General features: G+C 71.7%; 54 protein-coding genes, 1 other RNA gene and 1 pseudogene (1 of these 56 running past the window's edge). 22 read left to right on the forward strand and 34 right to left on the reverse strand.

The window, feature by feature from the left end:
* From ACFPGP_RS13520 to ACFPGP_RS13530, 3 genes are all read left to right on the forward strand, one after another.
* Positions 1–213, forward strand: partial view of an App1 family protein gene (locus ACFPGP_RS13520; RefSeq protein ID WP_378590929.1) — the 3' portion only. It extends 813 nt beyond the left edge of the window; 213 of the gene's 1,026 nt are visible here — the last part of the coding sequence; the start codon falls outside the window, past its left edge; its stop codon occupies positions 211–213.
* Between the two features lie 314 nt (positions 214–527).
* Entirely contained in the window at positions 528–1,706 is a 1,179-nt protein-coding gene (locus ACFPGP_RS13525; RefSeq protein WP_378590931.1) for a fibronectin type III domain-containing protein, read from the forward strand.
* A gap of 266 nt (positions 1,707–1,972) precedes the next feature.
* On the forward strand, positions 1,973–3,352 hold the full coding sequence (locus ACFPGP_RS13530) for a chloride channel protein (protein WP_378590933.1): 1,380 nt from the start codon (positions 1,973–1,975) through the stop codon (positions 3,350–3,352).
* Positions 3,353–3,473: 121 nt separating this feature from the next.
* Here the strand turns inward: ACFPGP_RS13530 and ACFPGP_RS13535 are convergent, their stop codons facing one another.
* Positions 3,474–4,448: a CPBP family glutamic-type intramembrane protease gene (locus tag ACFPGP_RS13535; RefSeq protein ID WP_378590935.1), complete on the reverse strand. Its 975-nt coding sequence runs from the start codon at positions 4,446–4,448 to the stop codon at positions 3,474–3,476.
* Positions 4,449–4,661: 213 nt separating this feature from the next.
* On the opposite strand from ACFPGP_RS13535, the gene ACFPGP_RS13540 reads away from it, so the two are divergent.
* Positions 4,662–4,958 carry an SHOCT domain-containing protein gene (locus ACFPGP_RS13540; RefSeq protein WP_378590937.1) on the forward strand — a complete coding sequence of 99 codons (297 nt, stop codon included), beginning with the start codon at positions 4,662–4,664 and terminating at the stop codon, positions 4,956–4,958.
* A 15-nt stretch (positions 4,959–4,973) separates the two neighbouring features.
* Here the strand turns inward: ACFPGP_RS13540 and ACFPGP_RS13545 are convergent, their stop codons facing one another.
* From ACFPGP_RS13545 to ACFPGP_RS13555, 3 genes are all read right to left on the reverse strand, one after another.
* Entirely contained in the window at positions 4,974–5,687 is a 714-nt protein-coding gene (locus ACFPGP_RS13545; protein WP_378590939.1) for a DUF305 domain-containing protein, read from the reverse strand.
* Positions 5,688–5,787: 100 nt separating this feature from the next.
* The gene (locus ACFPGP_RS13550) at positions 5,788–6,276 is read right to left on the reverse strand and encodes a hypothetical protein (RefSeq protein ID WP_378590940.1); all 489 of its coding nucleotides are present in this window, start codon (positions 6,274–6,276) and stop codon (positions 5,788–5,790) included.
* Between the two features lie 42 nt (positions 6,277–6,318).
* Positions 6,319–6,483, reverse strand: a complete 165-nt coding sequence (locus ACFPGP_RS13555) for a hypothetical protein (RefSeq protein ID WP_378590942.1) — start codon at positions 6,481–6,483, stop codon at positions 6,319–6,321.
* 204 nt (positions 6,484–6,687) lie between these two features.
* Here ACFPGP_RS13555 and ACFPGP_RS13560 point away from each other — a divergent pair, with 204 nt between their 5' ends.
* The 3 genes from ACFPGP_RS13560 to ACFPGP_RS13570 all read left to right on the forward strand — a co-directional run bounded on the left by ACFPGP_RS13560 (position 6,688) and on the right by ACFPGP_RS13570 (position 9,201).
* On the forward strand, positions 6,688–6,891 hold the full coding sequence (locus ACFPGP_RS13560; protein WP_378590944.1) for a cation transporter: 204 nt from the start codon (positions 6,688–6,690) through the stop codon (positions 6,889–6,891).
* A gap of 98 nt (positions 6,892–6,989) precedes the next feature.
* Positions 6,990–8,438 (forward strand): MFS transporter, encoded by a 1,449-nt coding sequence (locus ACFPGP_RS13565; protein WP_378590946.1) that lies wholly within the window; start codon positions 6,990–6,992, stop codon positions 8,436–8,438.
* Between the two features lie 79 nt (positions 8,439–8,517).
* The gene (locus ACFPGP_RS13570) at positions 8,518–9,201 is read left to right on the forward strand and encodes a DUF3159 domain-containing protein (protein WP_378590948.1); all 684 of its coding nucleotides are present in this window, start codon (positions 8,518–8,520) and stop codon (positions 9,199–9,201) included.
* A 126-nt stretch (positions 9,202–9,327) separates the two neighbouring features.
* Here ACFPGP_RS13570 and ACFPGP_RS13575 read toward each other — a convergent pair whose 3' ends face one another.
* On the reverse strand, positions 9,328–12,471 hold the full coding sequence (locus ACFPGP_RS13575; protein ID WP_378590950.1) for an AfsR/SARP family transcriptional regulator: 3,144 nt from the start codon (positions 12,469–12,471) through the stop codon (positions 9,328–9,330).
* 191 nt (positions 12,472–12,662) lie between these two features.
* Here ACFPGP_RS13575 and ACFPGP_RS13580 point away from each other — a divergent pair, with 191 nt between their 5' ends.
* Entirely contained in the window at positions 12,663–12,980 is a 318-nt protein-coding gene (locus ACFPGP_RS13580) for an ArsR/SmtB family transcription factor (protein WP_378590953.1), read from the forward strand.
* Positions 12,977–13,501 carry an SRPBCC domain-containing protein gene (locus tag ACFPGP_RS13585; protein WP_378590955.1) on the forward strand — a complete coding sequence of 175 codons (525 nt, stop codon included), beginning with the start codon at positions 12,977–12,979 and terminating at the stop codon, positions 13,499–13,501. Before ACFPGP_RS13580 ends, ACFPGP_RS13585 begins: the two co-directional genes overlap by 4 nt.
* 345 nt (positions 13,502–13,846) lie before the next feature.
* Here the strand turns inward: ACFPGP_RS13585 and ACFPGP_RS13590 are convergent, their stop codons facing one another.
* The 7 genes from ACFPGP_RS13590 to ACFPGP_RS13620 form a co-directional block, all read right to left on the reverse strand.
* Positions 13,847–14,710, reverse strand: coding sequence for a calcium-binding protein (locus tag ACFPGP_RS13590; RefSeq protein ID WP_378590956.1), 864 nt, complete (start codon positions 14,708–14,710; stop codon positions 13,847–13,849).
* A gap of 243 nt (positions 14,711–14,953) precedes the next feature.
* Entirely contained in the window at positions 14,954–15,331 is a 378-nt protein-coding gene (locus ACFPGP_RS13595; protein ID WP_378590958.1) for a hypothetical protein, read from the reverse strand.
* Positions 15,332–15,524: 193 nt separating this feature from the next.
* Entirely contained in the window at positions 15,525–15,968 is a 444-nt protein-coding gene (locus ACFPGP_RS13600) for an SRPBCC family protein (protein WP_378590960.1), read from the reverse strand.
* Between the two features lie 68 nt (positions 15,969–16,036).
* A complete protein-coding gene (locus ACFPGP_RS13605) occupies positions 16,037–16,453 on the reverse strand; it encodes a hypothetical protein (RefSeq protein WP_378590962.1) in 417 nt (138 codons plus the stop codon).
* 572 nt (positions 16,454–17,025) lie between these two features.
* On the reverse strand, positions 17,026–17,451 hold the full coding sequence (locus tag ACFPGP_RS13610) for a heavy metal-responsive transcriptional regulator (RefSeq protein ID WP_378590964.1): 426 nt from the start codon (positions 17,449–17,451) through the stop codon (positions 17,026–17,028).
* A gap of 34 nt (positions 17,452–17,485) precedes the next feature.
* Positions 17,486–18,598: an ACR3 family arsenite efflux transporter gene (arsB, locus tag ACFPGP_RS13615; protein WP_378590966.1), complete on the reverse strand. Its 1,113-nt coding sequence runs from the start codon at positions 18,596–18,598 to the stop codon at positions 17,486–17,488.
* A gap of 18 nt (positions 18,599–18,616) precedes the next feature.
* Positions 18,617–19,045 carry a universal stress protein gene (locus tag ACFPGP_RS13620; RefSeq protein ID WP_378590968.1) on the reverse strand — a complete coding sequence of 143 codons (429 nt, stop codon included), beginning with the start codon at positions 19,043–19,045 and terminating at the stop codon, positions 18,617–18,619.
* A 416-nt stretch (positions 19,046–19,461) separates the two neighbouring features.
* Here ACFPGP_RS13620 and arsA point away from each other — a divergent pair, with 416 nt between their 5' ends.
* Positions 19,462–21,273 (forward strand): arsenical pump-driving ATPase, encoded by a 1,812-nt coding sequence (gene arsA, locus ACFPGP_RS13625; protein WP_465263264.1) that lies wholly within the window; start codon positions 19,462–19,464, stop codon positions 21,271–21,273.
* A gap of 38 nt (positions 21,274–21,311) precedes the next feature.
* Here the strand turns inward: arsA and ACFPGP_RS13630 are convergent, their stop codons facing one another.
* From ACFPGP_RS13630 to ACFPGP_RS13655, 6 genes are all read right to left on the reverse strand, one after another.
* On the reverse strand, positions 21,312–21,755 hold the full coding sequence (locus tag ACFPGP_RS13630; protein WP_378590970.1) for an arsenate-mycothiol transferase ArsC: 444 nt from the start codon (positions 21,753–21,755) through the stop codon (positions 21,312–21,314).
* On the reverse strand, positions 21,752–22,600 hold the full coding sequence (locus ACFPGP_RS13635) for an aquaporin (protein ID WP_378590972.1): 849 nt from the start codon (positions 22,598–22,600) through the stop codon (positions 21,752–21,754). Before ACFPGP_RS13635 ends, ACFPGP_RS13630 begins: the two co-directional genes overlap by 4 nt.
* Entirely contained in the window at positions 22,597–22,890 is a 294-nt protein-coding gene (locus tag ACFPGP_RS13640; RefSeq protein ID WP_378590974.1) for a three-helix bundle dimerization domain-containing protein, read from the reverse strand. Before ACFPGP_RS13640 ends, ACFPGP_RS13635 begins: the two co-directional genes overlap by 4 nt.
* A gap of 9 nt (positions 22,891–22,899) precedes the next feature.
* Positions 22,900–23,619, reverse strand: coding sequence for an arsenate reductase/protein-tyrosine-phosphatase family protein (locus tag ACFPGP_RS13645; protein WP_378590976.1), 720 nt, complete (start codon positions 23,617–23,619; stop codon positions 22,900–22,902).
* A 419-nt stretch (positions 23,620–24,038) separates the two neighbouring features.
* Positions 24,039–24,839, reverse strand: coding sequence for an MBL fold metallo-hydrolase (locus ACFPGP_RS13650; RefSeq protein ID WP_378590978.1), 801 nt, complete (start codon positions 24,837–24,839; stop codon positions 24,039–24,041).
* Positions 24,840–24,956: 117 nt separating this feature from the next.
* Positions 24,957–25,910 carry an alpha/beta fold hydrolase gene (locus tag ACFPGP_RS13655; protein WP_378590980.1) on the reverse strand — a complete coding sequence of 318 codons (954 nt, stop codon included), beginning with the start codon at positions 25,908–25,910 and terminating at the stop codon, positions 24,957–24,959.
* A gap of 61 nt (positions 25,911–25,971) precedes the next feature.
* Here ACFPGP_RS13655 and ACFPGP_RS13660 point away from each other — a divergent pair, with 61 nt between their 5' ends.
* The 4 genes and pseudogenes from ACFPGP_RS13660 (at position 25,972) to ACFPGP_RS13675 (ending at position 31,082) form a co-directional block, all read left to right on the forward strand.
* On the forward strand, positions 25,972–28,698 hold the full coding sequence (locus ACFPGP_RS13660) for a helix-turn-helix transcriptional regulator (protein WP_378590982.1): 2,727 nt from the start codon (positions 25,972–25,974) through the stop codon (positions 28,696–28,698).
* Between the two features lie 103 nt (positions 28,699–28,801).
* Positions 28,802–29,626: pseudogene (locus ACFPGP_RS13665) on the forward strand (alpha/beta fold hydrolase).
* A gap of 29 nt (positions 29,627–29,655) precedes the next feature.
* Positions 29,656–30,489, forward strand: coding sequence for an alpha/beta hydrolase (locus ACFPGP_RS13670; RefSeq protein ID WP_378590984.1), 834 nt, complete (start codon positions 29,656–29,658; stop codon positions 30,487–30,489).
* Between the two features lie 53 nt (positions 30,490–30,542).
* Positions 30,543–31,082, forward strand: a complete 540-nt coding sequence (locus ACFPGP_RS13675; protein WP_378590986.1) for a winged helix-turn-helix transcriptional regulator — start codon at positions 30,543–30,545, stop codon at positions 31,080–31,082.
* 127 nt (positions 31,083–31,209) lie between these two features.
* Here the strand turns inward: ACFPGP_RS13675 and ACFPGP_RS13680 are convergent, their stop codons facing one another.
* Positions 31,210–31,629, reverse strand: a complete 420-nt coding sequence (locus tag ACFPGP_RS13680; RefSeq protein WP_378590987.1) for a hypothetical protein — start codon at positions 31,627–31,629, stop codon at positions 31,210–31,212.
* Positions 31,630–31,850: 221 nt separating this feature from the next.
* Positions 31,851–33,572, reverse strand: coding sequence for a SulP family inorganic anion transporter (locus ACFPGP_RS13685; protein WP_378590988.1), 1,722 nt, complete (start codon positions 33,570–33,572; stop codon positions 31,851–31,853).
* Between the two features lie 178 nt (positions 33,573–33,750).
* Between ACFPGP_RS13685 and ACFPGP_RS13690 the strand changes: the two genes are divergently transcribed.
* Both ACFPGP_RS13690 and ACFPGP_RS13695 read left to right on the forward strand, forming a co-directional pair.
* On the forward strand, positions 33,751–34,416 hold the full coding sequence (locus ACFPGP_RS13690; RefSeq protein ID WP_378590990.1) for a hypothetical protein: 666 nt from the start codon (positions 33,751–33,753) through the stop codon (positions 34,414–34,416).
* Positions 34,407–35,372 (forward strand): DUF1254 domain-containing protein, encoded by a 966-nt coding sequence (locus tag ACFPGP_RS13695; protein ID WP_378590991.1) that lies wholly within the window; start codon positions 34,407–34,409, stop codon positions 35,370–35,372. The genes ACFPGP_RS13690 and ACFPGP_RS13695 overlap by 10 nt, the downstream gene beginning before the upstream one ends.
* Before the next feature lie 164 nt (positions 35,373–35,536).
* Here ACFPGP_RS13695 and ACFPGP_RS13700 read toward each other — a convergent pair whose 3' ends face one another.
* Entirely contained in the window at positions 35,537–36,220 is a 684-nt protein-coding gene (locus ACFPGP_RS13700) for a DedA family protein (protein WP_378590993.1), read from the reverse strand.
* A 323-nt stretch (positions 36,221–36,543) separates the two neighbouring features.
* A complete protein-coding gene (locus ACFPGP_RS13705; protein ID WP_378590995.1) occupies positions 36,544–37,407 on the reverse strand; it encodes a hypothetical protein in 864 nt (287 codons plus the stop codon).
* A gap of 405 nt (positions 37,408–37,812) precedes the next feature.
* Between ACFPGP_RS13705 and ACFPGP_RS13710 the strand changes: the two genes are divergently transcribed.
* Positions 37,813–38,451, forward strand: coding sequence for a hypothetical protein (locus ACFPGP_RS13710; RefSeq protein ID WP_378590997.1), 639 nt, complete (start codon positions 37,813–37,815; stop codon positions 38,449–38,451).
* A 157-nt stretch (positions 38,452–38,608) separates the two neighbouring features.
* Here the strand turns inward: ACFPGP_RS13710 and pepN are convergent, their stop codons facing one another.
* The gene (gene pepN, locus ACFPGP_RS13715) at positions 38,609–41,062 is read right to left on the reverse strand and encodes an aminopeptidase N (RefSeq protein ID WP_378590999.1); all 2,454 of its coding nucleotides are present in this window, start codon (positions 41,060–41,062) and stop codon (positions 38,609–38,611) included.
* A 277-nt stretch (positions 41,063–41,339) separates the two neighbouring features.
* On the opposite strand from pepN, the gene ACFPGP_RS13720 reads away from it, so the two are divergent.
* Complete coding sequence (locus tag ACFPGP_RS13720; RefSeq protein ID WP_378591001.1) at positions 41,340–41,759, forward strand: PPOX class F420-dependent oxidoreductase; 420 nt, start codon at positions 41,340–41,342, stop codon at positions 41,757–41,759.
* An 89-nt stretch (positions 41,760–41,848) separates the two neighbouring features.
* Here the strand turns inward: ACFPGP_RS13720 and ACFPGP_RS13725 are convergent, their stop codons facing one another.
* Entirely contained in the window at positions 41,849–42,238 is a 390-nt protein-coding gene (locus ACFPGP_RS13725) for an ester cyclase (RefSeq protein ID WP_378591003.1), read from the reverse strand.
* A gap of 114 nt (positions 42,239–42,352) precedes the next feature.
* Between ACFPGP_RS13725 and ACFPGP_RS13730 the strand changes: the two genes are divergently transcribed.
* Positions 42,353–42,823 carry a GNAT family N-acetyltransferase gene (locus tag ACFPGP_RS13730; protein WP_378591005.1) on the forward strand — a complete coding sequence of 157 codons (471 nt, stop codon included), beginning with the start codon at positions 42,353–42,355 and terminating at the stop codon, positions 42,821–42,823.
* Between the two features lie 586 nt (positions 42,824–43,409).
* Complete coding sequence (locus tag ACFPGP_RS13735) at positions 43,410–43,655, forward strand: hypothetical protein (RefSeq protein WP_378591007.1); 246 nt, start codon at positions 43,410–43,412, stop codon at positions 43,653–43,655.
* Positions 43,656–43,874: 219 nt separating this feature from the next.
* On the opposite strand, the gene ssrA is transcribed toward ACFPGP_RS13735, so the two are convergent.
* From ssrA to ACFPGP_RS13780, 9 genes are all read right to left on the reverse strand, one after another.
* Positions 43,875–44,245: a transfer-messenger RNA gene (gene ssrA, locus ACFPGP_RS13740) on the reverse strand.
* 78 nt (positions 44,246–44,323) lie between these two features.
* Positions 44,324–45,373 carry a PNPOx family protein gene (locus tag ACFPGP_RS13745; RefSeq protein WP_378591009.1) on the reverse strand — a complete coding sequence of 350 codons (1,050 nt, stop codon included), beginning with the start codon at positions 45,371–45,373 and terminating at the stop codon, positions 44,324–44,326.
* Between the two features lie 47 nt (positions 45,374–45,420).
* The gene (locus ACFPGP_RS13750) at positions 45,421–46,053 is read right to left on the reverse strand and encodes a maleylpyruvate isomerase family mycothiol-dependent enzyme (protein WP_378591011.1); all 633 of its coding nucleotides are present in this window, start codon (positions 46,051–46,053) and stop codon (positions 45,421–45,423) included.
* 571 nt (positions 46,054–46,624) lie between these two features.
* The gene (locus ACFPGP_RS13755) at positions 46,625–47,527 is read right to left on the reverse strand and encodes an amidohydrolase family protein (protein ID WP_378591013.1); all 903 of its coding nucleotides are present in this window, start codon (positions 47,525–47,527) and stop codon (positions 46,625–46,627) included.
* Positions 47,520–47,999, reverse strand: a complete 480-nt coding sequence (gene smpB, locus ACFPGP_RS13760; protein WP_378591015.1) for an SsrA-binding protein SmpB — start codon at positions 47,997–47,999, stop codon at positions 47,520–47,522. Before smpB ends, ACFPGP_RS13755 begins: the two co-directional genes overlap by 8 nt.
* 67 nt (positions 48,000–48,066) lie before the next feature.
* Complete coding sequence (locus ACFPGP_RS13765) at positions 48,067–49,320, reverse strand: peptidoglycan DD-metalloendopeptidase family protein (RefSeq protein ID WP_378591017.1); 1,254 nt, start codon at positions 49,318–49,320, stop codon at positions 48,067–48,069.
* Positions 49,321–49,375: 55 nt separating this feature from the next.
* Positions 49,376–50,287 (reverse strand): permease-like cell division protein FtsX, encoded by a 912-nt coding sequence (gene ftsX / locus ACFPGP_RS13770; protein ID WP_378591019.1) that lies wholly within the window; start codon positions 50,285–50,287, stop codon positions 49,376–49,378.
* A 55-nt stretch (positions 50,288–50,342) separates the two neighbouring features.
* On the reverse strand, positions 50,343–51,032 hold the full coding sequence (ftsE, locus tag ACFPGP_RS13775; RefSeq protein WP_378591021.1) for a cell division ATP-binding protein FtsE: 690 nt from the start codon (positions 51,030–51,032) through the stop codon (positions 50,343–50,345).
* A 69-nt stretch (positions 51,033–51,101) separates the two neighbouring features.
* Positions 51,102–53,003, reverse strand: coding sequence for an alpha-amylase family protein (locus tag ACFPGP_RS13780; protein ID WP_378591023.1), 1,902 nt, complete (start codon positions 53,001–53,003; stop codon positions 51,102–51,104).
* A gap of 30 nt (positions 53,004–53,033) precedes the next feature.
* On the opposite strand from ACFPGP_RS13780, the gene ACFPGP_RS13785 reads away from it, so the two are divergent.
* Together ACFPGP_RS13785 and ACFPGP_RS13790 are read left to right on the forward strand one after the other, a co-directional pair.
* Positions 53,034–53,678, forward strand: a complete 645-nt coding sequence (locus ACFPGP_RS13785; protein WP_378591025.1) for a hypothetical protein — start codon at positions 53,034–53,036, stop codon at positions 53,676–53,678.
* Positions 53,679–53,814: 136 nt separating this feature from the next.
* Complete coding sequence (locus tag ACFPGP_RS13790; protein WP_378591026.1) at positions 53,815–54,276, forward strand: CAP domain-containing protein; 462 nt, start codon at positions 53,815–53,817, stop codon at positions 54,274–54,276.
* A gap of 42 nt (positions 54,277–54,318) precedes the next feature.
* On the opposite strand, the gene prfB is transcribed toward ACFPGP_RS13790, so the two are convergent.
* Entirely contained in the window at positions 54,319–55,437 is a 1,119-nt protein-coding gene (gene prfB / locus ACFPGP_RS13795) for a peptide chain release factor 2 (RefSeq protein WP_378591028.1), read from the reverse strand.
* Between the last annotated feature and the right edge of the window lie 198 nt (positions 55,438–55,635).

Raw genomic sequence — 55,635 nt, forward strand, 5'->3', positions numbered from 1 at the left:
GGTGAGCGCGACCCCGAGGTGTACGCCGAGATCGTCCGCAGCCACCCCGGGCGCGTGCTGGCCGTCTACATCCGCGAGGTGCGCCTCGACCTCGAGGACGGGCGCGTCGAGCGGGTGCTCGCCGGCTGGCCGGCCGACGTGCCGTTCGTGCTCGCCGCCGACAGCGACGAGGTGCGCGACCACGCCGCCCGCGCCGGCCTGATCCAGGCGTAGGTCTAGGCCGGCGCGAGGTCGCAGGTTTGGGGCGCGCCGGACGGGGCAGGACGGTGGGCGCGGGGTCCGAGGGAGGGACCGACGGACCGACCGGCGACACCCGCGTCCAACTGCAGATGCGGCCGTTCGGTGGTCTCGGGTTATGGTCGAGGCCGCACTACGAGCAGGACGCACCAGTGCCGACGTGCCGGAACGGTGCACCACCCGCCCGTGAGCAGTGCTCGCGGGGGCGACGCAGGGTCGACAGATCCGCGCCGGGGGTGAAGTCCTGGGTGCCGCAATCCACCCCCGAGCACGGAAGAGTCCTCATCCCAGTGACACAGCGACCTCGTCGTACCCTCGCCCTCCTCGCCACTGCCGGTCTCGCGGTCGGCCTCCTGTCCGCCACCGCGGGCACCGCCGAGGCCGGGCCGGAGACCACCGACCAGACCTGGCAGAGCCTGCTCCCGGCGTACACCCCCACCCACGTCCACGTGACCGGCACGACCACCACCAGCGCCTCGCTGGCGTGGGACCGGCCGGTCGGCGCGACCCGCTTCCGGGTCGCCTGGTCGACGTCGTCGGAGATGACCGACCTGCACCGCCAGCGCACCCGTGACGACCACATCACCCTCACCGGCCTCCAGCCGGGTACCAGCATCTGGGTGCGGGTCCGCGTGCTGGAGCTCTACGGCCTCGACTGGGTCGGACCGGCCGCCACCCCCGTCAAGGTGACCACCGACAGCGAGGCCGACCCCGCGCCGTCCCCCTCCGGGTCCACGCTCTTCGGCGCCAACTACACGACCAGGGCAGGCGTCGACGAGCGCGTCTACGAGAACCGGGCGAAGGTGGCCCGGATCTTCTTCGAGCAGCTCGACGGCGTGCAGTTCTCGCGCAACGGCGCGGTTCAGGAAGCGCTGGGCGACGGCGTGAAGACGTTCGTGATCTCCTGGAAGGAGACCGACCTCGGGGCGATCCGCACCTTCCTCGCCGGCATCCCCGACGGTCTGACGGTCTACACGTCGTTCAACCACGAGCCCGAGGACGACCACGGCAAGCCCGGCTCCACGGAGTACAAGGCCTGGTCCGCGGAGTACAAGCGCCAGTGGTCGCTGCAGTCGCCGGTGATGCGGGCGCAGGGGATGATCCCGACCAACATCCTGATGGCGTGGACGATCTTCCCCAACTCGGGCCGCACGCTGACCGAGTGGACCCCGCCGAGGGGCACGGTCGACGTGTTCGCCTTCGACGCCTACTACCGCCAGGGCAAGGACCCCTCCAAGCTGGTCGACGCGATCGTGGCCGCGACGAAGTCGGTCGGACTGGAGCGCACCGGACTCGCCGAGACGGGAGCGCCCGCGAACGACCCGAGCCGCCTGCTCCTGACCCGGGAGATGCGGGCCTCGGTCCTCGACGCCGGGAACTTCGACTTCGCCTGCTACTGGGGCAGCGTGGGGACCACGGGCTACGACTCCCGCATGGACCCGGCCACGGTCGACGCCTGGTTCGGCTGACCCACCCACCGACGTGCCCGGGCGGTGGGGTTCACCCCCGACCCACCGTCCGGGCGCACCCACCGGGTGCACTCAACCGGCCGCGGCGCGACCGTCGGCCGGCCTGACCACCCGGTCGGCGCCGCGCCTTCGCGCCCCCCTGTCTGGCACGCGCGGCCCCCGACGCAGGCCCCCACCCGCTGCGAGCGCGTCCTCCGCTGCGGACGAGGAAGCCTGCGCGGGCGTCGTCGTACGGTGACCCGGCCGCCACACACCGAGGAGGACGCGTGAGCCAGACCGAGCCGGCAGCGGGGAGCCCGACGGGCGAGCCGGCGCCCCTGGACCCGCTCGCCATCGTCCGGTCGCGGTCCTACCGGTCCGCGCTGGTCCTCGCGGCCGTGCTGGGCATCCCGATCTCGGCGATCGCGTACGGGTTCCTGGCGCTGGTCTCGTGGCTGCAGGAGTACGTCTTCGACGACCTGCCCGGCGGCATCTTCTCCGGCGCGACGCCGGCGTGGTGGCCGGTCCCGTGGCTGCTGCTCTGCGGCCTGCTCACCGGCCTCACCATCCGCTACCTGCCGGGCAACGGCGGGCACTCCCCGGCGTTCGGCTTCACGACCGGCGGCGGGCCGCCGGTCGACCGCGACCTCCCGGCGATCGTGCTCGCGTCGTTCGCGACCCTCAGCCTGGGCGCGGTGCTCGGCCCCGAGGCACCGCTGATCGCGATCGGCGGCGGGCTCGCGGCGCTCACCATCCACCTCGCGAAGAAGGACGCCCCGCCGATGGCGGTGACCATCCTCGCCTCGGCCGGCAGCTTCGCCGCGATCAGCACCCTGCTGGGCTCACCGGTGCTCGGCGCGTTCCTGATCATGGAGGCGGCCGGCGTGGCCGGCACGACGCTCAGCCTGGTGGCCCTGCCCGGCCTGCTCGCCTCGGGCATCGGCGCCCTCGTCTTCGTCGGTCTCGACGCGTGGACCGGCCTCGGCACCTTCTCCCTCTCGCTGACCACCGTGCCGCCCGAGACCACCCCGACCGTGGCCACGCTCGTCTGGGCGGCGCTGATGGGTGTCGGGGGCGCCCTGCTCGGCTGGTGCATCCGCTGGATCGGGCTGTCGCTGCGGCCGGTGGTGCACCGCAACCGGGTGCTGGTCACCGGCGCCCTCGGTCTCGTGGTCGGGCTGCTGGCGATGACCTTCCAGCTGCTGACCGACGAGCCGTTCACCATGGTGCTCTTCTCGGGCCAGGACGACCTCCCGCACCTGGTGGACAAGGCGGCGGACTACTCGATCGGCGTGCTGCTGCTGCTCGCGCTAGCCAAGACCCTGGCGTACGGCGTGTCGCTCAGCGCGTTCCGCGGCGGTCCGGTCTTCCCGGCCATGTTCATCGGCGCCGCGCTGGGCATCGTGGCCAGCCACCTGCCGGGCATGGACCTCGCCCCGGCGCTCGGGGCCGGGATCGGCGCCATGTGCGCCGCGATGCTCCGGCTGCCGCTCACCTCGACCCTGCTGGCGACCCTGCTCCTCGGCGCCGACGGGCTCTCCGTGACGCCGCAGGTCGTGGTCGCGGTGGCGGTCGCGTTCGTGGTCACGCTGTCGCTGCGCGACCCCGGCCCCGCCGCGGAGGCGCATGGCGTTGCAGGCGCTCCCCCGGCCACGGCGCCTGCCTGAACCTCGCACCGGCTTCCTCGGGCCGCCGCCCGACGCGTTTCGGGTCGTGTGCCCGAGAACCCCCTCCAGCGCGTTCTCGGGCACACGACTCGCCATCGGCCCGGCGGGGCAGCAGCGCCCGTCATGCCGCCGCCAGGTCACCCAGCTCGCCCCAGCCGCGGCGGTTGGCGTACGGGACCAGGACGAGCGCCAGCACGACGAAGGGCAGCGCCAGGTCCAGCTCGCTGATCGCCGAGGCCTGCCACGTCGGGCCGTCGACGAAGCCACCGATCCTCGCCACGTCGTTCGAGAGCCCGTGCATCACGATGGCGAGCAGCGTGGCCTGGCCGGCGCGGGCCCAGAAGAACGTCATCACCACCGAGATCGCGAGGATCTTGACGGTGAAGGCGCCGAGGTAGGCCAGGGCTCCCCCGAGCCCGTAGTCGAGGAACGCGTCGAACTTGACGGGGAAGTGCCAGGACGCCCAGGCGAGGCCGACCAGCAGCGAGGCCGCCAGCGGGCCGTGGTCGCGGAGCAGCACCGGCAACGCGAAGCCCCGCCACCCGTTCTCCTCGAGCAGCGCCCCGGCGTCGAGGAACATCGCCACCGGTAGCAGCGCCAGCATGCTCCACGAGAAGTGCCAGGCGAAGTCCTGCGGCACCAGCGCGCGGTGGAGCAGCCCGCTCACGAGGTTGCAGGCCGAGAAGACGACGACCACCACCAGCCAGATGACGAGTCCCCGGCGGGCACCGACCTCCGGCGACCACGGGCGGAACCGGCGGCCGACCGCGTGGAGCAGCGCGCGGCCGCCCCGGATGCGGGCGACGACGAGCACGGCGAGGTCGGGGGCCGCGACCTGCGCGAGCGCCAGGGTGATGCCCAGCAGCGCGGCCGGGTAGACCACCAGGACCCGCCCGGCCGTGAGCAGGTCCGACCCGAAGTCGAGACCGGCCTTCGACAACCCCTCGTCGATGGCCGACTCCGCGCCGCTCACCAGGAACGCCACCCCCAGCACGACCTCGAGCGCGACGGCGACGAGCCAGAAGGTCAGGACGGGGCGGCGAGGCAGGGCGACCTCCTCGACGCCGGCCCCACCACCACCGGGTTCGACTCTCACACCGGCAGCCTCGCGACCCGGCCTGCGGCTCCGCCATCGGGCAGGACCCTGATCTGCCCCGGACATCGGGTCCCCGGACGACGCCCGAGCGCCGTGACCAGCACTGGCCGGCCGGGTCATTGGACCCGGGGAACGGTGCCCTTCGCCACTGGCCCGGGCCGAGGCCGCGAGCCACGCTGGCCAGCACGGGGCACTGCAGGAGAGGTGAGGCGGATGCGCGACTGGAACGAGGGCCACATGGACAACGGCTGGGGCCTGGCCATGGCGCTGGGCATGTTCGGCCTGCTGCTGGTGCTGGTCGCCGTGGTCGTGGTGGCGGTCGTGTGGGCCAGCCGTACGACGCAGACCACGTCCGCTCCCCCGCCGTCCACCACGGGGAGCCAGGCATCCGAGAGCCCCGGAGGCGCGCGGGCGATCCTCGACGAGCGCCTCGCGCGTGGCGAGATCGAGCCCGAGGAGTACCGGGCCCGGCTCGAGGCACTCACCTCGGGCGGCCCCGCCCGACCGTGACTCCGGCCCCGGTCGTCACTCCAGCAGCTGCTGCATCCGGTCGACCTCGCGCTGCTGGCTCGACTCGATGCTCTCGGCGAGCGCCACGGCCTCGGCGAAGGTACCGTCGGCCTGTTCGTCCCGCGCCATCTCGACAGCGCCCTCGTGGTGCTCGATCATCATCTGCAGCCACAGGTCCTGGAACTCCGCGTCCGAGGCCCGGGCGAGCTGGTCGAGCTCGTCGCCCGACATCATCCCGGGCATGCCGCTGCCGGTGTCGCTGCTCCCCGACCCGTCGTCGTCCGTGCCGTCCGCCCCGTGCATGTCGTGATCGGCGTTGCTGTGGTCGCGCATCGTCGCGGGGATCTCCTGGTCCCACGCGGTGAGCCAGTCCACCATGGTCTCGCCCTCGGGCACCTGCGCCTCCCGGATCTGCTCGGTCAGCTGCTGCACCTGCGGATCGAGCGGGCGGCCGGCGGCCAGGTCGACCATGACCAGTGCCTGGGCGTGGTGCTGGATCATGTCGGTCGCGAACTGCACGTCGGCGTCGTTGAAGACGTCGCCGTTGGCAGCGGTCCGAGCGGCCGACGGGTCCGGGCGGGAGTCGCCGTCGTCGCCGCAGGCGGCCAGGCTCAGGCCGAGGGTGGCGGCCAGCGCCGCGGCGGCGCTGCGTCGCAGGCGGCGGCGCGACGTGGTTCCCGGGCGGTGACGGGTGGAGCCGGTGGGGGCATCGAGCGCGGTGTCGTTCACTGGTGTCTCCTCGAGGTGGGTGAGCAGGGGGCACGGGCGCCACGCCGGGCCGCCGCCCCCGGACGGGGTCGATGAGCCGGTGGCGCAGCGGTGCCGCCCGTCAGCACCTCTGGACGGCCAGCAGCGTCAGGTCCGGCGGAGCCGGTCGCCTCGACCGGGTGCGCAACCTGAGGGCGCTGACCCCGGCGACGAGGAGGGCGTCACCCAGGGTGGCCCGGACGCGGTGCGGCCACCTGGAGACGACCAGCAGGACCAGTCCGGCCATCACCGCCAGGCACGTGCCGGCCAGGGCGCCATCGTGACCGTCGTGTCCGTCGACCGGCCAACCCGCGGTGCCCGCGCGCACCTCGCCCACGGCGACCGTTGCCCCTGCGAGAGCTCGCGTGTGGTCGGGATGCGTGGCCGGGCCGGCCATCGCGACGTACCCGTGGGTCATCGGGTGCTGCGGGGGCTCGACGGATCCGCGGGTGCCGTGGTCGGAGAATCCGTGCATGGCCATCAGCCCGGAGAGCGCGACGAGCAGCAGCAACCACTGCCCGACGCGCACCGAGCGCGTCGCCTCGCCCGTGGCGCAGGACTGGGAGGTCATCGTTGCCATCCTAGGAGGCGGCACCACCGCGGCGACCGGCGGTCAGCGGGGGCTGATCGGCCCGGGCCCCACGTTCCTGGTGGGGCGCCGGCCATCCTCCCGGTCACGCCCGAGGGCGGCGAGCGTCCCGCCGTAGTAGCCGTTGTGGGGGTGGAGGCGGCCCGTCGTGGTGCCCGATTCCTCCTCGGTGAAGATCGTGGCGGCCATGTCGTCACTTCCCGGTGTCGGGGCCGGGTCGTCCCGGCCGGTGGTCTGTGGGTCCGAGCCTGCGACGGCCCGCTTACCCGCGCCTGTCCGCCGGCTGTCCGTCGCCGGCCGGAGCGGGGCGCCGGCTGAGCGGACAGCGGCTGGACAGCGCCACGTCCGACCCTTGCTGGCGAAGGCACCTCCGACCGTGAGAGGGAGGACGAGATGAGCGAGCTGACCTTCTTCGTGGCCGGCATGGGCTGCCGGCGGTGCGTCCGCGAGGTCACCGCGCACCTGCGCGACGTGCCTGGCGTCGAGACGGTGTCCGCCGACGGGCGCCGCTCCCTGGTCCGGGTCGGCGGGTCGATGACCACCGACGCCGTGCTGGCCGCGCTGGCAGGCACGAGGTTCCGGCCCGTTCCACGGTGAACAGCGGCAGGACAGCCCGCGGACAGGGCTCCCGATGAGGCTCCTCCGCACAGCCACCCGGCTGGAGCACTCCAGAGTCCTCACCTGAAAGGCACGTCATGTCCTCCACCGCACCCGCCGCGGGATCCGGGGCCAGCCGCCGTTGGCTGGCGCTCGGACTGATCGCCGCGGCCCAGTTCATGGTCATCATGGACACCTCGATCATCGGCGTCGCGCTGCCCGAGATCCAGGCCGACCTCGGGTTCACCCCGGAGGGGCTGAGCTGGGTCTTCAACGCGTACGTCGTCGCGTTCGGCGGCCTGCTGCTCCTCGGCGGCCGCCTCTCCGACCTCCTCGGCGCCCGCAGGGTGTTCGCGACCGGCTGGGCGGTCCTGGCCGTCGGCTCCCTGGTCGCCGGGCTCGCCGGCAGCCCGGCCGTCGAGCTGGTCGGCCGCGCGGTCCAGGGCGCCGGCTCGGCGCTGATCGCCCCCGCCGCGCTGACCCTGCTGTTCATGACCTTCGGGGGCTCGCCGAAGGAGCTGACCCGGGCGCTCGCGCTCTACGGCGCTGCCGCGCCGGCCGGTGGCACGGCCGGGGTGTTCCTCGGCGGCCTGCTGACCGAGTACGCGTCGTGGCCGTGGGTCTTCTTCATCAACCTGCCGCTGGCCGCTGTCGTCCTGTTCCTCACGCCGTCGGTGATGCCGGCGGGCGCGACGCGTCGTGGTTCGCTCGACCTCGCCGGCGCCGTCACGGTGACGGCCGGGCTCGCCTCGATCGTCTTCGCGGTCGTCCGCGCACCGCAGGAGGGCTGGACGTCCACCGGCACCGTCGTCGCCGGTCTCGGCGGGGTGGCGCTGCTGGGCCTGTTCGTCCTGCTCCAGGCCCGCCGGGAGCAGCCGCTGGTGCGGCTGGGCATCTTCCGCGCGCCGAACCTGGCGGCGGCCAACGCCGCGCAGTTCCTGCTCGGGGCGGCCTGGATCCCGATGTTCTTCTTCGTCAACCTCTACCTGCAGCAGGTGCTCGGGCTCGGTGCGTTCGCCAGCGGCGCGGCGCTGCTGCCGCTCACGGTGACGATCATGGTCGGGATGATCGCGGTCGCCCCGCGGCTGATCGCCCGGTTCGGCCCGAAGGCGATGACCGTCGCCGGCCTGGCCACGCTCGCGGGCGGCCTGCTCTGGCTGCAGGCGATCAGCCCCGACGGCTCCTTCGCCGTGGACGTCCTGCCCGCCACGCTCGTCACCGCCGCCGGCATGGCGATGGCCTTCATCCCCTCCCTCGGGCTGGCGCTGTCGTCGGCCGCACCGGAGGAGGCGGGCCTGGCCTCGGGTCTGGTCAACACCAACTACCAGATCGGCTCCGCGCTCGGGTTGGCCGCGATGACGGCGGTCGCCTCGGCCGCCGGCGCCGACCAGGTCGGCGACCTGGTGGCACTGACCGACGGCTTCTCGGCGGCCCTGCTCGGCGCCGCCGGCATCGCCGCCTTCGGTGCCGTCGTGGCCGCCCTGTGGCTCCGCACCCCGCAGGCGGTGCCCGCGACCGCGTCGGCCGACGAGGCCGTCGCGGCCTGACCCACCCGCTCACGCTCCGGCGGGGTGCGCCCCCGAAGCCCCCGCCGGAGCGTGGCTCCACGTCCTGGGGGGACCAACCATGACCGACCTCGCCACCGTCCTCGACCGCCTCGGGGGCCGCCGCGGCCTGGTCGACGGCGCCCTGCCCCCGCTGGTCTACGCAGCCGTGAACGCCGGCGCCACCGCGGCCGGCTCCGGTCGGCTCGCACTCCCCCTGGCCGTGGCCGCCGCCCTGGCGTCGGCGGGCCTCCTCGCCCTGCGGCGCCGCGCGCAGGGCTCCTCCCTCGCCGGGCTGGTCCGCGGCCTGTCCGTGCTCGCGGTCGCAGCCGCGGTCGCACTGTGGTCGGGCCGTGCCCGCGACTTCTTCCTGCCCGGCCTCGGCGTCGACGCGGCGTACGCCGTGGCGCTGGCAGTCTCTGCGGCAGTGCGGCGTCCGCTCATCGGTACGGCGTACACGCTGCTCGTCCACGACGGTCGGGCGTGGCGGGACGAGCCACGGCTGCGGCGGGTGCTGCTCGTGGCCACCTGGGGGTTCGCCGCGACGTACGCGCTCCGGGCAGGCGTGCAGGCGGCCCTGTACGTCGCCGATGCGCCTGCGCTGCTCGCCCTGGCCAAGCTCGCGTTGGGGTGGCCGCTCACCGCGGCCGCCGTGGCGCTCACGCTGCGAGCCGTGCGCCGGGCGGCGACAGCGCCCCGACAGGGCCGGGACAGCGTCCGGCCGCACCGTGGTCGTGCGGGCCGAGCGGTTCGGCCGCGTCGATGACGAGGAGGAGACCATGTGCGAGGAGCAGACGGAGGCCCGCCCCACGGCGGCGTCGGAGGAGGAGCGGCAGCGCCTGCTGCTCGACTGGGAGGGACAGCTGGTCGGCTGGGGCGCCTGATCACTGCCTCAGACAGCGGCGGTGCCGGCTCCCCAGTGGTCCTGGTAGCGCGGGCGAGGGCGACCCAGGCGCCGTCGCACCTCGGCCGCCTCCTGGGCGAGCAGGCCCGAGAGCGCCGGGTCGTCCGGCGAGGTACGGGAGAGTCCCTCGAGCGCGGACGCCGTGAGGCCCGGCTCACCGGCCTCCACCCCGAGCCCGCGGGCGGCGTCGAACAGGTCGTGGGCCGCGGTGACCTCGCCCCGCAGCTCGGCGCAGCGGCCCCGGGTCGCCAGGGCCCAGCCCTCCCAGACCGGCGTGCGCAGGGCCGCAAAGCCCTCGCGGGCGAGCACGAAGCGTCGGTCGGCCTCGTCGAGGTCGCCGCCCTGCAGCGCCAGCAGGCCGTGACCGTAGTGGGCCAGGACAGTGCCGGCGCCGTCGCCGACGTGCTGGGACGCCGCGTCCGCGCGGTCGAAGAGGTCGCGGGCCCGGTCGCTGCGCCCGAGGTTGAGCTCCACGAGCGCGAGGTCGGCCAGGGCCCACTGCACCGTGTTGTACAGGCCGGCCGCGGCGGCGACGTCGATCGCCTCCTCGAGGTCGTGCGCGCCCTCCGCGTCGCGGCCGAACTGCCGCAGGCCCCAGCCCAGGTGGTAGAGCACCGCCGAGAGCCCCCAGTAGTCGTCGAGCTGCCGGAAGCGGGCGGTCGCTGCTCGCCCCACGGCGACGGCGGTGTCGAGGTCACCGGTCTTGAGGGCGGTCTCCATGCGGACGAACCCGATGACGCCGAGGCCCCACTCGTCCCCGTCGACGCGGAACCGCTGCTCGGCCTGCGCCAGCAGCGTCCTGCTGCGGTCGGCGTGGGCACCGGTGACCCCCTCGACGGCGAGCAGCACCTGCGACAGCGCGGCACGCGACGCGTCCCCCTCGGCCTCGAAGACCGCCAGGCTCTCCTCCGCGGTCTGCGCGCACAGCGGGCTGGGGTGGACCAGGCAGGCGCGGGGTCGCTCCACCAGCGAGACCGCCTGGAGGGCACGGGCCCGGGCGCGGGCGCTGCCGCCGAGGTCGAGCACCCGGTGCAGGACGTCGCGCCCCTCGAGGTGGCGCCCCAGGTGCCAGAACAGCCCGAGCGCCCCTGCAGTCTCCAGCGCCTCGTCGACGTCGCCGTCCGGTCCGCCGAGCCAGGTGAGGGCCGCGCGCAGGTTCGGCTGCTCGCGGCGCAGGCGGGCGAACGCCTCGCGCTGCTTCGAGCCGCGGAGCTCGAGCTCCGCGTCGAGCGCGAGGGTCCGGAAGTAGCGGGCGTGCCGTCCTGCCACCACCGCACCGCCGCCGGTCTCGCGCAGGCGCTCGGCGGCGTACTGGCGCAGCGTCTCGAGCATCCGGTAGCGGGTGGGGGCTCCCGGCTCGACGACGACCATCGACCGCTCGACGAGCCGGGCGGTCGTGGCGACCACGGATCCGCCGGGGTCGCCGGGGTCCGCGACGACCGCCTCAGCGGCGTCCATCGTCCAGCCGCCGTGGAACACGGAGAGCCGGGCGAAGACCTGCTGCTCGGCAGGGCTCAGCAGGTCGTGGCTCCAGTCGACCGTGGCGCGGAGCGTCTGCTGGCGCGCCTCGGCGGTCCGCGAGCCCGACGTGAGCAGGGCGAAGCGCTGGTCGAGGCGGTCGGCGATCTCGGCCGGCGAGAGGGCCGCGGCCCGGGCCGCGGCCAGCTCGACGGCCAGCGGGATGCCGTCGAGCGCGCGGGTGATCCGCCCGATGGCCGCGAGGTCGGTCTCGTCGAACACGGTGCCGGGGCGGACCGCGCGGGCTCGCTCGGCGAACAGCTGCGCAGCCGGGTAGCCGAGCACGGTCTCCGGCGTGGCGACCTCGGGCGGTGCCTCGAGCGGCCCGATGTTGGCCTGGACCTCGTCGGGGATGGCCAGCGCCTCGCGGCTGGTGGTCACGACCGTGACCTCCGGGCAGCGGCCGAGGACGTGGTCGGTCAGGGTGGCCACGGTGTCGAGGACGTGCTCACAGTTGTCGAGCAGCAGCAGGAGCCGGCGGTCGGCGAGGAAGGTGGCGATGCGCTCGCCGATGTCGCGCTCGGCGGCGGCGCCGTCCATCGGCATGCCGAGCGCGTCGGCAACGGCGACCGGCACCTGCTCGGGGGCGGTGACCGACGCGAGCCGCACGCCGAACACCCCGTCGGCGAACTCGGCCCGCGCGCGGACGGCGAGGTGGAGCGCGAGCGCGGTCTTCCCCGCTCCGCCCGGACCCACGAGGGAGAGCAGGCGCACCCCCCGCACCAGCTCGGACAGCTGGTCCAGCAGCTCCTCGCGTCCGATCAGCGGCCGGACCACGGTCGGCAGGTTGGTCGGACCCGTCGTACGACGTGTGCCCGGCGCCGGGGCGCGGACCGGCAGCGGGACCGACGCCTCCGCCGCGGCACCGAGCGCCTCGTCCTGGCGCAGCACCCGTTCGTGCAGCGACCGCAGGGTGACCGACGGCTCGAGGCCGAGGTCGTCGTCGAGCGTGCTGCGGGTGCGCGCGTACACCTCGAGCGCGTCGGCCTGACGCCCGCCCCGGTAGAGGGCGACCATCAGCAACCCGGCCAGGGACTCCAGGGTCGGGTCGTGGCCCACGACCGGCTCGAGGTCGTGCACCACCTCCTCGTGGCGGCCCAGCGCCAACGCCACCTGCGCCCGCTCGCTGAGCGCCGTGATCCGCAGCTCCTGGAGCCGGGTCGCCTCGGCGACGGCCCACTGCTCGCTCGCGAAGTCGGCGAACGGTTCGCCCCGCCACAGCGCGAGCGCGGCATCCCAGTCACCGAGCAGGTGCTCGAGCAGGTGCACCTGCCCGTCGCCTGCGGCCTCCGCGCCGGCCGCCCGGGCGGCCCGGACCCGGTCGGCGAAGTCGACCGCATCGACCGAGGACCGGTCGACGTTCGCCCGGTAGCCGACGCCCTCACGGATGACGACGTCAGGGAGGCCGTGCTGACGCAGGACCCGCCGCAGCTTGGACACGCGCACCTGGAGGGCGTTCATCGGGTCCAGCGGCAGCGCCGACTCCGACCAGAGCCGGTCGACCAGCAGCGAGGCCGGCTGGGTGCGCCCGGGAGACAGCAGCAGCTGCGCGAGCAGCGCACGCTCGGCCGACCCCGGCAGCGGCAGTGCGCCGCCGCCAGCGATGATCTCCATCGGCCCGAGCAGACGGAACCGCAGATCGTCCACCAACGTCCTTCCCGGGCCCCCGCACGTCCTTGCCCCCCATCGTGCCGGAGCGGCGGACGCAGCGGCAACGGCCGCCGCGTCCGACGCGAGGAGACCATCGGCCACCTCGACCGTCATGTACCCTTGCGGTTACGTACCCGTTCAGTTACGTTGGACGGGTGGACGCTGTGATGCACGCTCTGGCAGACGAGAGTCGGCGCACGGTTCTCGAGATCCTCCGCGACCACCCGGCGAGTGCGGGAGAGCTGGCCGAGGCGCTCCCGATCGCCCGTCCGGGCGTGTCCCGTCATCTCCGCGTGCTGCGGGAGGCCGGGCTGGTCGACGTACGCCAGGACGCCCAGCGCCGGATCTACACACTGCGGCCGGAGGCGCTCGTCGAGGTCGACGAGTGGCTCGGACCGTACCGCCGCCTCTGGGAGAGCCGGCTCGACGCCCTCCACACCGAGATCGCACGAGGAAAGAAGGCACGACGATGACCACGAACGCGACGATGCGAACGCTCGACGACACCCGCGGAGCCGTCCGCGTCGAAGACCTCTACGACACGGACGTCGGCGACCTCTGGCAGGCGTGCACGACGCCCGAGCGGCTGGCCCGCTGGCTCGCCCGGGTCGAGGGCGACCTGCGGGTCGGCGGCACGATCCATCTCGTCTTCACGAGCAGCTGGACCGGCCCAGCGCGCATCGAGGTGTGCGAGGCACCCCACCACCTGCTGCTGACGACGGAGCCGGGCACGGAGGACGAGGGGCAGATCGAGGCGTGGCTGACCGAGGAGGCCTCCCGGACCCGTCTGGTGGTCGAGGAGCGCGGCCTGCCGACGACGCACCTCCCGTTCCACGCCTCGGGCTGGCGGGTCCACCTCGAGGATCTCGGCCGGTCGCTGGAGCTCGAAGGGCAGGTCCACCCGGAGGGCTGGAGCTCCGAAGCCGGAGCAGCCGGCTGGAAGGCACGCTGGGAGGAGCTCACGCCCGCGTACCAGGAGATGGAGATCGGTTGAAGTCGGACCTGATCCTCTGCCGCAGACACTGGCCTGAAGCGACCGATGGATCCGATCGTGGGTCGGCCGATCCTCAGCCAGGGCGCTTTCAGCGTCGACCACGCAGCTCGACGGGCATGGCATCGGTTCTGGCTCGCGGGGACCACGTGGTGGAGGTGGCCCGGCTCGCCCGCAGACCTCACGCGCTCACTCGCTCATCGGCAGATCCGGACGCCGGGTCCCGTTCGAGTCGTGACCACGCCCGCCCCGCACGAGGTCGCGTTGCCGGTCAGGTGGCCCGAGTGGATCACCTGTCTCGGTTCATCGGCACGAGCGCTGTGCGCAGCGCGGCATGGGCGGAACGCTTCAGAGCTCGCAGTCGACGACGGTCTCGATGGACAGGCAGGTGTCGCCGTTGACGTGGGGGCCGCCGTCGCCGGTGTCGTCCCCGCCTCCCCCGTCGAGGGTGTCGTCGCCGGCGAGGCCGAACAGCTGGTCGGTGCCGGGGCCGCTGCTCAACGTGTCGTCCCCACGATCGCCTTCCAGGACGTCGCTGCCGGCGCCGCCGTTCAGGGTGTTCGCGCGGGTGTCGCTGGCGTAGCCGTCGTCGGTGTGCGCGCCCCACAGGTTGTCGTCGCCGTCACGGCCGCGCAGGGTGTCGACCCCGAGCATGCCGTTGAGGTTGTCGGCGCCGGGTCCGCCGATGATCGTGTCCGCGCCCCCTCCGCCGTAGGCCCACCCGCCGCCGGGGCCGGGCAGGATGAGGTCGGCATGGGCTTGGCCGGCGAGCAGGTCGGAGCCGTCCCCGCCGACGAGGACGTCTGCGCCTCGCCCGCCGAGGAGCAGGTCGGGCCCGGTGCCGCCGCCCAGCTGGTCGTCTCCGGCGCGGCCCTCGAGGTAGTCGCCGCCACTGCCGGTGCGCACCTGGTCGTCGCCGGTGCCGGTGCAGATCCGGTCGATCCCGCCGCCGCCGACGATCCGGTCGTTCCCGCCGCGGGCGACGATGACGTCACGCCCCGGGGTTCCCCTGAGGGTGTCGTCGCGCCGGGTGCCGACGATGGTGGCGGCCTGGCCGAAGCACGGCGCCGTACGGATTGCTGCACCGCGAGCAGTGCCGCCTGCTGTGCCGGCGGTGGCGGGGCTGAGCGGGCTGGCCGCTGCGAGGACCAGCACGGCGGCTGTCACTGCGCGGGACAGGGCCAGGGTCAGGGGTCGGGTGGGGCTGTTCACGGCCTGCCTCCTGCGGGGACGTGACTGTGGGTCGGGGCGGCTGCCGGTCCCTCGGTAGCTGCTTCCACCGTGTGCCGCGGTTCGCCGGGTTGCACAGGGCCGCGGGTCCTGACTGACCCGGGATCCGGCGTGATGGGTGTCTCCGGCGCACGGGCCCGCTGGGGCTGGAGGAGGTCAGCCTGTGCGGGAGCAGAGCGCTGTGCGGCGTGAGCGGATGGCCCGCAGCGTCGCAGACGCAGGGGACTACTGGAGGACGGGCGTGACGTAGTCGGGGTCGTGGACGAACTCGACCGGCACGGGGAGCTGGTGGTCCGGGTAGGACTCGGACGCCGCCCCGAGCACCGCGTCGAGCGCCTTGTCACTGAGTGGCTGCTCGTCCGTGGTGCCATACGTGACCACGACGCGTGTGCCCAGGTCACTGGCGCCGGAGCTGTCGCCCACGTAGGTCGGTTGCTCCCTCAGCGCGTCGTGCACGGAAATGCCGACCTTCGACAGCTGGGCCTGCGAGAAGCGCGCCTCGTAGTAGACGCGGGTGTCGGCCGGGAGCGATGCGAGCCTGGCGCGGACCCAGGCGTCCGGGCTTTCCTGGAGTACGACGAACGCCGGCTCGGACTCCGTCATCGGGTGGGACTGCACCAGGCCACCACGCGGGACGTGGTCACGAATCTGCGCGACAGATTGCATCGGGTCGTGTGCCTGAGAACACCCCAGAGGGTGCTGTCAGGCACACGACCCGTGACGGGCGGGCGCACGCAGCTCGGCAGGACACAGCCGGAGCCGCCGAACGGTTCCACAGCTCGGCGGCTCCGTGGGATCAGGCGGCCCTCGTGGCCTCTACCTGTGTCTTGAGGGTGGCGAGCAAGGTGTCGAGCATGGGCTCGTGCTCCTTGGCCATCCTCGTCTCGATGGCCTTGCCCACGACCGGGACCTTCAGGGTCCACTCGCCTGTCGCGGTCACCCTGGTGCGGCCCTTGGCTGGGGCGAAGGTGAACGTCCACGTCGGCTTCTCAGCGAAGAAGTGGACTTGGGCGACGATGCGCTTGCCGGGGACGACCTCGGTGTACTCGATTCCGCCCTCCACGTGGAGCGCCAGGAGGTGCGTGTACATGCGGGCCGAAGTGCCGACGCCCTCGGGCTTGATGTCCACCTCGGTCAGGGCGACGTCCTTCACCTGCCAAAGCCGGCCTACGTCCAACGCGTACTCGAACACGGTGTCAACCGGAGCATCGATCGTGATGCTTCGCGTCAAGGTGGTCATTCCCTCTCATCTCCTCTCTCCCTCTCACGCTAGGCAGGCGCATGGGTTGGCACTAGAGGAGAGCGTCCCTACGTACGGGCGGGCATCGCATCGGACTGCCCACCGCGCTCGGTGGGCCAGGAGTTGTAGCCGGCGCAGCCACCATAGGTGGCGGAGTCCTTCTCGTACGCTGCCTTCTTGGCGGTGACGCCGGCGATCCCGCTCGCCGTGGCTCCCACGAGGGCGAGAGCCACCAGGCCTACTGCGGCAACGCGCACACCGGGGCGACGGGCGATGACCGCAACGAGGACGGCGAGCACGACGGCCACCACCGCCACGACCGGACCGAACCCGGCGCCGCTCAACCAGACCTGCTCGAGCGGTGACGTCTCACCGCAGACGTCCGCGTACTCCCGTAGGAGCCCGTAGGTGACGAAGCTTCCGAGCCCCACGACCAGAAGGCTCGCTACCAGCACGACCAGGGCGACGAGGTCACGCTTGCTCATGGCGTGACCGTAGGGCGGTGTGGGCTGTTCCCGCGTGAGTAGGACTGCTCACCTCCGCGGTGCGGCGTACGCTCCCTGGCTGGAGCAACCAAGCGTGACTCGTGGCGTCCGGCTGAAGACAGCTCACGAGCAAGGACGGGTGCGAATCCACGCCAGCCATCACCCCGCGACGTGCGCGCTCGGTGAACTCGTCACCCAGGCTCCATGCGATTGAGGTGTGGTGCCGTCGAGTGGCTCAGGCCTGAGGCAATCGGTGGCCAGACGTACGCTCTTGCCGAGTCGCGTACGTCGGGGCCGGCCGCAGGTCGTGCACGGCTGGCCGGCCTGGGAGTCCACCTCTTGCTGGACGTACGTGCGGCACCCATGGCGGCAAGAATCAGCACCCCCGCCGCCCGGTGGTCGACGCGACGGAGGCTCTTCCACGGTCCTGCGGTGTGGGCGGCCGGCGAAAGGAGGACCGGGCCTTGTGGCTCCGGTCCTCCTGGTGGCTCAGCAGCCGCAGCCGCACTCGTTCGGCGGGCACGTCGGGTCGTCGCAGCAGTCGGCAGAGATCAGGTGGAAGGTCACGGTCATCACCTCCCCTCATCGGGTGGGCACCAGGTTCCCGGGGCGGGCGGGGGGCAGCTGTCGTCGGGAAGAGCGTCACGCATGGCGGCCATCTCGGTTCGGAGGGCGGTGAGCCGGGAGATCTCCGCGTCGACCTCGTCGATGCGGCGAGACAGCAGCTGCTCGGCGGGTTCACACGGGCATTCGCCCGTGTCCCGGATGGCAAGAAGGTCGCGGATGTCGGCCAGGGTCAGCCCGAGCCGCTGGGCTCCACGGATGAAGTGCAGTCGGTCGACGGCGGTCTGGTCGTACTCCCGGTAGCCGGTCAGCGTCCGGTCCGGGGGCGGCAGCAGCGCCGCCTTCTCGTAGTAGCGCACGGTGTCCGGGCGCACACCCGTCGCCGCCGCGAGTTCCGCCACACGCAGTCCGCGTCGCCCTGTCGAGGTGGTCATGTGGCGACCGTAGACCTTGGAGTCGACTCCAAGGTCAAGAGCCGCGGCGGGATCGGGGCTGCTCGGGCGGCCATGCAAGGCGGTCCCGCAGCCTGAGGGCGACGTAGACCAGGCCGACGAGTACCGGGACCTCGATCAGGGGGCCGACAACGCCGGCGAGGGCTTGTCCACTGGTGACGCCGAAGACGCCGATCGCGACGGCGATGGCCAGCTCGAAGTCGTTGCTCGCCGCAGAGAACGTCAGCGCGGAGGTCCGCGGGTAGGTCAGCCGGAGCCAGCGGGCGATGGCCAGTCCGCCGAACCACATGATGAGGAAGTACGCGAACAGGGGAAGGGCGATGCTGGCGACCGTCAGCGGTTCGCTGGTGATGGTCTCGCCCTGCAGCGCGAAGAGCACGACGACGGTGAAGAGCAGGCCGTACAGCGCGATCGGGGAGATGCGTGGGAGGAACGTCTCCTCGTACCACTCGCGGCCGCGGGCACGCTCGCCCAAGGTCCGGGTGAGGAACCCGGCGGCGAGCGGGATGCCGAGGAAGATGAGGACGGTCTTGCCGATGTCCCACATCGACACGGTCACCGTCTCGGTGTCCAGACCGAGCCATCCGGGAAGGATGTCGAGGTAGAAGACCGCCAGGGCGGCGTAGGCGAGGACCTGGAAGACGGCGTTCAGGGCGACCAGCACGGCGGCCATCTCGCGGTCGCCGCAGGCCAGGTCGTTCCAGATCAGCACCATGGCGATGCACCGTGCCAGCCCGACGAGGATGACGCCGGTGCGGTACTCGGGCTGGTCGGCGAGGAAGATCCACGCAAGGGTGAACATCACCGCGGGTCCGACGACCCAGTTCAGGGTCAGGGACGCGGCCATCATCCGCTTGTCGGCGGTGATGTGCCTCGTCTCGTCGTAGCGCACCTTGGCGAGCACCGGGTACATCATCAGCAGCAGCCCCAGCGCGATCGGCAGCGAGGTCTCACCGATCTTGACCGCGTCGAGGGCGTCGTTGAGCGCGGGGACCCACCGCCCGAGGAGGAGACCGGCCACCATCGCCGCGCCGATCCAGACCGGCAGCAGCCGGTCCGTCCTCGAGAGTCGGCTGACGACCGGCCGTTCCTCCGGGGTCGTGCCGGCGGGCTCGTGAGAGAGGCTCATCTTCCTCGTCCTTCCGGATCAGGACGTGCCCGACGGGACCACCACCACCGGGCAGACGGCGTGATGGACGCAGTGCTGGCTCACGGAGCCGAGCAGCATTCCTTCGAACCCACCGTGGCCCCGGGTGCCGAGCACGATCAGGTCAGCGTTCCGGGACGCCTCGATGAGCACTGCGGCTGGGCGGCCTTCGACGACCCGCGGCTCCAGGGGGACCGGGGGTGACGCGCCGAGGACCTCCTCCACGACACCACGAAGCATCGTCTCGGCATCGTGGGCGTGGTCCCGGGGGACGTAGCCGTAGATCTCGGGCAGGTGCCACGCCGTGATCGCGACGAGCCGTGCCCGGCTCAGCTCCGCCTGACGGGCGGCCCAGCGCAGCGCGTGCTTGCTCGACTCAGAGCCGTCAACTCCCACCACGACGACTGGTTCCCGTGCGTCTTCCGACATGCCCGCCCTCCTTGTCCGCGGCACCGACACGGGAGGGCCCGGGGCCGGCGCCTGGATCGCTACGCGAGTGATGACGAGGCGTAGCCTCGGCTGCCACCCCGGGATGCCCGGTCACCCGGAAGAAGCAGCGCGATGCAGCGCTCGACCGCAACGACGAGCGCGCTCGTCGTCCGTACCAGCCGTGGTGTGGCCACTTCTCGAACGTGTCACTGGTTCGTCCACCTTCCTAGGGGCGAACGACCCTGCTGCGGATCGCGAAGGCCCCGGACGGATGCCGGCGCTGGCAGGGCGGTGTGCCTGTGACCGCACAGACACCTGGCGCCCGGCCTGCTACATCGACATCTGTCGATATACTGGTCGCGGAGTCGGGCGCTGCAGCGGGGGCGTGCGACGCCGCACGACGAGGAGGTCAGGCCGTGCTGCAGTTCGTGACGGATCCGCCGCGCTTCCTGTTCTTCACCGGCAAGGGCGGCGTCGGGAAGACCTCACTCGCCTGCGCAGCCGCGGTGCGCTTGGCGGAGCAGCCGGGTCGCCGCGTGCTGCTGGTCAGCACCGACCCGGCCTCGAACCTCGCCGAGGTGCTGCAGACCCCGATCGGCCACCAGCTCACACCGGTTGCCGGCGTCCCGAGCCTGACCTCGATCGAGATCGACCCCGAGCAGGCCGCCGCCGCCTACCGCGACAGGATCCTGAACCCCTTGGCCGGCAGACTGCCCGAGGAGGAGATCTCGGCCGCACGCGAGCGGCTCTCCGGCTCGTGCACCACCGAGGTCGCGGCCTTCGACGAGTTCACCACCTACCTCTCCCATCCGGAGGTCGGCCAGCAGTTCGACCACGTCGTGTTCGACACCGCTCCGACGGGGCACACCTTGCGCCTCCTGCAGCTCCCCGGCGCCTGGTCGTCCTACCTGGCCACCGGCACGGGGGACGCGTCCTGCCTCGGCCCGCTCGCCGGTCTGGAGAAGAACCGAGCCGCCTACGCAGCCGCCGTCGTCGCCCTGCGCGACCCGACGCGCACGCGGGTGGTGCTGGTGAGCCGCGCCGACGCGACCTCGCTGGCGGAGGCCGCGCGCAGCACCCGGGAGCTCGCCGAATCCGACATCGCCGTCACTCACCTGGTCCTCAACGGACTCCTGCCCGCGAGCCGGGAGGACGAGCTGGATCCGCTGTACCGGGCGCTGGAGGACCGTCAGGAAGCCGCCCTGGCCGCCGTGCCGGCGGAGATCGCCGCTCTGGTGCGTGACCAGGTCCCGCTGGTCGTGCCGGCACCCATCGGCGTCGACCGGCTCCGCGCCCTGCTGCCGACGGCCGACGACGCGGCGGCCCCCTCGGACGCCGTGGCCTTCGACGCGGCGCCGGGCGGAGCCCCCGCCCAGGTGCCCCTCCATCCGGGCGGCCTGGGCGGGTTGGTCGATGACCTCGAGGCGGCCGGGCACGGCCTGGTGCTGTGCATGGGCAAGGGCGGGGTCGGCAAGACCACGGTGGCCGCGGCCGTCGCCGTCGCGTTGGCCGAACGAGGGCACGCGGTCCACCTGAGCACCACCGATCCTGCCGCCCACCTCACCGACGTGCTGCCTGGTGCGGTGCCGGGCCTGACCGTCAGCCGCATCGACCCGGACGCGGCGGTCGCGGCCTACCGGGAGCACGCCATGGCCACCCGCGGCAAGGACGCCTCGGAGGAGGAGCGCGCCGCGCTGGCCGAGGACCTGCGCTCGCCCTGCAACGACGAGGTGGCGGTGTTCAACGAGTTCGCCCGCGTGGTGCGTGACGCACGACGAGGCTTCGTCGTGCTCGACACCGCCCCGACGGGACACACGCTGCTGCTGCTGGACGCGACCGGGTCCTACCACCGAGACGTGGTGCGCATGTTCGGGGAGGGCAGCACCCGCTACCGGACCCCGCTGATGATGCTGCAGGACCCCGAGCTCACCCGTGCCGTGGTGGTGACCTTGCCCGAGCAGACACCGGTCAGCGAGGCGGCCGAGCTGCAGGAGGACCTGCGGCGGGCCGGCATCGAGCCGTGGGGCTGGGTGGTCAACAGCTCCCTCGCCGCAGCCCGACCCTCCTCGCCGCTGCTGCGACGCCGGGCACATGACGAAGAACCGCAGCTCGACCGTGTACGCGAGCTCGCCTCGCGGATGGTCGTGCTGCCCCTGTTCGCGACCGAACCCGTGGGCCAGGAGCAGCTGCACCGGCTCGCCCACGACCTCGATCCGGTCGGGTCCTGACGGTCGCCGGGACCGGGAGCTGCCAGGGTCGGAAGGAGTCAGTCGTCGAGGACCGAGGGTGGCAGGTCGATGTCGGGGACGAGCTCGGTCAGGAGGTCGCGGACGCGGGTGTCGATGTCGGCGACGATGCGCCGCACCGTTGCCTCGTCCTGGCCGCCGGGGTCGTCGACGGGCCAGTCGACGTACCTCACGCCGGGCACGTAGGGGCACTCCTCGCCGCACCCGAGGGTGATGGCGAGGTCGCTGGCGGCGACGGTCTCGCGGGTCAGCAGCTTCGGGTGCTCGCGTGAGGTGTCCAGGCCGAGCTTCTCCAGGACCTCGGCGACCTCGGCGTGGATGTGCTCCCCGGGCTGGGTGCCGGCCGAGAGCGCGATGACCCGGCCCCCGGCGTAGTTCTCGGTGAGCATCCGGGAGATGACGGAGCGGCCGCCGTTGCGGATGCAGGCGAAGACGACCTGCGGGGTGTGCGTGGTGGTGGTCACGGTGCGGTTCCTCCAGCGTGGTCGGCTTCGTCGATGTGGTCGGTCAGGTGGGTCGTCCGGGCTTCGGCGGCGCGGACAGGCTCACCTCGGTTGGCCTCGGGCTTCTGGGCGGCGTCGATGGCGTGAGGGACGACGACGTCATCGGCGTACTCACCGGCACCCGGGAACAGATAGGGGACCAAGACGACGGCGACCGTGCAGCCGACGATCTGGGCGGCGACGAAGCCGGGGACCGAGGCGGGTGCGATGCCGGCGAAGGTGTCGGTGAACACGCGGCCGACGGTGACGGCGGGGTTGGCGAAGGAGGTGCTGGAGGTGAACCAGTACGCGGCGCCGATGTAGGCGCCGACTGCGGGGGCGGCGAGGATCCCGCGGCCGGTGCGGACCAGGGCGAAGATGAGGACGATCAGGCCGGTAGTGGCCACGACCTCGCCGAGCAGCAGCCCGGTGCCGGTGCGGTCGGTGGTGGAGAGCTGGGTGACGGGGACGTCGTACATGAGGTTGGCCAGCTCGGCTCCGGCGATGGCGCCCGCGACCTGGGCGCCGGTGTAGGCGAGGACCTCGCGGGCCGGCAGGCCGGTGCCGTTGCGCCTGCCGAGCAGCCAGTCCGCTGCGGAGACGACCGGGTTGAAGTGGGCTCCGGATACCGGGCCGAGCATCAGGATGAGCACGGTCAGGCCGAGGAAGGTGGCGGTGGAGTTCTCCAGCAGCTGCAGGCCGACGTCGCCGGCGGAGAGGCGTTGGGCGGCGATGCCGGAGCCGACCACGACGGTCACCAATAGTGCGGTGCCGAGGAACTCTGCGACGAGCCGGCGGGTCAGGTCGGGGGCCACGGTACGGCTCACCGGCGGTCTCCTGCCGCCGGCGCTGCGCCGGCGTACGTGGGGGTCGCGGTGGTTGCTGGTTGGTCCGGGTTGATGCCGAGCTCGCCGAGCAGGGGCAGGAAATTGGCGATGGTGGCGCGGTCGGCGAACTCGTCGTAGGAGGAGGCCAGGAACCGCTCGATGGTGGCGGCGTTGAAGGTGCCGGTGAACTCGTCGGCCAGCCGGCCGGCCGCGGACCTCAAGGCGACCTGCTGGTCCAGGGAGATGTCGAGATCAGCCGGCGGTGGCGCGGAGTCTGCGGTGGTGTCCATGACGGGTCCTCACGAAGCAGTCGATGTCGGGGCGGTGGTGATGTGGGGGGCGAGGCGGGTGACGCGCTCGGCGAGCTCGTCGTAGGCGCCGTCGAAGGCGGCGGCCCGGCCGGCGCGGACGGGGTCGGGCACCGACCAGTGCAGGTGGCCAGCACCCGTCCCGGCGCCGGGCCCGGGTGTGGCGGTGAGGGTCTCGTGGGCGTTGTCGCACACGGCGATGACGAGGTCGTCGACGGCGAGCACGTCGGCCAGGAGCTGGGGCGTGCTGGCGGTGAGGTCGAGCCCGTGCTCGGCCGCGGTACGGACCGCGCCGGGCGCCACGCCGACGGCCGGGTGGGTCCCGGCCGAGGTCGCCGGGACGTCGCTGACCCGGTGCCACAGCGCGGCGGCGAGCTGCGAGCGGGCGGAGTTGGCCGTGCACACGAACACGACGCGCGGCGTCGGTCGCGGGCGGTTCGGCGCGAGCGTGTCGAGCGGTCCGGGCACCAGGCGCCAGTAGCTGCGGCGCCGGTCGGCCTCCGACCGGCGCCGGGTGAGCAGGCCGGCCCGCTCCAGGACACCGAGGTGGTGGGCCAGCAGGTTCGACGGCATGGCGAGCAGCGCCTGGAGCTCACTGGCAGAGGCGTCCCCCAGGGCGAGGTGGTCCACGACGCGCAGGCGGGCCGGGTCGGCCAGGGCGGCGTGTACGCGCGCCCGCGCCTCCCAGTCGTCCGATTCCTCAGTGTCCATTGAGTCAAAGTGTGCTGATTGAATGGCTCCTGGTCAAGACGACCACGTGCCATCCCCGCGACGGTGCAGGGAACGCCCAGCGGGGCGGTCGCGAAAGCGGCCAAGCGCATGCGGTCACGGCGACCACCGGGACAACGCTGCGCGCACGGCGCTGGCGCGCCTCCTCAACCACCGAGAGACGTTCACGAGGGCTGGCTCCCGGCGGGGCGATCCACCGGGACCGGCGATCCTGCGAAGAGTTCGCGTTGCTTCTGCGAAGACCTCGTGTTGTGGGGTGTTCGCAGATCCTCGAAGCAGCAGGTCAGACGTGCCAATCCACGAAGCCATCCCACCTCCAGCACCCATGGGGCGCAGGATCTGCACCCACGCGTGGGGGCAACCGAGAGCTTGATGGGCCGGGCGGTGGCTGAGTCTGCGGGTCAGAGGTCCTGGGTGTGCCCGATCTGGAGCCACCGCAGAGTCTCGCCCACCCCGGACGGTGCGCTGTCGAAGACCGTCCGAAGATGAGCCTCGGGCTCGGCGAAGTGTGACCAGCCTTCGTAGTGGACCGGCACGGTGACGCGTGGCCTGAGGCGGCGCACGAGGCGGACAGCGTCGTGGCTGTTCATGGAGTAGCGCAGGCGACCGGTGACCGGGAACTGCACGCTGCCCAGGTGGGCGAGGAGGATGTCGACCTCGAGGCGGTCTGCCTGGTGCAGGAGGCGGCGGGTCAGGACGGTGTCGCCGGTCATCCAGACGGCGACCTGCTCCCTGCCGCCGAGGGTGAGCGCGAAGCCGATGACGGGTCCGGCGACGGGCCGGCTCAGTGGGGGACCGTGCCTGCAGGGGGTCGCGAGGACCTGGAGGTCGCGCAGGCCGGCCCTCGTCATGCTGGTCCGCTGGCCGGGTCGCAGTCCGCGGAGGTCAGCCTGCCCGGGTAGCTGTGCGCGGAGGCGGCGTTCTCCTGCGCGGGTGGTGATGACCGTGGCTGCGGTGGGCAGGAGCGCGCGTCCGGCGTCGTCGAGGTTGTCGGCGTGGTGGTCATGGCTGACGAGGACGACGTCGGGACGGCCACCGAGGTCGGCGGCCTCGAGGGCGGGGCCGGTGACCTTCGTCGAGGAGGTGCCGAGACCGAAGGCGTAGGTCCTGCCGGGTGGGTCGAACGTCGGGTCGGTGAGGATGCGCCAGCCGTCGAGCTCGATCAGGACGGTGGGCCCGCCCAGGTGCGTCAGGCGTGTCATGACCGTGCCTGCGGACGGCGGGCGCGGATGCGTGGCCTGTGGGTGTGCGTGTGCATGACGTCGCCTTCTTCGGTGCGGACGCCCGGGCCCCGTGGATGCGGGGCCCGGGCGGGCGGCTCAGCCGCGGGCGGCCTGGCGGATGAGGCGGGTGACCACGCCGGGGTGGCTCATCATTGCGACGTGCGAGCTGTCGATCTCGACGGTGGTCGAGTCGGCGCGTTCGGCCATGGCGCGCTCGGCCTCGGGCGGGATGATGCGGTCCTGGGAGGCGACGAGGTACCAGCTCGGGATGTCCTCCCATGCCGGCGGGCCGGAGGGCGTGAGCAGGGCGGCGAGGGCGCCGGGGCGCTGGGAGGCGGCCATGAAGCGGGCGGTGTCGCGCGGCAGGTCCTGGCAGAACAGGCGCCGGAACCAGACGGGGTCGATGTAGGCGTCGGCGTCGCCGTCGCTGGCGCCGGGGAAGGGTCGCACGACGAGGTGGTCGGTGACGTCGGTGTGGCCTCCGCCGAGGGTGTTGGCGGCGGCGACGCTCTCGCCCTCGTCGGGTGCGTAGGCGGCGACGTAGACGAGGCTGCGGACGTCGGGGTCGCCGGTGGCGGCGTTGGTGATGACGGCGCCGCCATAGGAGTGGCCGACAAGGACGATGGGTCCTTCGATGGTGTCGAGGAAGTCCTTGAGGTACGCGGAGTCGTAGGTCGGGCCGCGCAGCGGGTTGGAGAACGCCAGGACCGGGTAGCCGGCGTTCGTCAGGCGGGTCGCGACGGCCTGCCAGCCGCTGGAGTCGGCGAACGCGCCGTGCACGAGCACGACCGTGGGCCGGTCACTCGCGCCGCCGGCGCCTGCGGCAGCGCCGGATGCGGCACGGGTGGCCGCAAGGTGGGCACGCTCGGCGGGTGCGGCTTGGGCGCCGACGGCGGCGAAGGAGCCGGTGGTGACGGCGAGCAGCAGTGCCGCAGAGGTCACGACACGGCGCTGGGTGGCGATGCGGTGGATGGCGATGCGGAGCATGTGGTCCTCCTCGGGGCGGTGGTTGCCCTCGATCGTGGGGGCGACGTTGCGGGTCCGGACCACGTGAACCTCGTAGTCGTCCGCCCTTGCCGTTCCTGACTAGAGGTCACTACAGTCAGCCGACATGGGCAGGTTGGGTCACCTGCTGGGTCGAGACGTCGAGCAACGTCGGGTCCTCGATGTGTTGGGTCTGGCACGCAACGGGCGCGGCGGCGCCGTGGTCATCACCGGCGAGCCGGGCATCGGCAAGACCACGGTGCTGGAGGCGACGACCGGCGACCCCACCGGCATGCAACTGCTGCGCGTCGATGGCTACGAGGCGGAGTCGACGATCCCCTTCGCCGCGGTGCACCGGTTGACGATCCCGTTGCACGACCACCTCGACGGGCTCCCTGAGCGGCACCGCGAGGCGCTGCTCGTGGCCAGCGGCGCCCGCGGGGGCTTCCCGCCCGACCGGTTCCTGGTAGGTCTGGGCGTGCTGGGCATGCTGGCCGCCGCCGGTGAGCGGCGCCCGCTCGTCTGCGCGGTCGACGACGCGCACTTCCTCGACCCGGAGTCGCTCGACGTGCTCGCTTTCGTCGCGCGCCGGCTCGAGGCTGAGTCCGTCGCCGTGGCCCTGGTCGGCCGCAACACTCAGGGGCTGCTCGCCCGCACGGCCGGGGTGCCGACGCTGCTCCTGGCCGGTCTCGAGACGGAGGCGGCGGTCCGTCTCCTGGACGCCAACCTGCCTGAGCCCATGGATCCGGCCGCGGCGGCCCTGATCGCGGCCGCCACCGGCGGCAATCCGCTCGCGCTGGTCGACCTCGCCAACGAGTTCAGCGTCAAGCAGCTCACCGAGTCGAGCATCGCCGCCGAGCCGATCCCCATCGGGACGCACCTCGAGGCGTTCTACGTGCGGCGGGTGCGCCAGCTGGCTGCGGACACCCAGACCTGGTTGTTGGTCGCGGCCGCGGACTCCACCGGCAACGTCGACCTGATCACGACCGCCTGCGAGGCCCTCGGCCTGCCGGACGGTGCTAGCGACGAGGCCGAGGACGCCGGCCTGATCGAGCTGGGTCGCGACGTGCGTTTCCGTCACCCCCTCGTCAGGTCGGCCGCCTACAACGCCGCGCGCGGCGGACAGCGCCGTGGCGCTCACGCCCGGCTGGCGGCGGCGGCCGACGCGCTCGGTCTGGTCGAGCTCGAGGCCTGGCACGCGGCCAAGGCCACGCTGGGCACCGATGAGGGGGTCGCGGCCCGGCTGGAGCGCGTGGCAGATCTGGCGGGCAGCCGAGGCGGGTTCACCTCAAGTGCCAGCGTGTTGGCGCAGTCCTCGGCGCTCACCCCCGAGGGTTCGCTGAAGTACGGCCGGCTGGTGGCCGCCGCTGAGGCGGCACTGGCGGCCGGAGCGGGACAACTGGCGAAGTCCCTGCTCGACGACATCGACGAGGACGCGGTCGACGACATCTCCCGGGGCCGGATGATCGCGGTACGCGCGACCCTCGCCCTGTTCCTCGCCGACCCGGCCGTGATGGAGGCCGGCGCCCAGATGCTGGCGGCCGCCGAGTGCTTCCACGGTGCCGACGCCGAGCGTGAACAGCACGCGTTGATCAAGGCGTTCGAGTACACCCTGCCGGCCGAGCGGCTCGCTCGCGGGGCCACGCTGCCGGAGCTGGGCAGCAGGATGAGCAAGGGCGCCGAGGCGAAGGGCGGCCTGTCTGCCACCGTGCTCCGTGGGCTCGCCGCCCACGTCCTGCTGCCGTACGCCGATGCGGTCCCAGCGATGCGCGAGGCCGTAGCAGCCATCGCCGACCTTCAGCCCGAGGAGATGCTGCTCTACGGTCCCGCCAGCGTCGCGCTCACCACTGGCCTCTGGGACGCCACCACGCGCCACGACTGCCTGCGGCGGACCGCGGACGCCGCCCGCGACGCAGGCTCGCTACAGCTGCTGGACACCACGCTGTGGATCATGTCGCTGGCCGAACTCAGCGGCGGCACCCCTCGGCGGGCCACCGAGTACATCGACCAGGTCCGCGAGCTGCGGCGGGCCATCGGCTACGACGCCGAGCACGTCATCAACGTCGCCCTGCTGGCCTGGGGCGACACTCCTGTCCCGCAGGTCGAGGCCATCGCCGAGGGCGCTGGAGCGCTCGGCTTCGGCGGCGTCCAGGCCTCCGGGGTGGCGGCCCTGGCGGTCCGCGACCTCGCCGAGGGCCACTACGACGCGGCGTACCAACGCCTCAAGCCGCAGGTGGAGGACCCGTTCCTCCAGGTCACCCCGCTGACCCTGCCCGACTTCGTCGAGGCAGCCTGCCGCAGCGACCGCGCGGGCGAGGCGAAACCACATGTCGCGTCGCTGCACCGGATGGCCGACGCGAACGGGTCGCCGTGGAACCGCGGAGTCGCGTTGCGCGGTCAGGCCCTCCTGGCCGATGACGACGCGGCAGAGGGCGCCTTCCGCGGTTCGCTCGATCTGCTGGAGGCCGCGGGTACCGAGCTCGACCTGGCCCGCAGCCACCTGGTGTACGGCGAGTGGCTGCGCCGGAACCGACGTCGCCGGGACGCCCGAACCCACCTGCGCGCCGCCCTCACCAGCTTCGAGGCCAACCGGGCCCCGTGGTTCGCGCGGCGGGCCGATGCCGAGCTGCAGGCCATGGGCGAGCACGCTCCGTCCTCCGGGCCGCCCGCGGGAGTCGCGGACCTCACGGCCCAGGAGCTGACCGTGGCCCGTCTCGCTGCGGAAGGCAGCACCAACGCTGAGATCGGCGCGTCAATGTTCCTCAGCCCGAACACCGTTGACTACCACCTGCGCAAGATCTTCCAGAAGCTCGGCATCTCCTCCCGCAGGCAGCTCAGCGACAGGCTGGGCTGACCCGCCCTCGCCCACGGGCGGGCTGACAACTACGAGGCACACGTGGTCCGCCCACGTGGCACGCCGGTGGAACCTCGGACCAACCCGAACCGAGGAGGAACCCATGCCCTTCGTGACTGCCGACGACGGCGCCGAGATCTTCTACCGCGACTACGGAGGCGGTGGCTCACCGGTCCTGCTGAGCCACGGCTGGCCACTGAACTCCGACGCCTGGGAGGCCACCGCACGCTTCCTGGCCGAGCACGGACACCGCGCCATCGCCCACGACCGCCGCGGCCACGGCCGCTCCAGCCAGACTTGGCACGGCAACGAGATGGACACCTACGCCGACGACCTCGCCTGCCTCGTGGACGCCCTGGACCTCACCGGGATGACCCTCGTGGGCCACTCCACCGCCGGAGGGGAGATCGTCCACTAGGTCGGGCGTCACGGCAGCGCTCGGGTCGCGCGCCTCGTGCTCGTCAGCGCCGTTCCCCCGCTGATGCTGCAGACCGACGACAACCCCGAGGGCCTGCCGGCAAAGGTCTTCGACGACCTCCGGGCGGGCGAGGCGGCCAACCGCTCCCAGCTCTACCGCGACCTCGCCGATGGCCCCTTCTTCGGCCACAACCGCCGCGGCGACATCGCCCAGGGCTTCCGCGACGCCTTCTGGCTGCAGGGCATGGCGTGCGGCCACCGCGCCGCCTACGAGTGCATCGCCGCGTTCTCGGCCACCGATTTCCGGCCCGACCTCGCCGCGATCGACGTGCCGACGCTCGTCATCCACGGCGACGACGACCAGATCGTGCCGATCGAGGTCGGCGGCCGTCGCTCGGCGGCCCTCATCGACGGTGCCCAGCTGGCCGTGTACGAGAGCAGCGGCCACGCGCTGCCCGACACCGACCGCGACCGGCTCCACGCCGACCTGCTCGCCTTCATCGATTCCTGACCCACGACCGCTGCAACCGAGGAGACACCATGCACGCCACACCCGACACCGTCGTCCTGGTCCACGGACTCTGGATGACCCCCCGGTCCTGGGAGGGCTGGGTCGACTACTACACCGCCAAGGGCCTGAACGTCATCGCACCCGCCTACCCCGGGTTCGACATAGAGGTCGAGGCCCTGCGCGAGGACCCCGACGTGATCGCCCGCCTCACCGTGCCCGAGACCGTCGACCACCTCGCCGCCGTGATCGAGTCCGTCGAGACGCCGCCGATCATCATCGGGCACTCCTTCGGCGGCACCCTGACCCAGCTCCTGCTGGCCCGCGGCCTCGGCTCGGCCGGCGTCGTCATCGACTCCGCCCCCACCGAGGGTGTCCACGTGAGCCCGCCCTCGCAGGTCAAGTCACTGTTCCCGGCGCTGAAGAACCCCGCCAACCGGCACCGCGCCGTCGGCTTCAGCCCCGAGGAGTTCCACTACGCCTTCACCAACACCCTCACCGAGGAGGAGTCGAAGAAGGTCTGGGACCGCTACGCCATCGCCGCCCCCGGCAACTGGGTGTGGGCCTACGGCCTCATCGCCAACTTCAAGCCCGGCCACCAGGAGACCTGGGTCGACTACTCCGCCGACCGGGCGCCACTGCTGTTCATCGCCGGCGGGAAGGACCACATCATGCCCGCGGCCGTGAACCGGTCGAACGCCAAGCACTACAAGAAGTCCCCGGCCGTCACGGACTTCCACGAGTTCGAGGATCGGGACCACTGGACCTGCGGCGCCCCCGGGTGGGAGGACGTCGCCGACCATGCCCTCGACTGGGCGCTACGCCACGCCACCGCCCATCCCAACCAGGCGTCCACCGGCTCCTGAGCGGTTCGGCTGTGACCCCGGGACTGGGACAGTCCCGGGGTTAGAGTCGCCACGTGCCCATCACGCTCGAAGGCGCCCTCGCCCTGCGCGGCAACGAACCGATCGGCCGCTACTGCCCCATGGAGCGCACGCTCCAGGTGATCGGCACCCGCTCGGCGATCATGGTGCTGCGCGAGGCGTTCTACGGCGCCACCCGCTTCGACGAGTTCACCGCACGCACCGGTCTCACCGACCGCACCACGGCCGCGCGGCTGCGCGACTTCGAGCGCGCCGGCATCCTCGAGCGACGCGCCTACCGTGAACCAGGACAGCGTCGACGGCACGAGTACGTCCTCACCGGCACAGGCACCGACCTGATGCCCGTCCTGCTGGCCCTGCTGCAGTGGGCCAACAAGCACGACCCGCCGCCGTACCCGCCGGAAGTGCGGCACCACGGCTGCGACCGACCCGTGCGTGTTGTCGCCCAGTGCGCGGACGGACACGAGGTGGAGCCCAACGACCTCACGGTTGCCGCGGATGGCCCATTCGGACTGTCCACACCGACCTCCCTTGCGGCCTGGGACCCGCCGGCGGGGTCGGTCGTCGACGCCTGACCGTTGCAGCGCCCCAAGGCTGGACATCACCCCGCTTGTCCAGGCTCACGCTGGCTGGCCGACACACGACTTCCCGCCCGACTTCGCGGCGTCAGGCGGCTGGGTCGAGGGCCCCTGCATCAGAGCATCAGGCCATCAGGTCCTCATGGGCTGGACGATCGCGCCTCGTGGAACGCATCGGCGAGCGTGATGATGACGCCTTGACGTCGGGGCCGTCGCGCCCACACCTCCACGAACGCACATCCAGCGCCCGCAGCCGGTTCGACCAGAAGTCGCAGTCGACGTCCAGAGGGACGGGCACATGGCCGAGGTCGAGCTCGCTGCCACGCCCCAGAGCCGCACCGACGGTGTCGGTGCGGCTCTCGTTCACGAGGGCTGGCTCCCGGCGGGGCGACCCGCCGGGACCGGCGATCCTGCGAAGAATTCGCGTTGCTTCTGCGAAGACCTCGTTGTTGTGGGGTCTTCGTGGATTACATACCTGCAGGTCAGGCCCTGCCATCTGCCACTCGAGATCACGGTCCGCACCCATCAGCTTCAGAATCAGCACCCGTGCTTTGCAGTCCATCTGGCTGGTGGGGCCCGAGCCGGATCAGCGAGCCCGCGGGCCGGGTCGTCGAGACGGAGCCCGACATCCGCGCCGCAGCGCTGACGAACCGTCGTGGCTCGTACGAGGGCACCACAGGTCCTGAGGCCGGGGCCACCGGTCGACCTTGTCCGCCACTGGAGCACGCCGACACCTGTCAGCTGATGGCCCGGGCCGGACCGCGCCTACGCGCCGGGTTCGCGGTGGGCTGGCGCCGCGGCGACCGCCTCGTCGACGGTGTCGTACATGGCCTGGAGGACGTCCTGGTCGGCACCCGCGCGGCGCAGGACGTCGCGGACCTGGCCGATCCCGTTCGCGATGAGCAGGGCGACGCCGTCGCGCCGCAGGTCACCGGCGAGCTGGGTCAGCATCTCCGTGGCCGAGACGTCGATGGCCGGCGTGCTGGAGGCGTCCAGGACGACGGCCGAGACGGTGGGGGTGACACGGTCGCGGATGGCGGCGCGGACGTTGTCGGCGTTGGCGAAGAACAGCCCGGACTCCACGCGGACGACGAGGACGTCGTCGCGGACGGGGAGCTCGGGGTGGCGTGCGGCGTCCACCCAGATGTGGTCGCGGCCGTCGGTGGTCGCGGTGCTCGCCAGGACGGCGACCTGGGGACGTGACGCGCGGTAGAGCAGCAACAGGATCGAGACGACGATGCCGATGGCCAGGCCCGGCAGCGTGTCGAAGATGAGCACGCCGCCCAGCGCGGCGACCGCGGCGATGAAGTCGGCGCGGGCCGCCCAGCCGTAGATCCGGCCGAGGTGCCCGGTCCAGACGCGGTAGAGCCGGACGAGGGCGGGGATGTTCACCAGCTCGATGACGGCGGCGATCACGATGGCGGCGAGGGTGGCCTCGGGCAGGTTCTCGAACAGGCCGGTGAGGAACAGCAGGGTGATGATGGTGAGCGAGGCGGCGGTGAGACCGGACATCTGGCTCTTGGCTCCGGCGTTCACGTTGACAGCGGTCTTGGCCAGGGTGCCGTTCACGACCATGCCGGCGGTGAGCCCGGCGCCGATGTTGGCCGCGCCCACGCCGATCAGCTCGCGGTTCGCGTCGATCTCGCGGCCCTCCCGGGCCGCGTACGACTTCGCGGGGCCCAGGCCCTCGACGTAGCCGAGGAGCAGGATGCCGGCCGCCGCCGACACCAGTCCGAGGTAGTCGGAGAGGCCGAACCCGCCGGGCACGCCGACGGTGGGCAGTCCCGCCTCGATCGGGCCGACGGTCGCCACGCCCCGGTCGGCGAGGTCGAGCAGCGGGACCGCGACGACTCCGAGCAGGACCGCGACCAGCGACCCGGGCACCCGCGGCAGCCAGCGTCGACAACCGAGCACGACCACCAGGCTGAGGAGCCCTACGACGAGCGTCGCCGCGTTGGTGTCGGCGAGGTGACCCAGCAGGCCGACGACCTGCTCGAAGAAGTCGCCGGACTCCTTCGGCACGCCGAACAGCGCCGGCAGCTGGCCGGCGATGATCGTCAGCGCGAGACCGACGACGAAGCCGCGGAGCACGGGTTCGGAGATGAACGAGGCGAGGAACCCCATGCGGCACAGGCCCGCGGTGACGCCCAGGACGCCGGTGACGATGGCCAGCATGGCCGTGATGGCGACGTAGTCGCCGGAGCCCGGTCTCGCGTAGACGGCGACGATGCTCGCGGAGAGGGCGGCGGTGGCGGACATGGTGGCCACGACCAGGTGGTGGGAGGAACCGAGCGCGGCGTAGAGCACCAGCGCTGGCACCGCGGCGTACAGGCCGACGACCGGAGGGACGCCGGCGATGGTCGCGTAGGCCAGCGACTCGGGCACGAGCACGGCCCACACCGACATGCCGGCCAGCAGGTCCGCGGTCAGCCACGGCCGGCGGTAGCCGCGCAGCGACGCGAACAGCAGCGGGCTCCCCGCGGGCATTGATCACCGCCGTTCCAAGGTCGACCATGGACGCCGGTCGGCGTCCGCGACGCACACGAGGCGCGCCGGTTGCGTCGCGCGGCGCCCTGTGCCAACCGATGATCTCGTCGGGGTCGGCTGGGCGTCTCACCCCTGCAGGGTGAGTGCGGGGCGAGTCGAGTGGTCGTACGTTCCACGCATGACCGAGACGGCGATCCGGGTAGACGGCATGCGCGCGTATCCGCAGGGAGAGCTGTTCCTGTTGACGCGAGGCGAGGACGGGTTCGACGCGCTGGTGTACAACACCACCGGGTGCGGGCCGTGCCCGGACGAGGAGTTCGCGGCGATCGACGTCGAGGCACTGGCTGCGGAGCAGGGGTGCGACCTGGTGTGGAAGAACCCGCGCCGGTTCTGGATGATGGACGCGCTCACGATCGACCTGGTCGGTGAGCCGGCCACGTTCGGTGGTGTGCCGTTCAACCTGGTGGCCAGGATGCACATGCCCGCCGGGTTCGACCCGGGTCGGGACCAGTCCGCCCTCGCCTACCGGCCCACCCAGATCCACCGCAACAGCGTGTACGAGTTCGTCGCCGGGAAGCCGGTTCACCTGCTGCGGTCCCCCGACGAGGTCACCTGGGTCATGCAGACCTTCACCGACCACGCCGCCCACGACCTGACCGAGGCGACCCTGCCGTCGCTGGGTGAGAAGCTGGCGCTACCTGAGGGGTGGCGGTTCCGGACCGTGACGCTCCCCCAAGACCTGGTCATCACCACCACCGGACTGGCGAACATCGTGCCGGACGACCTGGCGAACATGTACCAGGGCCTCATCGACGGCGTCGGCAACATCGACCCGTGGACGTGACCGCTCCCGGGAGCACCGCGATCACGGTCAGCGTCGACAACTTCGTCCAGGCCGAGACCGCCCGGACGATGGCGAACCTGATGGCCGGCGGCGGCGGCATCAACCGCTTCCACCACGTCCGGTCGCCCACTCCGCTGGACCACCAGACCGTCATCCGCATGAACCGCGACACCCTGTACAGCTTCGCGGTCGTGGACCTCGCCGACGGTGCCACCGTCACCCTCCCCGACAGCTCCGGCCGCTACCTGTCCGTCGCCGTCGTCAACGCCGGCCACTACGTGAACCGGGTCCTGCACGACCCCGGCGAGCACCGGCTCGAGCTGGCCGAGCACGGCACCCGCTACGTCGCCCTCGTGGCGCGAATCCTCGCCGACCCCGCCGACCCCGCCGACGTGGCGGCGGCGAACGCCGTCCAGGACGGGCTGAGCGTGACCGCGGGCTCGGCTGTGCCGCTCACCCTCCCGGACTACGACCGGGCCTCCTTCGACGGCGTGCGGGCCGCCCTGCTCGACCTGGGGCGGTTCGTGGACGGCACGACCGGCATGTTCGGCCGCAAGAGCGACACCGACCCGGTGCGGCACCTCATCGGCACCGCGATCGGTTGGGGCGGGCTGCCCGACAGCGAGGCCCACTACCTCACCGTCAACCCCGGTCTTCCGGTCGGCGAGTACCGGCTCGTCGTCCGAGACGTGCCGGTCGACGCGTTCTGGTCCATCTCCGTCTACAACGCCGACGGCTTCTTCGAGGCCAGCGACGAAGGCGGCTGCAGCGTGAACCAGTTCACCGCGTCGACCGAGCCCGACGGCTCCGTCGTCGTGCACCTCGGCGGCTGCGGCGACGGGCGCCCCAACTGCCTGCGGGTCATGGACGGCTGGAACTACACCGTCCGGCTCTACCGGCCCAGACCCGAAGTGCTCGACGGCAGATGGCGCTTCCCCGCGATCGAAGCGATCTGACTCCGACGACGTGAGGGTCACACACACGCGCTCCGGCTCGGGCCACCGATGAATTCGACCGCTCCCGCGAACGGCAACGCAGCCGCATCGTGGCCGCCACCGAGACCGGAATGCCTGGCGCGAGAACCGGGTGGCTGACTGCCGACTCCGAAAAACCCGGCGCCCTACGGCATCGGCAGGTCTGGCTGCGCCGCGACCTGGGCTCGACGGTGCCGAACGGTGGCGAAGACCACCGCGATCGCGACGGTCGTGACCAGGCCGGAGATGACCACCGACGCGAGAGGATACTCGCCGAGGTTGAGGCCGATCTTGTAGGCGAGGACACACGTGTAGGTGCTCCACAGTGCCCCGCTCACGGCCGACCAGGCCAGGAACCGGCGGTACCTCATCGTGGACAGACCCATCGTGGCGTTGACCACGAAGCGCAGCCCCGGCACGTACCGTCCACCGATGATCAGGACCGGGGCGCTGGAGTCGATGATCTCGAGTGCCTGGGCGACCTTGGCGTTGGCCTTCGCCCGCTCCAGCTGGGGCCCGACCCGGCGTGCGGACCGTCGGGCGATCCAGAAGAGGGCTGAGTCGCCCACGATCGCACCCAGGGCTCCCGCCACGATCACGGGCCAGAGGTCGAGGGCACCTTGAGCTGCGGCGGTGGCTGCAGCGTTGAGCGTCGTCTCGCCGGGGAAGATCGGCACCACGCCATCGAGAGCGACCAGGGCGAACACGCCGACGTACGTCAGCGCCGGGTTGGCTGCGTCCACCACCGAGAGACCGTCGCCGTCGGCCATGTACGAGATGGCCGCAACCAAGCACAGCAAGGCGACCAGGACGGAGAGGACGACGTACACCTGATGGCGCCTGGACAGTCGCCGCCAGCGACCTCTCCAGGAACTCAGCATGGTCGTCGCCGCATCACCCCAGCATGGTAGGGCTCCCGTCGACGTGGCGGGTCACTCGGTGACTGTACCGACGAGCCAGGGCGCAGACACGCTTCTTGATCACACAGGCTCTTCCCGGCCGTCTGCGCCGATCGGAGTCGCCTCCTCAGCGGGCATCTGCTCCTCGGCAACACAGTCGCTGGCACGCGGCGGAAGGGGGTGGGTCTCAGGCCGGCGCTCGGCTCGCGGGGCGGGCGGGTGGGGCTTCGCTGAAGGAATCAGTCGACGCGACTTCAGTTGGGGGGTGTCGCGGGGTCGAGGGCAGCGGCAAGTCGGCTGGCAATGGCGCTCAGCTCGCGGGAGGGAGACGGCGACGTGCCGGAAGTGATGAGCCGGTCGACCTCCCCGCGGGCCGCGCGGACGGCGTCGCGAAGTTCGGTGGCCCGTCCCCGCCGTGGTTCATCCGGGGCCGAGGACACCAGGCCGGTCAGCTGGTCCTCCAGAGCAGCGACCCGGCCGGCACTGACCTGCCACCCACCCGCGACCTCGGCGACCGACGACGCCTGCTGGAGCTGCGGCAGCAGCTCGCCTGCCAGCCAGCGGGCCTCGGTCACGCTCGAGGCCAGCTCGGCGTCCCACCGGCGGCGGCGCAACGCCCGAGGCAACAGGAGTGCAAGGACCGCCCCAGCCACCGCGAGAGCGGCGAGCACCCACCAGATCCACGGGGGCGTCCCGTCGTCTTCACCGTCACCCTCTGCCTTCTTGTCCTTCCCCTTCTTCCCCGCATCGGTGGCGTCGTCGGTGGGAGTTGGCGAGGAAGTCGCCGTCACCTCGGTCTCGCGGGTGACCGTGGCGGTCGTCGGCTCCGATGTGGGCCCGGAGGTCGTCTCCTCGGATGTCTCCTCGGACGTCGGCTCGCTCGTCGTCTCCCGGGTCGTACTGGATTCAAGCGTCGCGTCCGGCTCGGTGGTCCGCGTCCGACTCGGAAGCGAGGTGGGCAGCGATGTGAGGCCGGTCCTGGTGAAGGACCCCGTGGGCGAGGGCACCGTGATCGGCGAGTCCTCCCCGCATGCCGACAGCGAGGCGGCGACGACCACCGCGATCACGAGGCCCCGCCAGTAGCGGCTGTTCCGGATCTTCTGGCCGACGTCGATCACGCGAACTCCTCCCCGCGAACTCCTCTCACGGGTCCGCGGTCTGCCCGAGTCTGGCACAGACTCTGCGCACCGGCCCTTCGGTCCGGTCGTCGACCTGCGGGCCGTGGGCACCCCGCCGACAGCTCCCTCAGGCAACCCGTCTGGCTCCCTGGCAGGACTCTGCGGGTCGATCCTCCACAAAGCGAGAGCGCGGCGATGGGTCTTCTTCGAAGCACTTCCACATCCACTGGCCGGCCGAGCTGGCCAGTTCGCGGCGGTCTGACGCGGGCGGTCCCCGGGCTCGAAGCCTGATGGCTCCGCCTTCCACCGCGCTCGGACAAAGGACGCTGGAGGTCCTTGGACTCTGGAGGGCGCGTGACGCCCCGGCGAAACTCGATGCATGAGCACGCATGCGAGCTCGCCACCATGAGCGCCGCCGACGCGGCCAGGCTCGGCACTGGGTTGGCCTTCGTCGTCGTGCCACTGGTGTTCGTCTTCGCGTTCGCGACCCATCCTGGGCTGCTGCGGCCGCGGGTCCTGCGTCCAGAGGAGTTGATCGATCGGTCTCGAGGAAGGCGCCTGCTCCATGCCGGACACGGTCTCGTGACCCTCAACGCCGGGTTGATGATCGTCGTGGCGTTGTATCTCGGGAGTGTCGTGACGAGCCACGGCGCCAGCTGGGCAGGCCTCGTTGGCACGGTCCTGGCCGTGCTCGGCACTGTCTGCCTTGCTGCCGACAAGGGCGCCCTGTGTCTGACCATGAGTGCTCTGGAGGGCCTCAGTGACGACGAGTTTGCGGCCGCGAGACCAGCCCTGTCTGCGATCTTCGCGAAGAAGGGGTGGTTGTGGCTGCTGTGGGGCATTGTCTTGATCCCCCTTGGATTCGCTGTGCTGGCCATCGCGGCCCTCGCTTCAGGGGCAACCTCCCCGTGGGTGGCGATTCTCCTGCTCGTGGGGGTGCTGTTCATCGGATTCCCCGACGGCGCCGAGATCGTGAACCTCGGCGCGGCCATCACGATGGCCGCGGGCCTGGTCCCATTCGGTCTGTCGCTGATGATCCAGTAGATCGAGGACCGCGCGGCGGTAGTTTCTGGCCCCCCAGCGAACGGTGACTTACGACCGCCATGCCGCAAGCCCATCGGCCAGGTCCGGGATCTCGAGAGAGCCCGGACCGCGGCGGTATGACGCGCCACCGCCAGCGTGCGTGCGGGCAGGGCCGCCCTCACTCGCGGGCGCGAGCGATCTCGCGTCGACGGCGCCGATCGTTGCGCTCCCGCACTTTCTGTCGCACGACCGGACTGACACCGTCGTCACCGGCGGCATCGCTGAGTCGGTCAAGGAAGCCCTTCTCGCCCCCAACCGCGGGATGGAATGCACCCGCCAGGCTGAGACCCCACATCGTGCCGGAGTCCCCGAACTGTGGAAGGGACTGCAAGAACTTCTCGGCGTAGGGCGTCAACAGATCCTCCTGCGCGGGCCGCCAGAAGGCACACCCGAACTCGTAGAGGAAGTCCGGGGGAATCTTGCGGTCGTCCACCACCGCCTGCCACGCCTGAGCCTTCGCCTCTGCCGACGGCATGGCGGCGCGTGCTCGCGCGGCGTTCATCCAGGCGTCGGGGTCTGGGTCTTCGGCGAGCAACTGCTCGAGGTCGGACTCGTCGAACTGATCAAGCTCGGCGAGCCTGATGAGCCGTCGCCAGCGGAGGTTGGGCTCGGTCGCATGGACGGACAGTGCCTCAAGCTGCGCAGGCGTCGTGGCGCTCTGCGCGAGCCCACGAAGCGCCGCCAGCCGACGGTCCGACCTGTCCGCCAAGGAGATACAGAGATCGGCGACTTGTGAGAGCAGCCGATCGCGCACTGAGGGGGCAGCCCACAGATCTGCCGTGTCAACGAGTAGGCCCAGTGAGGGCTCGATCACCGATTCCGTGGTTTCGCAGGTGAGCACACCCACCCCGCAGTCGACGAACTGCTGGGCGGTCAGCTCGCCGTCGTAGAGCAGGCCCCAGGCCGTTGTCAGGGCGAGTGTGCGTCCCACCGCTGTGGGGAGCTCGCCCCCGCGAGACAACAGCAACTCCAGCGAAGCCGGGTCGGGCTGCACCGACGCGAAGGTCAGGTCGTCGTCATTGACCAGCATCAGGTCAGCGTTGGAGCCGCCATCGATCTTGGTCTCTACGCCGGTCACTTCCACGGACAGCGTCTCGACCAGAGTGAATCCGTCATCCCCGTCGGTGTACGCCCCGATCCGCAGGCGGTGCGGCAGCGGTGCCCGGCCGGCTGGCGGCGTCGCAACCAGGGTCAGTCCGTCATCCTGGCGTTCGAGGGTCAGACGGTCCGTGCCCGAAGTCTCCAGCCAGCCCTTGACCCACCCGGACAGGTCGCGACCACTCGCCGACGCGACCTCCCCGACCAGGTCGTCAAGGGTGGTGTTCGCCCAGGCGTGGTTGCGGAAGTAGTTTCTCAACGCCTGGACGAAAGCGTCCTCGCCGACGAAGGCGACGAGTTGCTTGAGCACGGCCGCGCCCTTGGGGTAGGTGATGGCGTCGAACGTGGCCGCAGCGGTTGCGACGTCGGCGATCTCCTGGCGGATCGGGTGGGTGGTCGGCGCGCAGTCCGCGGCGTACGCCCACGGCCAGTCGGTGGCAAGAATCCCCGCCCACGCGTCGGTGAACTCGGTACAGGCTTCGCCGGCCCACCCGCAGGCCCACTCAGCGAAGGCCTCGTTCAGCCAGAGATCGTCCCACCAGCGCATGGTGACCATGTCGCCGAACCACATGTGCGCCATCTCGTGCAGCAACACAAGGGCTCGAAGCTCGCGCTCGGCGTACGAGGGCGGATCGCGATGGATGAAACGGTCACTCCAGGTGACACAGCCGTAGTTCTCCATCGCACCTCCGAACTCGGGTGCGAAAACCTGGTCGTAGCGCGACTGAGGGAACGGCAGCGCGAACTGATCGCCGTAGAACGCCAGCCCTCTCGCGGTGAGATCGAAGAGCTCCTCGGCGTCGCGCTCCAGCATCGGTGCGAGAGAGCGCCGCACGAAGAGGCCGAGATCGTAGCCATTGCGCGTGCTGCGCAGCTCGACGAACGGTCCGGCGTTGACGACCGGGACGTATGTCGACAGCGGTGGCGTGTCGGCATAGACCCACGTGCTCACACCGTCGACCGTGCTGATCGACGCGTGGCCGGAGTTGCTCGTGACCAACCACCGCTCGGGCCCCAGCACGGTGATGCCGAAGACCGCCTTGAGATCGGGTTGGTCGAAGCAGGCAAAGACCACTCGGGCGTCATCCGGCTCGAAACTCGTCCAGACGTAGACCTCGCCGTCACTGGGGTCCACTGAACGGTGCACGCCCTGGCCTTCGGCGGTACGGCACTGCACCGAGCGCACGACCAGCACGTTGTCCGGCTCGAGGTCCGGGAGCTCGATGCGCCCGTGCGGCGGGGAGCCGTTCGCCAGCGGTTTGCCGTTCAGCACCGCCTCTTCCACCTCGCCCAAGCAGTCGACGAACGTCGTCGCCCCGGACGCGGTGGCCGAGAAAGTGATGGTTGAGGTTGCGCGGAGTTCGTCGCCGGACGCCAGTCCTGTCATGTCGAGCTCGAGGTCGTAACGCTGGACCTCGATGAGCGCAGCGCGCTCGCGCGCCTCCTCTTGAGTCAGACTACGAGGATTGCTCATCTCGGCACGCTATCGCTTCAACCAGCTTTGACACTGAGGATCGGATGCGCGTTCAGGCTTGGGCCTTAGCTGCGGAGTGACGCGGGTGCCGTCGCGCGACCAGCGGCATGTGAGTGCGTCGGTCGAGGTTTCGAGTCGTGTGCCTGAGAACCCCCTATAGCGCGTCCTCAGGCACACGACCCGCAACTTCTCGCGGCCCCATCATAGGCGCGACCGCGCAGTCAGCGGCCTGAGCGGTGCTCGGCTGAGTTCCCGACGGCGGGGCAAGATCGTCCGCATGGAGATCGCAGACGCCCTCGCCGCCGTACGCCGCAACCACCAGGCCGTCCTGGTGACCATCAAGCGTGATGGGAAGCCGCAGCTGTCCAACGTCCTCGCCGGCGTCGGTGACGACGACGTGATCCGGGTGTCGATCACCACCAGTCGCGCGAAGTACGCCAACCTGCGGCGCACGCCGTGGGCGGCGGTGCACGTCGACGGGGACAGCTTCTGGTCCTACGCGGTCGTCGAGGGCGAGGTCAGCCTCTCCGAGGTGGCGGCCGAACCGCACGACGCGGCGACCGACGAGCTGGTCGAGCTCTACCGCTCGCTGGCGGGAGAGCACGACGACTGGGAGGCCTACCGCGCCGCGATGGTTCAGGAGGCGCGGGTGGTCGTGCGGGTCACGCCCACCCACGCCTACGGCCTGCTGCGCTGAGCTGAGCTCCCGCCCAGTCCACTCAGTCGTCGCCGCCCCCAACGCGGCATGAGAGTGCGATAGGACGACTCACCATGGGCGTTGAGCCGTCAGCTCAGTTGTTCATGCAGTGTTGTGAGGTCGCCCAGAACCCATGCCGAGGTGAGTCGGCCCCCGTTGCCGGTGAAGAAGGCAGCGCGGGAGTCGGTGAACCGACGTCCTGTCGGTGCCAGGCCGGCCAGGTGGCCGGTGTGGGTTCCGGTGTAGCGCAGCCTTGCTGCCGCGTGGTCGCCGTCGACAAGCAGGGTGACGATGTGGTTGTGGAAGTCGGATGACCCCGCTCGGACTGCCTCGCGGTAAGAGCGCCATTCGGTAAGGCCTTTGGTCTCCGTGCCCAGAGATCCACGGAAGACGAAGTCTTCATCAAGGAGGTCTTCGATGTCGTCGTCGTCCCAACGGTTCCACAAGTCCTCATAGAACCGTCTGATCAGTTGCTCCACAGCGCCGAGTATGGCGTCCCCGAGCCCGGTGGAGCAGGCACTCTCATCCGCATGTGCGCGAGCGGACAGCGGCATGTGAGGACCTACGCGCTGACTTGTGGTCGACTCTGCGGCATGACCGAGGTGAACCTGCGCCGACTCGGCCCCGGTGACTGGGCGAGCGTGCTCACTTTGCGCGCAGCACCGGAGCAGCAACATCTGATCGCGACCGTTGAGAAGTCGCTCGCAGAGGTGGACGTCAACCCAGCCCTTACCGCGTTCGCCATCTACGACGGCTCGCAACTCGGGTTGCCCGATCCGAAGGCCCCACCCGTCGGCTTCGCGGTCACGGAGGTCGTGGCGTCCGTGGGCTTCATACTGCGCCTGCTGATCGGAGAACAGCATCAGCACCAGGGCTATGGCCGGGCATCGATGGTCGAACTGGTGCGGCGGTTGCGGATGGACCCCGACGTGCAGATGGTCGCCACCAGCCACCGGGCGGACAACGCAGGGATGGAACGGATGTGCGCTGCCCTCGGTTTCGTTCCCTGGCACACGCCCTTCGATCCTCCCGATGGTGAGGTCTATCTCCGACTTCCGTCGTGATCGCTCGACCTCACATCGGCAGGACCGTTCACAATCAGCGGCTTGACCGTCACGCCATGCCGCCGATATCGCGGCAAAGGCCGCCATGAAGATCTGAGAGTGAACCATCACGTCCTGGCGAGTCACTCTGGGCGGATTGCCACGAGGCTCCCACTCGCGCGAGGTCTCGACTGAGGGTTCCACGGAGGCCAGGTACACGGCTCGTCACCACGGCTCGCCCTCCAAGGGAGCAACCCAGTCACCGGTGCGTTGATTGCCCGCCAGCGGAGACCCCGCACTGTCGACGGACGTCCACATCCTTCGACCGCCGGGAGGCGTCTCATGTGCACCACAACCATCACACCGCCCTTGCTTCCGATCGACTTGCCCGACTACGCCCTGGAAACCATCACCGGCACAGACAGTCAGGTTGGTCGTGACTTGCTGACCAACCCCCGGGGTCGAGGACGGGTTTCTCGACGAGCTCGACAGCATCAGCGCAGGAGGGTCAGGCATCGTTCACTCCGACAATGGGCCTTGGAACCCTGGCGCAGAGGATCCCTTCCGGGACGGAGTGGGCCAGCCCTGGAAGCTGCCCAGCACGCGCATGATCGGCGCGTTCGGCCCCGCGTACTTGCACCGGTGCCAGCGAGTGCTCGGAGAGGTGTCCCTCTTCGTCAACACGACCGACTTCGTCGACGACCTGGCGCCCATTTTTCTGTGGATCATCGTTACCACCCGGCACGGCGGCGGCATGCACATCTCGCGCGTCTATCTCTCCCCCGGACCCGCTGAGGAGTACTTCTACCGGACGATCGAGGCCCTCGAGCGAGAGTGTCCCGGCGACTGCTAGCAACTTCTGAGCCGTGAAGCTGCCGCAGCCGACTCCCGATAGAACCCATCTCTGGTACTTCACGAGCCCTCGGGCCCCGGGCACCTGACTATCCCGAGACGCACGCGCCCGGGCGCTCGCGGAGCCTGCAATGCGCACGGCTCCCCGCCACGCGAGGCGTGACAGGGAGCCGTGCCAACTTTTTCGCGAGCGTTCGCCGGTCTATTCGCGAACACCCCGTTGTGGAGCTGGCGGGAATCGAACCCGCGTCCTCGAGCGTCGAACCAGGTCTTCTCCGGGTGCAGTCCGTGGTGTCGCTTTTCTCGGCCCCGGGGCTCGCACGGACACGTCCCCGACAGGCTCAGTCACGGGAAAGTCCCGCTCATCCTCCGTGACCTGGAATGAGCAGCAAGTCTCCTAGTCGACGCCAGGGTCCGGGACGGAGACAGATGCCCGGTCTGACGCTTCGATCACCGCTCAGGCGGCGAGAGCGAAGGAACTGCGCTTAGCGTTGGCAGTTATTGGTTTCCAGCGAGCGTTTACGAGATGACGCTGGCTCCTCGACCCGCTTCCCCTGGAACTGACGTCCCAAGTCGAAACCGATCAGCCCCTCTTGAGTTGTGGTTCCAGTCTAGTGGCCCAACCCCGACGCCCGCGCGGGCATTCCCCGCCGGCTGCCCCGCCCGGCCTCAGTCGGAGGGCAGGACGACGTCGTCCGCGGGCAGGGTGACCAGCACGATCGGCTGGTCGAGGGGCAGGTGGGCGCCCGGGAAGCAGCGCAGGTACGCCGCCCGGGCGCGGCCGTACGGCGAGTCGTGAGGCTCGAGCACGGCGGCGTGGGCGTCGTGCCAGCCGCGCTCGAGCAGCACCCGGACTCCCGTGTCCGTGCCGACGTTGCGCCACCAGGTCTTGCCCGGCGCCCCTCCGGGGACGACGACCAGCCCGTCGGGCCCGAGCGCGAACTGCACGGGCAGGCGGTAGACCTGCCCGGTGCGCAGCCCGGTGACCGCGAGGCCCATCAGGCGGCGGTCGAGGGTGCGGCTGAACGGGCCGCCGAGCACCGCGAGCACCATCCGCCCGCTCGCCGACAGCCCGTCGAGCGACGGCAGGAACCAGCCGGACAGCGCGCCCAGCAGCAGGCCCGCCACGAGCCCGGTCACCGGGCCCACCAGCAGCACCTGCCAGGTGGGCCAGCCGTCGCCGGGCAGGGATGCACCGGCGAAGACCACCACCATCGGCAGCGGCCACGACCACACCGACGCCGCGACCCAGCGCCACGGGTGGCGCACCGCGCCGCGCAGGGCCCAGGCCTGGGCGGCGCCGAGCACCGCGCCCATCACCAGTCCGAGGCCGACAGCCATCGCTGCCATCAGCAGCAGCGGGGGCGTCGCGCCGTCGTCGTCGCCCGACAGCGCCGAGGGCGCCGAGGCCGCGGCCCAGCCGAGGCCGGCGACGACGACCGTGGCCAGCAGGTAGCGGCCGCGGCGCAGGTCGGGTCGCCAGGCGCCGAGCACCCGGGACTGCAGCCAGCCGAGGGCCGTGCCCTCGACCACGCCGCCGAGCACCACGACGAGGAGGCCGACCGCCGGCGAACCCAGGGTCCCCGACCGGTCGGCGAGCGCCGCGGCGGACACGGCGGCGGCGGCAGCCGCCGTCATGCCCACCAGCTCGGCCAGCGCACACGCCCGCACCCACGCGCCGTACGGCGCGAGGGCCGCGCGGATGTGCACAGCCGGCACCACTCCAGACAACACCGATTCCCTCCCGAGCGTCAGGGTCCGAGGTCCTACTCGCGCCTGACCCAGACAGCGAACCTATCGAGGCCGTCCCCGGTGAGTCGCTCCAGGGCGACCGGGCGGCCGGCCATCCCGAGCGCCAGCGCGGCCGCGGGGCCGCGCACCTCCGGGCCGTCGCCGTACGACCAGTCGAGGTCGGTGGCGGCGTAGTGCAGTGCTGGCAGCCCCTTGGCCCGGAAGCCCCGGACCGCGGCGTCGCTGACCAGGAAGTCGAGCGCCGGCCCCCACGGCTCGACCGGCCGCGGGAAGCCGCCCAGCGGCACCGCGATGTCTTCGCGGTGCACGAGGATCTCGGTCCACGGCGCGTGCCAGTCCATCGTGGGCGGCCGGAAGCGGCTGTCGGCGTGCTCGCGCATGATCGCGACCAGCTCCGCGGTCGACAGCCGGGCGCGGGCCTCGACCATCCGCCGGTTGGCGACCCCGAACCGCCCGCCCGCACGGACCATCGCCACCAGGAACTCGCGCGTCGACACCGTCGGCCCGATCATGACGTGCGCCGCGACGTCCTTGACCGTCCACGCGCCGCACAGGCTGCGGGTGGCCCACTGCTCCTCGCTCAGCGACTCCAGCAGGTCCGCGAGCGCACGCCGCTCGGCTGCGACGGTCGCGAAGGGGTCGGCCACAGGAGCGATCCTGCCACCGGCTGTCATCGCGCGGGCCGACTCGCGCGAGGAAGGAGCGGGAGACCAGTCGGGTCCCACGGGGGAGGAACCATGAGGAGGCCGCTCGTCACTGCCGCCGCGATCGTCTGCACCGGCGAGAAGGGGGGTCAGCTACCGCGAGCCGATCGGGCCGTCCTGCGACGGCCAGGAGGTCTGGGTCACCGGCAGCGGCCACGAGAAGCTGACCCGCTGGCACGACAGCGAGGGGCTGGCGCTGCGCACCGTCGTCCACCTCGACTACCCCGCCGACGTCTTCACGCTCACCGGGGACGGCACCGGCCCGTCGTTCACCATCGCCGGCCACTGGAACCGGCACTACGCCTACGCCGTGCCCGGCCAGCTGGCGACCGGACGCTGACCGAGGTCGGCGCGATCTGGCTCGGCCGGTCCGGCACCGGCGGGCCGCTCCGGATCCACGACACGGGCACGGTCACCTACGAGCCGGGGAAGGACTTCGAGACGGTGGCCGAGGCGCACGGCATCCACGAGGCCCTCGAGCCCGGTCTGGTCGACGACGCGATCTGCGACGCCCTCACCTGGGGTCGGCGGGCCCGAGCAGCCGCACGCCGTTGTGCCAGCAGACGTCGCGCAGCCAGTCGTCGTCGAAGCCGGCGCGCACCAGCCCCTCGAGCTGGTGGGCGTAGGGATAGGGGATGGTCGGGAAGTCGGAGCCGAGCAGCACCTTGGGCCGCAGGTCGCCCAGCCGCGCGATCACCTCGGACGGCACCGGCGCCTCGACGTCGAAGAAGTCGGTGAAGACCATCGTGGTGTCGAGGTGCACCCGCTCGAAGCGCTCGGCCAGGGAGACGAACTCGGCGTACTCCGGAGCACCGAGGTGTGCCACGACCGCAGTCAGGCGCGGGTGCCTCCTCAGCACCCGGTGCAGGGGCTCGGGGCCGGTGAAGGCGTTGCCGACCGGCCCCGAGCCGGCGTGCACGACCACGGGCGTGCCGGCGTCGGCCAGCGTGCCCCAGACCGGGTCGAGCAGCGGGTCGTCGAGGTGGAACTCCCCCACCTGCACGTGCACCTTGAAGATCTCGACGCCGTCGGCGACCAGCTCCGCGACGTACGCCGCGGCCTCCGGCTCCGGGTAGCAGGTGGCCGACCACAGGCAGTCGGGCTTGTCGGCGGCGAAGTCGCGCGCCCACCCGTTCAGGTACGACGCGATCCCCGGCCGGTGCGCGTAGGGCAGGGTCGGGAACCGCCGCACGCCGAGCTCGCGCAGGTGGGCGACCCGCTCGTCGTGGGTGCCGCGGTAGCGGATCGGCCAGGCCCGCCCGATCCTGGGCCCGGCCTCGTCGAACTGCGCATAGACCTTGCGCTGCACGTTCTCGGGCAGGAAGTGCACGTGCACGTCGTAGAGCCCGGGCAGGCCGAGCCCCTGCCAGAACGACCGGACGGCCGCGACCTCCGGGTCGGCGCCGGGCTCAGTCACGCATGCCCTTCAGGTGCCGGCCCAGCGCCTGCTGCTTCTCACGGTCGGCCTGCCGCTCGGCCAGCGACTGGCGCTTGTCCCACGACTTCTTGCCCTTGGCCAGCGCGATCTCGACCTTGGCCCGGCCGTCCTTGAAGTACAGCTGCAGCGGCACGACCGTCAGGCCCTTCTCCGCGACCCGGCGCTCGATCTTGTCGATCTCGGCGCGGTTGAGCAGGAGCTTGCGCTTGCGGCGCGCGGCGTGGTTGGTCCAGGTGCCCTGGGTGTACTCCGGGATGTGCACGCCGTGCAGCCACGCCTCGTGCTGCTCGATGTCGACGAAACCGTCGACGAGGGAGGCCCTCCCCTGGCGCAGCGACTTGACCTCGGTCCCGGTGAGGACCAGCCCGGCCTCGTAGGTGTCCTCGATCAGGTAGTCGTGCCGAGCCTTCTTGTTGGACGCGACGACGTTGCGTCCCTTCTCCTTCGGCATCCGGCCAGTCTCCCAGAGGCGGTCAACGGCATTCGCGCCGCCGTGCACTCGTCGCCGTCGGTTGCCGCTACATCCAGTTCATCGGGTCGACGGCCTTGCCGTCGACGAGCAGCGTGAAGTGCAGGTGGCAGCCGGTGGACCAGCCGGTGCTGCCGACGTACCCGACGACCTCGCCGCGGCTCACGTGCTCGCCGACGCTGACGCGGTAGCCCGTCGCGTGGTTGTAGACCGCGGTCAGGTAGTGGCCGTTGACGCGACCGAGGCCGACGTAGAGCCGGTTGCCGTAGACGTCGGACCAGTACCTCGACAGCACCGTGCCGTCGGCGACCGCGACCATGCCCTCGCCGCAGGAGACCGCGAAGTCGGTGCCGTCGTGCAGGCCCCAGTAGCCGTAGATGGGGTGGACCCGCCAGCCGAACGGCGAGGTGACCGGCCCCTGCACCGGCGGGGTGAGGAAGCCGCCGGCGTCGCCGTGGTACCCGCCCCGGCTGCGGGCGGCGGCGCGCATGATGCGCTCCTGGATCCGCTGCTCCTGCTTCTTCAGCTGCGCGAGCTTGGCGGCGTCGCTGCGCTTGGCGGCAGCGGCGTCCTGCTTGGCCTCACGGGTGGTGCGGACGACGTCCCAGTAGTGCGCGCGGGCGGCCTTCGCCTGGTCGCTGAGCTCGTTCATCTCCACGAGGTGCTCGGCGGCCTGCTCGCGCTGCACCGCGACCTCGTCACGGGCGTCGGAGACCTGGTCCTCCCGCACCTGCAGCAGCACCTCGGCCGCGCGCAGGCTGTCGTAGGCCTGCGCCTCGCGGCCGACCATGACGTTCTGCAGCTCCTCCTGGCGGGTCAGCTGCTCGGTGGTCTGCGAGTTGAGGAACGACGACACGGCGACGAGGTCGGAGTTCTCGCCCTGGTAGATGTCGACGACCGTGTCGGAGAGGTTGTCCTGCTGGTCGGTCACGGCGACCTGGCCGGCGTCGAGGTCGGCCTGCGCCTGGTCGAGGCGGGCGACCGCGGCGTCGAGCTTGTCCTGCATCTCCTGGTCGCGCACGCGGGCGACCTGGAGCTTGACCCGGGCTGCGTCATAGGCGCTCGTGGCCTGGTCGAGCTCGGCCTGCGCCGCCTCGAAACGCGCGGCGGCCCGGCGGTACTGGCCGCTGGACTCGTCGAGGTCGTGGCTGGCCGACCGGATCCTGGACTCGACGTGCTTCTTGCGGTCCTTGAGGTCGTCGTCAGCGCTCGCGAGGGGGGCGGTCAGCGCACCGATGGCCAGTGCCGTGGCCACGACGGCCCCGGCCCAGCGTCGGCGTGCGGTACGGGGGAAGGTGCGCACCGGGTCTGCCTTCGATGTTCGGGAAAGAGAACGGTTCGAAGGTAACGGCCCGGGATCACACTTTGAGGTATTTGCGGGTCAGCGCGAGTGTCGGGATCAGCGTCAGCACCGGCCCGAGGATCGCGATCACCAGCACGGCGTACGCGAACTCGGACCAGCCGACCCACGGGATGAACCCGATGAAGTCGCGCAGCCGCTGCTCGACGCCGAAGTACATGAAGCCGGCGAGGGCCGCGGCCCCCAGGGCCACGCCGATCAGCGCGGTGACCACCGCCTCGAGCAGGAACGGCAGCGCGATGAACAGCGTCGAGGCGCCCACCAGCCGCATGATGCCGATCTCCTTGCGACGCGCGAACGCCGCCAGCCGGATGGTGTTGGCCACCAGCAGCATCGCCGCGACGACGAGGAACGCCGCGATCAGCAGCGCTCCGGTGCGCAGCGCGTCCATGGAGCGCAGGATCGGGCCGACCACGTCGCGCTGGTCGCGGATCGTGTCGACGCCGTCCAGCCCCACCACGGCACTGGTGATGCCCTGGTACTTGTCGGGGTCCTTGAGCGTGATCCAGATCGACTCGGCCATGTCGTCCTCGGTGGCCGCCGGGTTGCTGCCCTCGAACTTCTCGGGCCCGAGCAGCTCCTTGACCTTGGCGAAGGCCTCGGCCTTGGACTCGAGGCGGTAGTCGGCGACCTCGGGGTTGTTCTCGACGACGTCGATGATCGCCTTCTTCTGCGCGTCGGTGACCTCACCGGTGCAGCCGGGGTTGTCGTCGTCGGCGCGGCAGAGGAAGACGGTGATCTGGAGCTCGCTGCCCCACTGCTCGGCCGCGCGCACCGCCTGCTGGTTGAGGATCACGCCGAGGCCGACGAGGGTCAGCGACACGAACAGGGTCAGGATCACCGCGATGTGCATCGACAGGTTGCGGCGCAGCCCCTGTCCGAGCTCGGAGAAGACGTAACGCAGCTGCATGCTCGGGTTGGCTCTCTTCCGTCAGGTAACCGTGGGAGGTCGGTCGGGGTGGCGGTCAGTGCTGGAAGCCGTAGACGCCCTGGGCCTGGTCGCGCACGACGCGGCCGTGCTCGAGCTCGATGACGCGCTTGCGCATCTGGTCGACCACCCCGGAGTCGTGGGTGGCCATCAGGACGGTGGTGCCGGTGCGGTTGATCCGGTCGAGGAGCTTCATGATCCCGACCGAGGTGGCGGGGTCAAGGTTGCCGGTGGGCTCGTCGGCGATGAGGATCATCGGCCGGTTGACGAAGGCGCGGGCGATCGCGACCCGCTGCTGCTCGCCGCCGGAGAGCTCGTCGGGCATCCGGTCGCCCTTGCCCTCGAGGCCGACCAGCTCGAGCGTCTCGGGGACGACCGCGGAGATCTCGGAGCGCTTCTTGCCGATCACCTGCAGGGCGAAGCCGACGTTCTCGGAGACCGTCTTGTTGGGCAGCAGGCGGAAGTCCTGGAAGACCGTGCCGATCTGGCGGCGCAGCCGCGGCACCTTCCAGCCCGCGAGCCGGTTGATCTCCTTGCCGGCGACGTAGACGCGCCCCGACGTCGGTCGCGTCTCGCGCAGGACCAGGCGCAGCGCGGTGGACTTGCCGGACCCCGAGGCGCCGACGAGGAAGACGAACTCGCCCTTCTCCACGTCGACCGTCAGCTGGTCGAGTGCGGGGCTGCCCTGGCCGGGGTAGGTCTTGGTGACCTTCTCGAAGCGAATCACTGGTCCGAGGGTACGCGACCGGGTGGCAGGTCCGGCGGACCCCCGTCGTGCGCAGGTCGGGCCGCGGCGTCAGGCGGTCTCGACCGCCCACACTGCGGCGTACGGCGCGAGCCAGACCAGCCCGTCGTCCCCGGCAGTGAGCGCGTGTCCGCCGATCGCGTCGTACGGCGCGGCGAGGCCGGCGTCGCGGAGTCGTGAGGCCGGGAACGGGCGCCAGGTGGCGGTGACGTTGTAGAGCCCGACGAAGGGCCCGCTCGCGTGGTGGCGGAGCACCGCGAGCACGCCCGGGTCGGTGTCGGCCAGCACCTCGCTGGCCGCCGAGGCGTGCAGCTGCGGCAGGCCGGCCCGCACCCGGGCGAGGTGGGCGATGCCGCTGAACGCCCGCCCGGCGACCGTGCGCAGGTCGTGGCGACCGGCCGCACGCTCGGCGTCGAGGCGCGGGCGGTGTGCCCAGCGGTTGTCGTCCTCGTGACCGGGCTCGTCGGCCCACGCGGGGTCGTTGGGCTGGGCGAGCTCGTCGCCGCTCCAGACCACGGGGACGCCGCCCCACCCGGCGACGACCGCGTGCGCCAGGAACATCCGCGCCAGGCCGGCGTCCTCGTCGCGGGCGACTCCCGTCAGCGAGGCCGCGGTGCCGCTGATCCGCCGGTCGCCCGTCGCCGGGTTGTGCTGGAAGACCAGGCCCTCGGCCCACGACCCGGGGAACTCCCCGGCGTACCAGTCGGAGAGGAAGCGCCGGTGCGCACCGCCGTCGAGCCCGACCGCCGCGGCGTCCTCGTCGGAGATCGCCCACCCGATGTCGTCGTGGCAGCGCACGTAGGTGATCCAGGCCGACGTGGTCGGCACCGGCGGCAGCGAGCCGAGCGCCTGCCGGGCCAGCCGGGTGTCGCCGGCGGCGAGCATCGACCAGACCTGCACCATCAGGCTGTTGTGGTAGGCGAGGTCGCTGACCCGGCCCACGTGCGCGCCGGAGCCGAGGTACTGCACGAGGTGGTGCGGGCCCACGATCGCCTCGGCCTTGAACGCGACCGCGGGCGCGGCGAGCCGCGCCACGGCGCGCAGGGCCTGGGTGATCGCGTGCACCTCGGGCTGGTTCTGGCAGTTCGTGCCCAGCCGCTTCCAGAGGAAGGCGATCGCGTCGAGCCGCAGCACCTCGACCCCGAGGTTGGCGAGGTCGAGCACGATGTCGGCGAACTCCTCCAGCACCGCCGGGTTGGCCCAGTTGAGGTCCCACTGCCACTCGTTGAAGGTCGTCCAGACCCACCCGTCGAGCTCGGCGTCGAAGGTGAAGCTGCCCGGCGCGAAGTCGGGGAAGACCTCGGGCAGCGTCTGCTCGTAGGCGTCGGGCTGCGTGCGGTCGGGGAAGACGTGGAAGAACGCGCGGTACGCCGGGTCCCCGGCGCGGGCGGCCACCGCCCAGGCGTGCTCGGCGGCGACGTGGTTGAGCACCAGGTCGAGGACCAGGCTGATGCCGCGCCCGCGCAGCCCGGTGGCGAGGTCGCGCAGGTCGTCGCGGGTGCCGAGGTCGGGGCGCACCGAGTGGAAGTCCTGCACGGCGTAGCCACCGTCGTTGTCCCCGTCGCGGGGGCGCAGCAGCGGCATCAGGTGGAGGTAGGTGACGCCGAGGTCCTCGAGGTGGTCGATCCGCTTGCCGACACCGGCGAGGTCGTCGGCGAAGCGGTCGGCGTAGCAGGCGTAGCCGAGCTGGCGTGGCTGCTGGAGCCAGTCGGGTTCGAGGAGGCGCTGCTCGTCGAGGCGCAGCAGGTCGGGCGGGCGCGCGGCGTAGCCGTCGGCCGCGACGCGCACGAGCCGGTCGGCGACCGCGAGCGGGTCGTCGTACAGCGCGGCGAGGCCGGCGACCAGGTCGGGCCACCAGCGGTCGAGGCGGAGAGAGAAGGTCTGCCGACGGTGCGCGGGCAGCCCCGCGAGGAGACCCTCGGCGAGGTGCTGGACGTCGGGTGGCGCGCTCATCGTCGGCCATTCAAACGTACTCTGGCGGCCATGTCCGGTCTCCGCCCCACGACACGGCGCACCGTGCCCGGGTCCACGGTCGCCGCCCTCCTCCTCGTGCTGACCGGCTGCAGCGGTGACGACGACCCCGCACCCACCCCGACGCCGGAGGTCGCGAGCACGCCCGCGCTCGCCGACGTCGCCCCCGGGGCGGTCACGGTCGCGCGGGGGTCCTTCTGCGACGCGGTGCCCGACGCCGCCGTCGAGGCAGCGCTCGACGGTCCGGCGGAGTCGTCGCGCTCGTGGGACAACGGGGACGCGGTCGCCGTCGCCGGTGGGTCGGACGTGGCCCACGAGCACGGCTGCGCCTGGCGCGGCGCCGCGCCCGCCGCGGCCGAGGCCTGGGTGTTCGCCCCACCCGTCACCACCGAGCGGGCCCGGGCGGTCGCGCGCGCCGAGGGACGACGGCCCGGCTGCCGTCCGCTGCCCGACGCGGCGCCGTTCGGCGAGCCCGGGGCCGCGCTGCTGTGCCGCTCCCCCGGCGACGACGGCGCGCTCGTGGCGTCGTACCGCGGGCTCTTCGGCGACGCCTGGCTGACCTGCGAGGTGCAGGCCGGCCCCGGCACCGACGAGGCCGACCTGGCCGCCCGGGCGGACCGCTGGTGCGCTGCCGTGCTCGGCGCTGCGGGCGGCTGAGAGACTCCGGCGCGGCGGTCCGGTGGTCTCGACCAGCGAGGTTCCTGGTTTGAGATCCTCCCCATACGGGCAGGGAGACGGCCAGAGTTCACGGGGGTCCTGCGCAGCACTGCGCGATTCGGGAGGGAGAACCGCCGTGAAGCACCTGCGTCTGACCGTCCTGCTGTTGGTGGCGATGGTCGGGTCAGGCCTCGTGGCCGTGGGCGTGAGCTCACCGGCCGAGGCCGTCACCGCCACCGTCTACCGCAACGTCGCGGCCCGCAACGTCAACGACGTACGCACCGACCGCGACCTGCACGCGCTCAAGCGCGGGGCCTGCCTGGACAAGTTCGCCCAGCGCCAGGCCCGCCGCATGGCGCGCAAGCAGACGCTCTACCACCAGCGGCTCGAGACCGTGCAGTCGCGCTGCGGCATGACCTACGTCGGCGAGACCGTGGCGGCCGGCTACAAGAAGGCCCGGGGCGCCGTCCGCCGCGGGCTCATGCATTCCGACGCCCACCGCGCGATCCTGCTCGACGCCCCCTCGCGCCGCATGGGCGCGGGCGCCAAGAAGCGCCACGGCACGTGGTACCTCTGCGTGCTGGTGGCCCACAAGTAGCCCGGACCGGCCGCCGCCTCTGCCCGAGCGAGCCACTCAGGGTCAGCTGGCGGCGGCCTTCTCGGCGCCGCGGCGCCAGCGGATGCCGGCCTCGAGGAAGCCGTCGAGGTCGCCGTCGAAGACCGCCTGCGGGTTGCCGACCTCGTAGCCGGTGCGCAGGTCCTTGACGATCTGGTAGGGGTTGAGCACGTAGTTGCGCATCTGGTCGCCCCAGCTGGCCGCGACGTCGCCGCGCATCTCGTCGAGCTGCGCCTTCTCCTCGGCCTTCTTGCGCGCGAGCAGCTTGGCCTTGAGCACGATCATCGCGGCCGCCTTGTTCTGCAGCTGCGACTTCTCGTTCTGGCAGGAGACGACCAGACCCGTCGGGAGGTGCGTGAGGCGGACCGCGGAGTCGGTGGTGTTGACGCTCTGCCCACCCGGGCCCGAGGAGCGGTAGACGTCGACCTTGATGTCGTTCTCGTCGACCTCGATCTCATCGGTCTGCTCGAGCACCGGCACCACCTCGACGGCGGCGAAGCTGGTCTGCCGGCGGCCCTGGTTGTCGAAGGGGCTGATCCGCACCAGCCGGTGGGTGCCGGCCTCGACCGAGAGGGTGCCGTAGGCGTAGGGCGCGTGGATCGCGAAGGTGGCGGACTTCAGGCCCGCCTCTTCGGCGTAGGAGGTGTCGAAGACCTCGACGGAGTACTTGTGCTGCTCGGCCCAGCGCATGTACATGCGCATCAGCATCTCGGCGAAGTCCGCGGCGTCGACGCCACCGGCGCCGGAGCGGATGGTGACCAGCGCCTCGCGCGCGTCGAACTCACCGGAGAGCAGGGTGCGCACCTCGAGCACCTCGACGGCCTTCTTGATCGACACCAGCTCGCGCTCCGCGTCGGCGATCGCGTCGGCGTCGCCCTCCTCCTGGCCGAGCTGCACCATGATCTCGAGGTCGTCGACACGCGAGGCGAGGGCGCTGAACCGGTCGAGCTCGCCCTGCAGCGTCGAGAGGCGGCCGGTGACACGGGTGGCGTTGTCCTGGTCGTCCCAGAGGTCGGGCGCGGCGACCTGCTGCCCGAGGTCGGCGATCTCGGCGCGCATCCCGTCGAGGTCGAGCACCTGTCCGATGGTGCTGAGCGTCGCGTGGAGCTGCTTGATCTCTTGGTCGAAGTCCGGTCCTGCCACGACAGGCAAGGCTACCCGTGGTCGGGGCGCGACCCCGCTTCGGCGGTGGCCGGGGTCGGGCCCGCCTCAGGAAGAGGTGTCGCCGCCGGCCCACGAGGGCGGCGGAGGGGGCGGCGCGGTGGCCGGCATGGTCGGCGCGTCGGCAGCGGGTTCGCCGACCGGGGCCGACGGAGCGGGCGGCGGCGGGGCGGCGCCCGG

This window comes from Nocardioides taihuensis (assembly GCF_042657275.1).
GTDB lineage: Bacteria > Actinomycetota > Actinomycetes > Propionibacteriales > Nocardioidaceae > Nocardioides > Nocardioides taihuensis.

Coding starts and splice junctions, on each gene's coding strand:
- ACFPGP_RS13540 (WP_378590937.1), top strand. CDS start 4,662: ATGCGCGACTGGAACGAGGGCCACATGGACAACGGCTGGGGCCTGGCC.
- ACFPGP_RS13550 (WP_378590940.1), bottom strand. CDS start 6,276: ATGACCTCCCAGTCCTGCGCCACGGGCGAGGCGACGCGCTCGGTGCGC.
- ACFPGP_RS13555 (WP_378590942.1), bottom strand. CDS start 6,483: ATGGCCGCCACGATCTTCACCGAGGAGGAATCGGGCACCACGACGGGC.
- ACFPGP_RS13560 (WP_378590944.1), top strand. CDS start 6,688: ATGAGCGAGCTGACCTTCTTCGTGGCCGGCATGGGCTGCCGGCGGTGC.
- ACFPGP_RS13565 (WP_378590946.1), top strand. CDS start 6,990: ATGTCCTCCACCGCACCCGCCGCGGGATCCGGGGCCAGCCGCCGTTGG.
- ACFPGP_RS13570 (WP_378590948.1), top strand. CDS start 8,518: ATGACCGACCTCGCCACCGTCCTCGACCGCCTCGGGGGCCGCCGCGGC.
- ACFPGP_RS13575 (WP_378590950.1), bottom strand. CDS start 12,471: ATGGAGATCATCGCTGGCGGCGGCGCACTGCCGCTGCCGGGGTCGGCC.
- ACFPGP_RS13585 (WP_378590955.1), top strand. CDS start 12,977: ATGACCACGAACGCGACGATGCGAACGCTCGACGACACCCGCGGAGCC.
- ACFPGP_RS13595 (WP_378590958.1), bottom strand. CDS start 15,331: ATGACGGAGTCCGAGCCGGCGTTCGTCGTACTCCAGGAAAGCCCGGAC.
- ACFPGP_RS13600 (WP_378590960.1), bottom strand. CDS start 15,968: ATGACCACCTTGACGCGAAGCATCACGATCGATGCTCCGGTTGACACC.
- ACFPGP_RS13605 (WP_378590962.1), bottom strand. CDS start 16,453: ATGAGCAAGCGTGACCTCGTCGCCCTGGTCGTGCTGGTAGCGAGCCTT.
- ACFPGP_RS13610 (WP_378590964.1), bottom strand. CDS start 17,451: ATGACCACCTCGACAGGGCGACGCGGACTGCGTGTGGCGGAACTCGCG.
- arsB (WP_378590966.1), bottom strand. CDS start 18,598: ATGAGCCTCTCTCACGAGCCCGCCGGCACGACCCCGGAGGAACGGCCG.
- ACFPGP_RS13620 (WP_378590968.1), bottom strand. CDS start 19,045: ATGTCGGAAGACGCACGGGAACCAGTCGTCGTGGTGGGAGTTGACGGC.
- ACFPGP_RS13640 (WP_378590974.1), bottom strand. CDS start 22,890: ATGGACACCACCGCAGACTCCGCGCCACCGCCGGCTGATCTCGACATC.
- ACFPGP_RS13645 (WP_378590976.1), bottom strand. CDS start 23,619: ATGGACACTGAGGAATCGGACGACTGGGAGGCGCGGGCGCGCGTACAC.
- ACFPGP_RS13650 (WP_378590978.1), bottom strand. CDS start 24,839: ATGACACGCCTGACGCACCTGGGCGGGCCCACCGTCCTGATCGAGCTC.
- ACFPGP_RS13660 (WP_378590982.1), top strand. CDS start 25,972: ATGGGCAGGTTGGGTCACCTGCTGGGTCGAGACGTCGAGCAACGTCGG.
- ACFPGP_RS13670 (WP_378590984.1), top strand. CDS start 29,656: ATGCACGCCACACCCGACACCGTCGTCCTGGTCCACGGACTCTGGATG.
- ACFPGP_RS13685 (WP_378590988.1), bottom strand. CDS start 33,572: ATGCCCGCGGGGAGCCCGCTGCTGTTCGCGTCGCTGCGCGGCTACCGC.
- ACFPGP_RS13690 (WP_378590990.1), top strand. CDS start 33,751: ATGACCGAGACGGCGATCCGGGTAGACGGCATGCGCGCGTATCCGCAG.
- ACFPGP_RS13710 (WP_378590997.1), top strand. CDS start 37,813: ATGAGCGCCGCCGACGCGGCCAGGCTCGGCACTGGGTTGGCCTTCGTC.
- pepN (WP_378590999.1), bottom strand. CDS start 41,062: ATGAGCAATCCTCGTAGTCTGACTCAAGAGGAGGCGCGCGAGCGCGCT.
- ACFPGP_RS13720 (WP_378591001.1), top strand. CDS start 41,340: ATGGAGATCGCAGACGCCCTCGCCGCCGTACGCCGCAACCACCAGGCC.
- ACFPGP_RS13730 (WP_378591005.1), top strand. CDS start 42,353: ATGACCGAGGTGAACCTGCGCCGACTCGGCCCCGGTGACTGGGCGAGC.
- ACFPGP_RS13735 (WP_378591007.1), top strand. CDS start 43,410: ATGATCGGCGCGTTCGGCCCCGCGTACTTGCACCGGTGCCAGCGAGTG.
- smpB (WP_378591015.1), bottom strand. CDS start 47,999: ATGCCGAAGGAGAAGGGACGCAACGTCGTCGCGTCCAACAAGAAGGCT.
- ftsX (WP_378591019.1), bottom strand. CDS start 50,287: ATGCAGCTGCGTTACGTCTTCTCCGAGCTCGGACAGGGGCTGCGCCGC.
- ACFPGP_RS13780 (WP_378591023.1), bottom strand. CDS start 53,003: ATGAGCGCGCCACCCGACGTCCAGCACCTCGCCGAGGGTCTCCTCGCG.
- ACFPGP_RS13785 (WP_378591025.1), top strand. CDS start 53,034: ATGTCCGGTCTCCGCCCCACGACACGGCGCACCGTGCCCGGGTCCACG.